At 66.6% G+C, this 41,055-nt stretch carries 42 protein-coding genes and 1 pseudogene; 15 read left to right on the top strand and 28 right to left on the bottom strand.

All coding sequences use genetic code 11. The features are described 5' to 3' along the window. Positions 1 to 150 precede the first annotated feature (150 nt). The 4 genes from QSK17_RS33680 to QSK17_RS33665 all read right to left on the bottom strand — a co-directional run bounded on the left by QSK17_RS33680 (position 151) and on the right by QSK17_RS33665 (position 3,178). The gene (locus QSK17_RS33680) at positions 151 to 846 is read right to left on the bottom strand and encodes a metallophosphoesterase family protein (protein ID WP_285710260.1); all 696 of its coding nucleotides are present in this window, start codon (positions 844 to 846) and stop codon (positions 151 to 153) included. Positions 847 to 880: 34 nt separating this feature from the next. After that, on the bottom strand, positions 881 to 1,717 hold the full coding sequence (locus QSK17_RS33675; RefSeq protein ID WP_285710257.1) for a crotonase/enoyl-CoA hydratase family protein: 837 nt from the start codon (positions 1,715 to 1,717) through the stop codon (positions 881 to 883). A 64-nt stretch (positions 1,718 to 1,781) separates the two neighbouring features. Further along, the gene (locus QSK17_RS33670) at positions 1,782 to 2,159 is read right to left on the bottom strand and encodes an SDR family oxidoreductase (RefSeq protein ID WP_285710254.1); all 378 of its coding nucleotides are present in this window, start codon (positions 2,157 to 2,159) and stop codon (positions 1,782 to 1,784) included. Further along, positions 2,153 to 3,178, bottom strand: coding sequence for an MBL fold metallo-hydrolase (locus tag QSK17_RS33665; RefSeq protein ID WP_285710250.1), 1,026 nt, complete (start codon positions 3,176 to 3,178; stop codon positions 2,153 to 2,155). The genes QSK17_RS33670 and QSK17_RS33665 overlap by 7 nt, the downstream gene beginning before the upstream one ends. A 193-nt stretch (positions 3,179 to 3,371) precedes the next feature. On the opposite strand from QSK17_RS33665, the gene QSK17_RS33660 reads away from it, so the two are divergent. Beyond that, complete coding sequence (locus QSK17_RS33660; RefSeq protein ID WP_285710246.1) at positions 3,372 to 3,989, top strand: TetR/AcrR family transcriptional regulator; 618 nt, start codon at positions 3,372 to 3,374, stop codon at positions 3,987 to 3,989. Between the two features lie 8 nt (positions 3,990 to 3,997). Here the strand turns inward: QSK17_RS33660 and QSK17_RS33655 are convergent, their stop codons facing one another. The 12 genes from QSK17_RS33655 to QSK17_RS33600 all read right to left on the bottom strand — a co-directional run bounded on the left by QSK17_RS33655 (position 3,998) and on the right by QSK17_RS33600 (position 19,087). Further along, on the bottom strand, positions 3,998 to 6,388 hold the full coding sequence (locus QSK17_RS33655) for a CaiB/BaiF CoA-transferase family protein (protein ID WP_285710244.1): 2,391 nt from the start codon (positions 6,386 to 6,388) through the stop codon (positions 3,998 to 4,000). Further along, positions 6,388 to 7,659, bottom strand: coding sequence for an acyl-CoA dehydrogenase family protein (locus QSK17_RS33650; protein WP_285710243.1), 1,272 nt, complete (start codon positions 7,657 to 7,659; stop codon positions 6,388 to 6,390). The genes QSK17_RS33655 and QSK17_RS33650 overlap by 1 nt, the downstream gene beginning before the upstream one ends. Beyond that, on the bottom strand, positions 7,652 to 8,782 hold the full coding sequence (locus QSK17_RS33645; protein ID WP_285710241.1) for an acyl-CoA dehydrogenase family protein: 1,131 nt from the start codon (positions 8,780 to 8,782) through the stop codon (positions 7,652 to 7,654). The genes QSK17_RS33650 and QSK17_RS33645 overlap by 8 nt, the downstream gene beginning before the upstream one ends. Beyond that, on the bottom strand, positions 8,779 to 9,651 hold the full coding sequence (locus QSK17_RS33640) for an amidohydrolase family protein (RefSeq protein ID WP_285710239.1): 873 nt from the start codon (positions 9,649 to 9,651) through the stop codon (positions 8,779 to 8,781). The genes QSK17_RS33645 and QSK17_RS33640 overlap by 4 nt, the downstream gene beginning before the upstream one ends. A 9-nt stretch (positions 9,652 to 9,660) precedes the next feature. Further along, on the bottom strand, positions 9,661 to 10,830 hold the full coding sequence (locus QSK17_RS33635) for an amidohydrolase family protein (RefSeq protein WP_285710236.1): 1,170 nt from the start codon (positions 10,828 to 10,830) through the stop codon (positions 9,661 to 9,663). A gap of 110 nt (positions 10,831 to 10,940) precedes the next feature. Then, complete coding sequence (locus QSK17_RS33630) at positions 10,941 to 12,629, bottom strand: class I adenylate-forming enzyme family protein (RefSeq protein ID WP_285710233.1); 1,689 nt, start codon at positions 12,627 to 12,629, stop codon at positions 10,941 to 10,943. Positions 12,630 to 12,631: 2 nt separating this feature from the next. Continuing rightward, on the bottom strand, positions 12,632 to 13,087 hold the full coding sequence (locus QSK17_RS33625) for a hypothetical protein (protein WP_285710230.1): 456 nt from the start codon (positions 13,085 to 13,087) through the stop codon (positions 12,632 to 12,634). A 10-nt stretch (positions 13,088 to 13,097) separates the two neighbouring features. Continuing rightward, positions 13,098 to 13,802: an ABC transporter ATP-binding protein gene (locus tag QSK17_RS33620; RefSeq protein WP_285710229.1), complete on the bottom strand. Its 705-nt coding sequence runs from the start codon at positions 13,800 to 13,802 to the stop codon at positions 13,098 to 13,100. Continuing rightward, on the bottom strand, positions 13,799 to 14,524 hold the full coding sequence (locus tag QSK17_RS33615) for an ABC transporter ATP-binding protein (protein WP_285710227.1): 726 nt from the start codon (positions 14,522 to 14,524) through the stop codon (positions 13,799 to 13,801). The genes QSK17_RS33620 and QSK17_RS33615 overlap by 4 nt, the downstream gene beginning before the upstream one ends. Next, entirely contained in the window at positions 14,521 to 16,722 is a 2,202-nt protein-coding gene (locus QSK17_RS33610) for a branched-chain amino acid ABC transporter permease (protein ID WP_285710225.1), read from the bottom strand. The genes QSK17_RS33615 and QSK17_RS33610 overlap by 4 nt, the downstream gene beginning before the upstream one ends. A 46-nt stretch (positions 16,723 to 16,768) precedes the next feature. Next, complete coding sequence (locus QSK17_RS33605; protein ID WP_285710223.1) at positions 16,769 to 18,157, bottom strand: ABC transporter substrate-binding protein; 1,389 nt, start codon at positions 18,155 to 18,157, stop codon at positions 16,769 to 16,771. A gap of 75 nt (positions 18,158 to 18,232) precedes the next feature. Further along, positions 18,233 to 19,087 (bottom strand): enoyl-CoA hydratase/isomerase family protein, encoded by an 855-nt coding sequence (locus tag QSK17_RS33600; RefSeq protein WP_285710220.1) that lies wholly within the window; start codon positions 19,085 to 19,087, stop codon positions 18,233 to 18,235. A gap of 440 nt (positions 19,088 to 19,527) precedes the next feature. Here QSK17_RS33600 and QSK17_RS33595 point away from each other — a divergent pair, with 440 nt between their 5' ends. After that, positions 19,528 to 20,076, top strand: coding sequence for a DoxX family protein (locus tag QSK17_RS33595; protein ID WP_285710219.1), 549 nt, complete (start codon positions 19,528 to 19,530; stop codon positions 20,074 to 20,076). A 325-nt stretch (positions 20,077 to 20,401) separates the two neighbouring features. On the opposite strand, the gene QSK17_RS36350 is transcribed toward QSK17_RS33595, so the two are convergent. Further along, the gene (locus tag QSK17_RS36350) at positions 20,402 to 20,656 is read right to left on the bottom strand and encodes an integrase core domain-containing protein (RefSeq protein WP_352231889.1); all 255 of its coding nucleotides are present in this window, start codon (positions 20,654 to 20,656) and stop codon (positions 20,402 to 20,404) included. An 827-nt stretch (positions 20,657 to 21,483) separates the two neighbouring features. Between QSK17_RS36350 and QSK17_RS33590 the strand changes: the two are divergent. Then, a pseudogene (locus QSK17_RS33590) lies at positions 21,484 to 21,609 on the top strand (hypothetical protein); the annotation flags it as partial. Between the two features lie 370 nt (positions 21,610 to 21,979). Continuing rightward, a complete protein-coding gene (locus tag QSK17_RS33585) occupies positions 21,980 to 22,237 on the top strand; it encodes a hypothetical protein (protein WP_285710265.1) in 258 nt (85 codons plus the stop codon). Between the two features lie 182 nt (positions 22,238 to 22,419). Here QSK17_RS33585 and QSK17_RS33580 read toward each other — a convergent pair whose 3' ends face one another. Both QSK17_RS33580 and QSK17_RS33575 read right to left on the bottom strand, forming a co-directional pair. Continuing rightward, positions 22,420 to 23,634: an amidohydrolase family protein gene (locus QSK17_RS33580; protein WP_285710217.1), complete on the bottom strand. Its 1,215-nt coding sequence runs from the start codon at positions 23,632 to 23,634 to the stop codon at positions 22,420 to 22,422. Then, on the bottom strand, positions 23,631 to 24,473 hold the full coding sequence (locus QSK17_RS33575; protein ID WP_285710214.1) for an amidohydrolase family protein: 843 nt from the start codon (positions 24,471 to 24,473) through the stop codon (positions 23,631 to 23,633). Before QSK17_RS33575 ends, QSK17_RS33580 begins: the two co-directional genes overlap by 4 nt. Before the next feature lie 348 nt (positions 24,474 to 24,821). On the opposite strand from QSK17_RS33575, the gene QSK17_RS33570 reads away from it, so the two are divergent. The 3 genes from QSK17_RS33570 to QSK17_RS33560 all read left to right on the top strand — a co-directional run bounded on the left by QSK17_RS33570 (position 24,822) and on the right by QSK17_RS33560 (position 27,164). Continuing rightward, positions 24,822 to 25,469 (top strand): TetR/AcrR family transcriptional regulator, encoded by a 648-nt coding sequence (locus QSK17_RS33570; protein WP_285710212.1) that lies wholly within the window; start codon positions 24,822 to 24,824, stop codon positions 25,467 to 25,469. A 36-nt stretch (positions 25,470 to 25,505) separates the two neighbouring features. Continuing rightward, positions 25,506 to 26,369 carry a VOC family protein gene (locus QSK17_RS33565; protein ID WP_285710211.1) on the top strand — a complete coding sequence of 288 codons (864 nt, stop codon included), beginning with the start codon at positions 25,506 to 25,508 and terminating at the stop codon, positions 26,367 to 26,369. 120 nt (positions 26,370 to 26,489) lie between these two features. Next, positions 26,490 to 27,164 carry a TetR/AcrR family transcriptional regulator gene (locus QSK17_RS33560; RefSeq protein WP_352231888.1) on the top strand — a complete coding sequence of 225 codons (675 nt, stop codon included), beginning with the start codon at positions 26,490 to 26,492 and terminating at the stop codon, positions 27,162 to 27,164. 351 nt (positions 27,165 to 27,515) lie between these two features. Here QSK17_RS33560 and QSK17_RS33555 read toward each other — a convergent pair whose 3' ends face one another. Next, positions 27,516 to 27,956, bottom strand: a complete 441-nt coding sequence (locus QSK17_RS33555) for an XRE family transcriptional regulator (RefSeq protein WP_285710209.1) — start codon at positions 27,954 to 27,956, stop codon at positions 27,516 to 27,518. A gap of 150 nt (positions 27,957 to 28,106) precedes the next feature. Between QSK17_RS33555 and QSK17_RS33550 the strand changes: the two genes are divergently transcribed. From QSK17_RS33550 to QSK17_RS33530, 5 genes are read left to right on the top strand one after another with little or no spacing between them, the layout of a single operon-like run. After that, positions 28,107 to 28,373, top strand: coding sequence for a hypothetical protein (locus QSK17_RS33550; RefSeq protein WP_285710208.1), 267 nt, complete (start codon positions 28,107 to 28,109; stop codon positions 28,371 to 28,373). Beyond that, entirely contained in the window at positions 28,370 to 29,221 is an 852-nt protein-coding gene (locus tag QSK17_RS33545) for a DUF2637 domain-containing protein (protein WP_285710206.1), read from the top strand. The genes QSK17_RS33550 and QSK17_RS33545 overlap by 4 nt, the downstream gene beginning before the upstream one ends. A 35-nt stretch (positions 29,222 to 29,256) precedes the next feature. Next, positions 29,257 to 30,312 carry a DNA primase gene (locus QSK17_RS33540; protein ID WP_285710204.1) on the top strand — a complete coding sequence of 352 codons (1,056 nt, stop codon included), beginning with the start codon at positions 29,257 to 29,259 and terminating at the stop codon, positions 30,310 to 30,312. Beyond that, positions 30,281 to 30,910 carry a hypothetical protein gene (locus tag QSK17_RS33535; protein ID WP_285710203.1) on the top strand — a complete coding sequence of 210 codons (630 nt, stop codon included), beginning with the start codon at positions 30,281 to 30,283 and terminating at the stop codon, positions 30,908 to 30,910. Before QSK17_RS33540 ends, QSK17_RS33535 begins: the two co-directional genes overlap by 32 nt. Positions 30,911 to 30,928: 18 nt before the next feature. Beyond that, positions 30,929 to 31,144: a superinfection immunity protein gene (locus QSK17_RS33530; RefSeq protein WP_285710201.1), complete on the top strand. Its 216-nt coding sequence runs from the start codon at positions 30,929 to 30,931 to the stop codon at positions 31,142 to 31,144. Here the strand turns inward: QSK17_RS33530 and QSK17_RS33525 are convergent, their stop codons facing one another. Together QSK17_RS33525 and QSK17_RS33520 are read right to left on the bottom strand one after the other, a co-directional pair. Next, complete coding sequence (locus QSK17_RS33525; protein ID WP_285710197.1) at positions 31,145 to 31,426, bottom strand: hypothetical protein; 282 nt, start codon at positions 31,424 to 31,426, stop codon at positions 31,145 to 31,147. It lies immediately after the preceding gene. Continuing rightward, complete coding sequence (locus QSK17_RS33520) at positions 31,420 to 31,911, bottom strand: hypothetical protein (RefSeq protein ID WP_285710195.1); 492 nt, start codon at positions 31,909 to 31,911, stop codon at positions 31,420 to 31,422. Before QSK17_RS33520 ends, QSK17_RS33525 begins: the two co-directional genes overlap by 7 nt. A 55-nt stretch (positions 31,912 to 31,966) precedes the next feature. On the opposite strand from QSK17_RS33520, the gene QSK17_RS33515 reads away from it, so the two are divergent. Further along, complete coding sequence (locus QSK17_RS33515; protein ID WP_285710193.1) at positions 31,967 to 33,310, top strand: NsdA family TPR-like regulatory protein; 1,344 nt, start codon at positions 31,967 to 31,969, stop codon at positions 33,308 to 33,310. Positions 33,311 to 33,319: 9 nt separating this feature from the next. Further along, positions 33,320 to 33,865, top strand: coding sequence for a GNAT family N-acetyltransferase (locus QSK17_RS33510; protein WP_285710191.1), 546 nt, complete (start codon positions 33,320 to 33,322; stop codon positions 33,863 to 33,865). On the opposite strand, the gene QSK17_RS33505 is transcribed toward QSK17_RS33510, so the two are convergent. The 3 genes from QSK17_RS33505 to QSK17_RS33495 form a co-directional block, all read right to left on the bottom strand. Then, complete coding sequence (locus tag QSK17_RS33505; RefSeq protein WP_285710190.1) at positions 33,849 to 34,817, bottom strand: hypothetical protein; 969 nt, start codon at positions 34,815 to 34,817, stop codon at positions 33,849 to 33,851. The two genes, QSK17_RS33510 and QSK17_RS33505, sit on opposite strands and share 17 nt — an antisense overlap. 1,114 nt (positions 34,818 to 35,931) lie before the next feature. After that, complete coding sequence (locus QSK17_RS33500) at positions 35,932 to 37,377, bottom strand: relaxase/mobilization nuclease domain-containing protein (protein ID WP_285710187.1); 1,446 nt, start codon at positions 37,375 to 37,377, stop codon at positions 35,932 to 35,934. After that, positions 37,374 to 37,802: a hypothetical protein gene (locus QSK17_RS33495; protein WP_285710184.1), complete on the bottom strand. Its 429-nt coding sequence runs from the start codon at positions 37,800 to 37,802 to the stop codon at positions 37,374 to 37,376. The genes QSK17_RS33500 and QSK17_RS33495 overlap by 4 nt, the downstream gene beginning before the upstream one ends. A 636-nt stretch (positions 37,803 to 38,438) precedes the next feature. Between QSK17_RS33495 and QSK17_RS33490 the strand changes: the two genes are divergently transcribed. After that, complete coding sequence (locus QSK17_RS33490; protein WP_285710182.1) at positions 38,439 to 38,768, top strand: hypothetical protein; 330 nt, start codon at positions 38,439 to 38,441, stop codon at positions 38,766 to 38,768. A 317-nt stretch (positions 38,769 to 39,085) separates the two neighbouring features. Here QSK17_RS33490 and QSK17_RS33485 read toward each other — a convergent pair whose 3' ends face one another. The 3 genes from QSK17_RS33485 to catA all read right to left on the bottom strand — a co-directional run. Then, positions 39,086 to 39,421: an integrase core domain-containing protein gene (locus QSK17_RS33485; RefSeq protein WP_285710180.1), complete on the bottom strand. Its 336-nt coding sequence runs from the start codon at positions 39,419 to 39,421 to the stop codon at positions 39,086 to 39,088. Positions 39,422 to 39,840: 419 nt separating this feature from the next. After that, a complete protein-coding gene (locus QSK17_RS33480; protein WP_061254242.1) occupies positions 39,841 to 40,125 on the bottom strand; it encodes a muconolactone Delta-isomerase in 285 nt (94 codons plus the stop codon). A 39-nt stretch (positions 40,126 to 40,164) separates the two neighbouring features. Beyond that, the coding region (gene catA, locus QSK17_RS33475) for a catechol 1,2-dioxygenase (RefSeq protein WP_285710174.1) at positions 40,165 to 41,055 on the bottom strand (891 nt) is incomplete at its 5' end.

Raw genomic sequence — 41,055 nt, 5'->3', positions numbered from 1 at the left:
GGTGGTCCGCCCACCGGTGCCCCCGAGGCGGATGAGCCGGCATGAGCGGTTCGAGGAGGAGCCACTCCTCGTCGGTCAGGTCATGGCGATCTTGCACCATGACCTTGTACCGCACCACAACGAAGATTTACAAAACGGCTCCTAGTCTTCTCAGGCGCTCACTCGCAGCGCATGCCGCGCCAGGCTGGCGAGTTGCCCGGGAATCAGGCGGACCAGGACGCATCCTGGCATACCGCTACGGGAACGAGCTGTCGCTCCCGAATACGCGGGCAATGGTTCGGTCCGGAGGACCTCGTGCACATGCAGGTGTCCCAGTGCGACATAGTCCGCGTCGAGCGTGTCCAGGTCCTCGGGCACGATCGGTGAGGAGCGCCCCGACCCGGCCTCAGCACTCGGCACCGCTAGGCCGTGCCCAGCGACGATCAACCATCGCCCGTCCACCCGGGGCGGCGACAGCAGCGGCCTAAAGGCCGGCACGTGGTCCGTCATGGCGCGGCCCCACACGATCACATCGGTGCCGGGAACCTCGATCGCACGGCCGTCGGGCGCACCGAGGAACAGCACATTCGAACAGCGGGAGCGCAGGCCGAAACGGTGATACACCGAGTCGCCGTCAAGACGTCGTGGTTGCCGGGGAGTAGCACCACGGGCCGGCCGACCCGGGCGAACTGGAACGCGGTCCAGTCGAGCACATCGTCGCCGATCCGGCCAATGGTCGAAAGGATCGCCCGCGATCAGAACGAGGTCGACGTCGAGTTCGATCGCGGCATCGACCATGGCCTCGAAGGCACGTTGCGCGGGGCCGCCGTCCACGCGGTCGAGGTGGCAGTCGGAGGTGTGCAGCACCGTCGCCGGCCTGCACACCTCCGACGGCGCATCGTCAGGCGAACTTGCCATCGCGTTCGGCCACCGCTGCACGGAGGCCGTCGGTGCGCAGCCGCTCGTTGAACTCGAACGCCTCCGGCGCGTTGTGACCGAGGGTGTCGTGGATCGCCGCGAGCATCTGCATCGTCCCCCGGCCCATCAGCTCCACTGCCAGGTTGACGATCCGCTTGTTATGGACGAGCAGGTCGTGTCCGACGCACGAGACGCGGGTGGCGAGGGCGAGCGCGTGATCGTTCAGTTCCTCTGCGGGAACCGACTCGAGCACGAGGCCGACCTCGGCGGCCTTCTGGCCCGAAAGCGTGTCCCCGGTGAGGAGCAAGCGCTTCGTCCACTGGGGTCCGGCGTGGTAGACCCACATGTGCGTAGGCGGCCCGCCCTGCGACCGGACCGGCGGGAAGCCGAGCTTCGCGTCGTCGGCCGCGATGATCATGTCGCAATGCAGGGCCAGGTCGGTGCCGCCGGCCACGCAGTAGCCGTGGACCTGCGCGATCACCGGGATGCGCGAGTGCCAGAGCTTGCCCCACTTCTCCCCGAACGTCAGGCAGAGCGCGACGTCCTCCTCGATCGTCTCCGGGATCTTATAGTCGGCCCGCACCTGGGCAGACGGGCCGGGATTGAGGTCGTAGCCGGCGCAGAACGAGGGGCCCGCTCCTCGGATGAGAATCACTCGGATCGACTTGTCGTATTGCGCCTCCCGAACGGCGTCGAGCAGCTCGTCCTGCAGCTCCGGCGACAGGGCGTTGCGCCGCTCCGGGCGGTTCAGTGTGATGCGAAGGATGCCGTCGATGCGCTCGGTGAGGATTGTGCGGTACTTCTCCAAGACGTCGGTCATCGTTGTCCCGTTCTCGTAAGATATTTCCAGAATTAGAATCTAGATTTAGAAAAGCTAGTCGATCTCAGCCGGTCATGAGGTGCGCACCGCCGTTGACCGCGATCGTCTGACCGTTGATCCAGGCGCCTTCGTCGGACAGGAGCAGGGTCACCATCGCTGCGATGTCCACGGGCTCGCCCAGGCGGGGACTTCTGTGCAGAGCGAGGTAGGTCTGCAGCATCTTCTCGTCGGCGTTCATCTTGTCCGTGACCACGAATCCCAGCAGCACCGCGGTGGCACGGATGCCCCGCCTGCCCCACCGTCCGGAGATGTGCCGGGCCAGCGCGTGCAGGTCGCCGCAGCGCAGGACCCGGTCGCACCCGGCGAACACGTCGAGCACGGCTTGCGGAAGCGCCGGAGCCGCCTCCGGCACGTGGGTGTCCGCGATCAGTCCGATTAACACCGACCACCGTCGGCCAGTTCGTAGTAGCGCGGCCCGTCCGGGTCGGGACGGCTGCTGCGTATGCGACCGTTTTCAATCAGGTAGTTGAGGTGCGCGACGGTCTCGCCCAAGGCGATCCGGCGCGTCTGCCCTTCGATCGCGTCCCATCCACGCGACCAGCTGATCTCGGTAGTGACGAACCATGCCGTCGCACCTGGGCGCGCACGCAGGAGTGTTTCTATCTCGGCCAGTCTCGCCTCGTGGTGGCGGGTGAGTTCGACCGTGCGAGCGGCGAGCCCGCGGAACCGGTATTCGTGCGCGGGCAGCACCTCCGCGGAGTCGTAGGCCGCGACACGGTCCAACGAGGCGAGGTAGTCGCTGAGTGCGGACGACTTGTTGTGCGGCTGATCGAAGATCTGCGGGCTGATGCGCGGCAGGACGTGGTCGCCAGAGAGGAAGACATCGGCGTCGGCGTCGTACAGGCAGATGTGCCCGGGCGCGTGACCGGGGGTCCACACCACCCGCACATCGCGGCCTCGCAGGGGAAGCCTGTCCCCGTCCTCCAGCCGCCTGTCCGGAATTGGAGTCGGCTCGAAGGACGCGAAGAACTCCTCGTCGTGGACGATTTCGGTGACGATCGGATCCGGCACGCCGTTTTCGCGCAGAACCGCGACGTCGTTCGTTCGTCGCAGGTCCGGATCCCAGTCGCCTCGCGAATCGGACAGCGGCGCCTCCAGCGCGTGCATCGCGATCCAGGCCCCGGAGGCCCGGCGCAACCTCTCGGCCAGACCGTGGTGGTCAGGATGGGCGTGGGTGACGACGATACCCGCGATGTCACCAGCGCTGCGGCCCGTCTGACGAAGTCCCCACTGAAGCGCCGACCAACCATCGTCGGAGCACCAGCCTGGATCCACAATGACGGCTTGGTCGGCTGCTTCGAAGAGATAGCTCACGGTGTAGCGAAGTGGATGGTCCGGAATGGGCACCGGAATGGCCCAGAGGCCGGGTCGCAGTTCCTCGACCGTCGGATCGCTCCGCATCCACGCCTCCAACGAACTATAACTAGACTCTTACTCTTACTCTTGCACTCTAGATGAGAAACCCCCTGGCCGCGACCCGTTTCACGTGATGAGCGATCAACTTTTTAGTGCTAGATTCTGGTGTCAGAAGAAATGACTCATGTCGAGTCATTCGTGATCTTGGGAGGAAGTCCTGGTCGCCGAACTCAGCGCGGTGGCGCAGCCGGCGGAAGCACGCACGGCGTCGCAGCGCGCACGCCGTGAGCGGATCCTGGCCATGGCCGTTGAAATGCTCGATGAGCGGGAATACGAGCAGATCCAGATCCGGGAGGTCGCCGAGGCGTCTGAAGTCGCCCTGGCCACCCTGTATCGGTACTTCCCTTCGAAGGAACAACTGTATGCCCATGCGCTGATCGAGTGGGGTAAGCCCTTCGAGTCGAAGGTGCTGGCGCAGTCTCTTCGCGCGACCACGGACGCGGACAGACTGCGGGCCGTCCTCAAGCGAACGGCACGGGCGTACGCGCGTCACCCGTATTTCTATAAGCTGATCACGGTGCTCGAGGTCACCACGGATGTGGCCGCCCGTGAGGTTTTCGCCGGCTACGCGCGGTCGTTCACCAACATCGTCCAAGGACTCTTGCACGACACGGATCCGCGCGACGTGGCCCTCGTGGCCCTCGTCGCGCAGTCTGTGCTGGGTCAGCAACTGCGCGAGTGGTCGCTGGGCCGTCTCACGCTCCGCACCGTTCTGGACAACCTCGACGCGGCGGTCACGATCCTGTTCGGCAAGCCGCGGGTTCGCGGCCCGCAGAACGGCGAAGCCGGCCCGTAGCTGATCCTTCAGCTGGTCGGCGGGACCTTCGCCTGGAAGAGCACCGCGTCGGCCACTAGTTGCTTTACCTCCTGATCATCGAGCCAGAGCATGTCGAGAGCGATTTCGGTGGTGTGTTCGCCGAGCAGCGGCGCGGGGGTGAGGATCGGCGCCAGAAGACGGGGTGAGCGGAAGGCTCCGCCCTCGATAACGACAGAGCCGAAGTGCGGCTGGTCGTAGCGGACCGGGTAGCCGCGAGCGGACAGATGCGGATCATCGACGATGTCGCTCGGGTACATCACGTAGCCGGCTGGGACTCCGTGGGCCTGCAGGTCCGACATGACCTCCTGATCGGTGCGTGTGCTCGTCCACTCCTGAATGTGCCGGTCCACCTCCTCAGCCCGGGCGCGACGGCCGGCCTCCGTCCGGAGATCCTCCGTGGCCCACACCGGGTCGCCGAGCGCGGTCACCAGGTTCGCCCAGTCGGTGTCGTCCCGGACCGTGATCACGCACCACCGCTCCTGCCCCGCACAACGGTAGACGCCCCATGGCGCGCCTTCAGGCGAGGCATTGCCTGCCGGCCGTACGCTGCCCGGCTCCAGCGACTCGCGCAGGTACAGCTCGGCGAGCAGATTGATCCCTACTTCGGCCTGGACGAGATCGACGTGGCGGGCGGATCGAGAAGGGGACAGCAGGCACGCGACGACCGCCAGCGCGCCGAGGCGGCCCGCGACGTGGTCGGGGAAGGCGAGGTTGGTGCCGATCGGTTCCGGCAGGTCTGGGTAGCTCCAGAGGTAGGTCAGGCCGCCGGGTGGCTGGGTGTTCGCACCGTAGCCGCGCCACCCCCGCCACGGGCCGTACGGGCCCATCATCTGGCTGCTGAGCGTGATCAGCTCCGGGTTCGCACGACGCAGTTCGGCGAGGTCGATACCGAACCGATCAAGGGCGCCAGGCGCGAGGTTCTCCACCAATACGTCGGCCTCGGCGGCCAGGCGCTTGAGCAGGCCGACCCCGCGTGGGTCGGAGAGGTCCACACCGAAGCTGCGCTTGCACCGGTTCGTCGAGATGAACGTCGGGCCCATGCCCGACTCGCCGCCGAGCTGACGCAGCAGATCCGGATGGTTCGGCGACTCCACCCTGACGACGTCCGCGCCGTACTCCGCGAGCAGTCGCGCCGTCTCCGGTGCGGCCCCGGCGATCCCGAGATCGAGTACCCGGATACCTTGCAGTGGCCATGCCGTCGAGCCGGGCCCACTACAGGGCACACGGAAGTTGCGAGCCGGCGCCCGCCATTCACAGGTCGGCACGGAAGGCAGCTCACGGGCAGGCGCGCGGAAACCGGCGCGGGTTCCGTCGATGGTCCAGTAGCCGCTGGCATACCGGCCTTCGCCGATCCGGTCACCGACCGGTCCTCGGACGAAGGTGCCGAGTTCGTCGTACTGCACGGCGTTCAGCACGTCGGACGGTCGCAGGACCGGCGTGACGGGAATTCGCCTGCGCTGGCCCTCTTCGGATGCCTCGACCATGGTCAGGTCGGCGAACAGGCGGAGGAAATACGGTTTCAGCTCTTCCCATCGTGCGACCCGTGTGGACAGCGCGTCGAAGGCCGGGTCGTCGAGCTCGGGCGGGTCGCCCATCCACTCCCGAAGCCGTCGCCATTCGGCTGCGGCGAGCACCGCGGTGCGGACCCAGCCGTCCCTGCACGCGACGACGGGCTGAGCCTCACCACCCCCGCTGCGAACCTCACTGGACCGTTGACCGATCTCACGCGTGTGGACGGCGTTGGGCAGTGCCCAGTCCGTCGTCTGCTGCAGCGCCTCGATGATCGACACATCGAGGTGCTGGCCGGTACCCGTTCGGCGCCGGTCGTGGACGCCTATCAATGCCGCGAACGCCGCCATGACTCCGGAGATGTCATACGCCATCGAGGCCGGCGGAAGCACCGGCGGGCGATCGGTCGTGCCCGCCTTGTAGAGCATCCAGCCCATCCCGGCAAGGATCGCGTCGGTGCCGACGTAGCCGCTGTACGGTCCGGTCGCTCCGAAATCGGAGACCGAGACGACGGTCAGGTGCGGGTGGCTGTCATGCAGCGCCGCGACGGGAGAGGGCAACAGACCACCGGCCTCGGCGCCGCTCTCAAGGAGGATGTCTGTGCCCGCCAGCAGGCGGGCGACGCCCCGCCGGTCTTGATCGCTCGGTTCGCGCAGGCGGACGACACGTTTGTTCGCGTTCCTGACCGCCCATGCGAGGGACAGCGGGTCGATACGGTCCGGACCCGCGGACGCGTCGTCCACCACCTCGATCCGGATGACATCGGCGCCGAGGTCCGCCAGCAGCCGGGCCGCCAGCGTCGCGCGGGAATCGGACAGGTCCAGGACGCGCAGACCGTCCAACGGCATCGGCATGTCCACAGTTGCCATCAACCCACCTTGCCGGACCAGTTCATGGCTGCCCGGACGACCTCCCGGAACGGCCGCTCGCTGTCGAAGGACGGTTCGCGTGGGAGACCCAGGACGCGTTCTCCGATCGAGTTCCGCTGCATCTCGACCGTGCCGCCGGCGATCGCCATGAAACGACAGTTCAGCAGGTCTGTTGCCGCGTGGGCGCCAGGTGAGTCCCCGTGCTGCCAGGTGGATGCCCCGCCGTCCGCTATCTCGAGGGCGAGGTTGGCGCGGATCGGGTCGTAGACCCCGGACGCCAGCTTGCCGTATGAGGCAAGCGCACCTGCCTGGCGCGAGTCGCTGCGCATCAGCCCCACGAGACGCCGGGACAGGTGGTGGCGGACCACGTCGTCGACGTGAGCGGTGGTGATGAGCCGCCGAGCCTGGGGATCGTCCAGCCGACCCACCGCTGCGGCCAGCTCGCGCAGGTCGGGCGCGATGTCCCGCGGATCGGGCGAACTCATCGCCGCGGCCTCGCCACCGCCGCCTCGTTCGAACATCAACATGGTCTGGGCGACCGTCCAGCCGTTGTCGAGCTCCCCGATGATATCGGCGTCGGTCAGTTCGACGTCGTCAAAGAACTCCGTGCAGAACTCGGCATTGCCATTGATCTGTTTGATGCGCTGAACCGTTACGCCGGGTGCGTCGAGGGGCACCAAGAACCAGGTCAGGCCGCGGTGCTTGGGGACATCCCAGTTCGTCCGTACCAGGCACATGCCGTAGTTGGCGTAGTAGGCGCCGCTCGTCCAGATCTTGGATCCATTCAGCACCCAGCGGTCTCCGTCGCGGACGGCCTGCGTGCGTACGCCGGCGAGGTCCGACCCGGCCTCGGGGTCGGAGAAGAGTTGGACGATCAACTCCTCGCCGGAGAGGACCCGGGGAATGTGCGTTCTGAGCAGCTCCGGCGAGCCGTGGGCGAGGATGGTCCGTCCGCACACGCCCATGGTCGTGCCGCCGGCGATCCCGAGGTTGGGCATCACGAAGTGGGCCGCCTCCTGCTCGAAGGCCCGTTCGTAGGCTTTCGGCAGGCCCTGTCCGCCGTACTCCGCGGGCCATGAGATGCCCGCGTAGCCGGCGTCGTATACCTTGCGCTGGAGGGCCTGCTGCTCAGCCAACCGCTCCGGGGTGAAGTCATCATCCTCGGCGAAGGAGAACCGGGACTTGGCCGTCGGCCCCAGTGGCTCCATGTTCGCCTCAAGCCAGGCCCTTGCCCGTGCCCGGTAGTCCGCGAGCTTCTCCGCCTCAGACATGCGCTCTCCTGGATTCGGTGTCGGCGTGCTTCCAGAGCCGATCGCGGTGCCAGTTCGGACTCCCGAAAAGGTAGGCGTCCGACGCAAGGCGCCGTAGAAACAGATGCTGGTCGTGCTCCCATGTGAAGCCGATGCCACCGAAGACCTGGAAGCAGTTGTGCGCGGCTTCGATCGACCGCTCGCTGACGAACGCCTTGGCCACGCTGGCCAACGCGTCCCCGTCCGCCGCGCCACGACCGACGGCATCGGCGGCGGCCGCGACGATTCCCTTGGCCATCTCCACGATGAGGCTCGTGTCCGCCAGCCGGTGCTTCACCGCCTGGAAGGAGCCGATCGGCCGACCGAACGCGATGCGAGTCTTCGCGTACTCCACCGCGAGCCTCAGATCGCTGTCCATCGCACCGACCGCCTCGGCGGCGGCCAGAACCGCGGCGATAGAGAACTGCCGATCCACGAGGTCCTGGGACGAACCCGCAGGGGTCAGCAGGTTCGCGACCGGCACGGTGACGTCGTCGAGATGCACGTCAAAGAAGCGATGGGTCACGTCCAGCCGCTCCAGCGGCACGAGCTTCGCCCCGTCCGCCGCCAGCGGGATCAGGATCTGGTTGCCGTCCTGCGCGAGGGTCATCAGCAGCCACTCGCACTCGTCCGCGTCCTGCACCGCCGCGACGGTGCCGGACAGCACCCACTCCTGCTCGTGACGCCGTACGGACAGCGAGCCCGCGTCGACCACCGTCCAGGACGCGGCGGCATCGCCGGCGATAAGCGAAGTGAGCACGTCGGCCTGGTGCGCGTTGGCGCCTGCCACCGTAAGGGCGTGGACGACCACACTGGTGGCGACGAACGGTCCCGGCTGCAACCGAGCGCCCCGCTCCGCGGCGATCAGGGCGGCATCGACGACGCCGTTGCCCGACACGCTGCCACCTCCGAGCTCCTCCGTGCTGAGCAGGCCATAGCAGCCGACGTCGGCGAGCGTGCGACGCAGACCTGGGTCGCTCGGGGCCGAACCGTCGGCGCGGTCGCGCACCCCGGTCAGGGGACAGCCGGCTTCGGTGAGCCGGACGACCGCGTCGAGCATCAGGCGCTGGTTCTCATCCAGCTTCGGAAATAGACGAACACTCATGACATCACCGGTTGTGCATCGAGGCCGCGCGAGCCGGGCGGATTCTCCAGGCGGTCGAAGAAGAACCGCTGCGCGTTGCCGTACAGATAGTTGTCCAGGACCTCAGGCGGGAGGTCGAGCCGCTCGGCCTCCCCGACCGTGCGCGTGATGGACAGGACGGGGGCATCGGAAGCGAAGATGATCTTCGTCTTGCCACGGGTCCGCATATAGTGCAGCAAGGACTCGGGAAGGTACTTCGGCGCCCACGCCGACGTCATCAGGTGCAGGTTCGGATATTTGACCATGAGACGGATGGCGACCTCCCACCAGGGGTCGGCTCCGTGGATCATGCACAGCTTCAGCTCCGGGAAGCGGACCATGACCCGGTCGTAGTAGATCGGGTTCTGCGCCTCCCCCGCAATCGGCGGCCCGGGCAGCCCGGCGTTCATGCACAGCGGCAGATCCAGCTCGCAGCATTTGACGTACAGCGGGTAGTAGACGGCGTCGTCCGGACGGTATCGGCCGTCGCCCCAGAATGCGGGGCCGGCCGCCGCGGCGACGACCGGATAGTCGGACACGAAGGACGCGAGCTGCCGGAGCGCCCGCATCGGGTGCAGCAGGTCGAGGCCTCCCGCCGTCAGGGCGAAGCGGTCCGGCCGGGCCTCGACGAACTCGATGGCCGAACTGTTCCGGTCGTTGACATTGCCGGTGATGATCGCCCGTTCGACGCCGTTCGCGTCCATCTCGTCGAGGACTTGCGACAGTTCCCACTTGCCGAAGATGGCATCGTCCTGCTTGAAGTATTCGTTCTTGACCCGGTGCATCCACGTCGGCTGTTCGCTGTCGCCGAAATGGACGTTGATCAGGCAGTCGTGTGCGCGTTTCGCCATCTTGGTGACCTACAGCTCCGGCTCGACGCCGAGGTAGGTGATCACATTGTCGCGCATCACCTTGCGGACGTCGGCATCCGAGAAGTCCGTCAGGTCCTTGGTGAAGCTGACGGGGTCAGCCAGGCCCTCCCCATGCGGCCAGTCCGAACCGAACAGGATCTTGTCCACCCCGATGGTCTCGGCAAGCTTGGTCAGGTCCTCCTCGTAGTACGGCGAGACCCAGACATGGTTGCGCAGGACCTCCAACGGGTCCTCCGGGAACCAAGCCGGGTACTGGTTGGCCCGCTTGCGGAGGCGCTTGGCGAGAATCCCGACCCAGTCCGAGCCGTTCTCAATGCTGGCGACGCGCAGCGTCGGGTGGCGGTGGAACACGCCGTGCGTGATCATCGACGCCATGGTGTCATAGATCGCCCGGTCGTCGACGAGGATCTGGTCGAGTGGATCGACCTTGCCGAACGGCTCGAACTCCGAGGCGCCGCCCCACGCCGCGGAATATGTCAGGTAGCCGCTGTCGCCCAGGTGGAACGCCACGGGCACGCCCGCTTCGGCGATCGCGGCCCAGACCGGGTCGTTGGCGGGGTGGCCGAAGGACCGCGGCCCGTCGACCGACGGAATCGGTGCCGGACGCATGTGGATGAGCATGGCGCCCCGTTCGAGCAGTGACTGCAGTTCCACGAGGGCCGCATCGGGATCGGCCAGGGAAAGCAGTGGCGCCGCGAAGATGCGGTTCTGGTGCGAGAAGCCCCAGTCCTCCTCGAGCCAGCGGTTGAAGGCGCCGATGCAGTGCATAGTGGCCTCGGGGTCGTGTCTCAGGGCCTGCTCGACACCGACGGCCTGGGTCGGGAACATCAGCACCGCGGCCAGGCCCTGCTCGTCCATGACCTCGATGCGGCTGTCGCGATTCTGGTACTCGGGGTGAATGGGTTCCACCTGCGCCCGTCCCGCTGGCGCCTCGCCACGGAACATCAACTCGACCGACCCGGGAACGATCACGGGGTCGAAGGTCGGGTTGGGAATGAAGTGATTCACCTTGTCGGCCACCAGGACGTACGCCCGCTTGCCGTCTCGCAGAACCCGGACGCCACGGCGGGCCATCTTCTTGTCCTGGTAGCGGGTGAAGGCATCGAGCGCTTCGTAGTAGTGGTTGTCCGCGTCGAACGGCTTGTAGTCGAGTTTCACGTCGTCCTCTGTCTCTGTCGTGCGCCACTGTCGTAGCCCTGCCACGACACTATCTAGAATCTAGTTCTTGTCAACGAGTCAAGGGCGCCGCACTGCCTGTCCGGTCGCGGCTAGGCGAGCACGCCCTTCTCGACCTGCAGGCGCAACTCCCGCTTGACGAGCTTGCCGCTCGCGGTCCGCGGCAGCGGCCTCTGGATGATGTGCCAACGGGTGGGCACCTTGTAGCGGGCAAGTCGCTCGCTACACCAAGCCGTCAGCTCGTCCCTCGTCACCATGTCTCCGACCGACAAGACGGCACACACAGCGTCTCCGGTGATGTCGTCGTTGACGGCGAACACCGCCGCCTCGACGACCCGAGGGTGGGACTCGAGAACGTACTCCACCTCGGTCGGCGACACGTTCTCGGCACTCACGAGGATCATGTCCCTGGCTCGCGAGTCGATGTAGAGCAGGCCGTCCTCGAACCGGGCGATGTCCCCCATCGCGAGCCAACGACCCGGCTTGATCGCTGGGGCCGTGGCCTCGGGATCGTTCCAGTAGCCGAGCATGATGTAGGGACTCCGTACATGGACCTCGCCGTACTGCCCCGCCGGCACCGGCCGTCCGTCGACGTCACGAAGTTCCACTTGGGTGGTGAAGGTGATGCGCCCGGTTGACTGGGGGTGCTGGGCGAACTCGGGTCCGGAGATGGTCGCGATGACCGCTCCGCCCTCGGTGCTCGTGTAGCCCATGCCGAGCAGGGCGGAGGCGCTCGGGAAGGCACGGCGCAGGCCGTCCTGTACTGCCGGGCTCACCGGCGCGCCGCCGACCCCGAGGATCCGCAGACTGCTGGTGTCGTACCGCTCTATCGCCGGACAGTTCGCCACTCGCGTCGCAGCACTGCCGAGGGGCGACCACGACGTCACCCGTTCCCGCTCGATAGTCGCCAGGACCCGCTCGGGATCAAAGCGACCTGGGACGAGCACGAGTTCGGCTCCCTTCGCCAGCAGGGCCATTATCCCGCCCTGCACCATCGTCATGTGGAACAGTGGGGCGGTCGTCAGCGTGACGTCGTCGCTCGGGGGCAGCTCGTCGCCCACCTTTGGGATGGGCGCGCCGAACAGGACCATCCCCCGCACTTCGGCGAACTGGTTGAGCTGGACGAACCCGCAGGCGCTCCGGTGCGAGATAATGACCGCCTTCGATCGCCCCGTCGTACCACTGGTGAAGATCAGCAGAGCGGGGTCGTCCTCGTCCACTGGCACCGTCTCCGGACGCTCGCCGGCGTGGAGCGCCACGATCCCCGGAAATTCGACCATGTCGAGTAGCGGCGTATCGAGGCCGGAGGAGCGCGCTCCCTCGAGCCGTCGGGCGTCGCCGATGACCAGCCGCGGCGTGGTCAGGTTCACCGCGTGGATGTACTCGTCCCGGGTCCACAGGCTGTTGAATGCGGCCGGAATGGCGCCGGCGCTGGCAACGGCCCAGAACGAGACGACCCATTCCCACCGGTTGGCGGCGTAGATGGCGACTCGGTCGCCTGGCTGGATTCCGTAGTCGCGTCGCAGCGCGGAGGCGAGAGCGTCAACTTGGGCCAGGGTGGTCGCGTAGTCGAGCCGCACGTCGCCGTCGACGAGGTACGTGCGGGTTCCAAAGCGGCGCGAAGCACCGAGGAACTCGCGTAGAGAGCGATGCCTGTTCTTGAACACCCGCATGCGCTGACCGAGGACCTCCTCCTCTGTGACCTCGAACAACATGCCAGGGGCCGTGATCTTCGCGGCGAGCTCGCTGAGCCTCTCCGGGGGCGTGCCGGCGAAATCCATCCTCACGCTCCGATCTGGTGGTTGTCCGAACCCGACGCGGGGTGCCGCTGCTCGTAGATGATCCGCAGCAGCCAGTAGCGCATGAACCTCGTCATCGAGTTCCGCGCATAGATGACCGATCCGAGGACGCCGAGCCCGAGCCCGAACAGGGCGAGGACGAGCATCTCCATCTGGTCGCGGATGTCGCTCAAGGCCTGGGTCTGCACGAAGCAGACCAGGATGACGACCAGTCCGGCCACGGCGCCGACTAGGCCGACAGTGGCGAACCGGCTATCCAGCGGGCCGCTGTTGTTGCTGATCTTGAGTCGGGAAAGTTCGGCCTCGAACGCTTCACGCCCGGCGGTGGACATGATGCTGCCGTCGCCTGGTGAAGGGTCCGTGCTGGGAGATTGTGCGGTGGGGACGTTCACGACGGGAGCCGTTGTCCGGGCGGTCAGTGGCTGCTTGGCGCTGGTCATGTTTCCTCCGTTAGAGGCTTGCCGCTAGGTAGAGCCCGGCGAGATCTTCTGCGAGGTCGTCGGGGTGTCCGCTCCGGACGACGGTTCCGTTCTGCATGACGACCGCCACGTCGGCGATGCCAAGCACGTCGTGGATGAACTGCTCGACGAGCACGATCGACACGCCCTGCGTCGCGATGGCGCGAACGTGCTCGTACAACTGCTCGACGACCAGCGGTGCCAGGCCCATCGACAACTCGTCGACAACCAGCAGTGCCGGCCGTCGGGCGATCGCTCGGGAGAGCGCGAGCATCTGCTGCTCGCCTCCCGACATGGTTCCGGCGAGTTGCTTGCGCCGCTCGTACAGGCGCGGGAAGGCGTCGAAGATCTGTACGCGTGCCTCCCGTCCTTCGGCCCCCCAGGCCGAAAGCTTCAGGTGTTCCTCAACGCTCAGTCGAGGGAAGATGCCGCGACCCTCGGGTACGACACAAACCCCGGCTCGGGAGAGCTGATCAGCTGACGCGCTGGTGACATCCCGGCCGCAGAGTTCGACTCTGCCGTTCGTCGGCGTGAGCAGCCCGGCTATGACCTTGACCGTCGAGGTCTTGCCGGCTCCGTTGGGACCCAGCACGGTGAGGACCTGGCCTGCCTGCAGAGTCAGGTCGATACCGTGCAGGACTTCGATCTGTCCGTAGGCTGCGCTGACACCGCGCAGTTCCAGAAGTGGTGCGGTCATCGGCGAACTCCGAGGTAGGCCTCTTGCACGGCCGGCATCTCCTGGATCTCCGTGGGTGTCCCCTGCGCCACCAACCGGCCATGGTCGAGCATGGCGACGCGGTCACTCAGCCCCATGACGAACGGCATGTCATGCTCGACCAGCACGATGGTGAGCCCGTCGGCCTCCACCAGTTCGCGGAGCAGAGATGAGATGCGGTCGGTGTCGAAGTTCGACAGGCCCGAGGACGCCTCGTCGAGCAAGAGCAGTTTCGGCCCTGCGGCCAGCGCCCGTGCCAGCTCCACGAGTCGCTGCGTGCCGGTCGGTAGTGCGTCTACCGTCGATGCGGCGACATCGGTCAGTCGGATGCGTTCGAGCAACTCGTCCGCAACTACGCGCGGTGAGACGCCCCGCTCCCACCGGCGGCGTGCGTCGGCCGCCACGAGAATGTTCTCTCGCACCGTGAGGGTGCCGAACACCTCGAGACGCTGGAAGGTGCGTGCCAGCCCGCGGCGTGCGCGATGGTGCGGTGGCATGGAGGTCACGTCACGGCCGGCCAGCGCGATCCGCCCGATCGTCGGGGCCTGGATGCCCGCGATGACATTGAACAGCGTGGTCTTGCCTGCGCCGTTCGGGCCGATGATGCCCATGATGATCCCTTCCGGAACCGAGAGCGACACCTCGCTGACAGCGGCCAGACCGCCGAAGCGCACCGTGACGTTGTCGACGTCCAGCAGCGTCATCGCAACACCTTCTCCAGGTTCGAAACCCCCAGTCGCCGGTCCAGCGCACGGGCAGTGATCTTGGTCAGGGGGTCGGTGATGCCGACGGCTGCGCCGTCCGCACCGCTGGCTGCCGGGTCTCCGTGCACGCCACCCGCAGTGGCTCGGCGGCGGCGTTCGGAGATCAACGACCCGAGCACATCCGCGACCAGGTACAGCAGGATCGCCAGCAGGAAGCCCACGGCACCCGGCAGGTTGAACCGGACACCTATGAAGCCACCAGCGAACAGGGCACCCACCCGCAGAACTGTGGCCAGCGGGTGGTACTTGGCATGCTCGACGATCTGAACGATCTGACCCCGCGGGGCGCTCACGAGTGCGAGCGCGGCCAGGCCCGGGCCGGCGAGTTCGAGCGCGTTGGTCCAGCCACCCTCGGCCCAGTCGTGGGTAATGATCACCAAGGCCGCCATGGTCAGTCCGGCGATGATCGGCGCGGAGGTCATCCCGACCCCCCAGATCGCCAGTGTGAGGATGAGCGCGAGGCCGGCCACCATCGGGAACTGCTCCTGGCTGGCGAACCGTTGGCTCAGCGCGAGCAGGCCACCCCCGATCCCGGAGGCGATCCCGGCGACGGCGAAGACCGCGGCCTTCGTCTCCAGCAGGCTGATGCCGAGGCAGGACGCCGCCGCCTCGCTGTCTCGCATGGCGACGACCTGGCGCCCGAAGCGGGACGTGCGCAGCCAGGTCAGGGCCAAGGCGATCACTGCGTAGATCACGGTGGTGAACAGGGCGAAGGCCTGCGGTGAATCCAACTCGAGGCCGACGATCGAGGGCCGGTCGAGCTGGCGGTACTGCCCGAAGATCTCCGGTTGGAGGAACACGAGGTTCGTCATCACCAGCGCAAAGGCGATCGAGCTGAGCGCCATGTACAGGCCTCGGAGTCGGAGCGCGGGCAATGAGGCGATGATGCCGACGATGCCCGTGATCGCTCCGGCGACGACCAGGGCCAGGACTCCGGGCATGTATTCCTGGAACCTCCAGGTGGCCCATGCCCCCACTCCAGCCAGCGCATATGGGGCAAAGAACGGGATTCCCGCCCAACCGAGGAGGGGCACGAGACCGAGCAGGATGACGCCGACGACGATGCCGGATGTGAGTCTGCTGGCGTTTACATCCGACAGCAGCGGTGCGGCCACGGCCGCGGCGCCGACAAGGACGAACGCGGCGACAAGGGCGCTGCGCCAGCTGGGTTGGTTTTCCATCTTGAACGTACGGACGACGCGTCCGAGGTTGATCTTCTGCTGCGGTAATAGCAGCAGTGCGACGAACAACAGTAGAGCCGGGAGGACGGTCGGCAGCTTCGACCAGCGTTGTCCGAGGTCGAGGAATGTCGTGGAGAACGTGACGACAAGACCGACCATGAGCGCCCCGACGTATGTCATCGGCAGGTTGCGCAGCCGGCCGATGACGGCGGCGGCGAACGAGTCGATGATCAGTAGCGACAGTGTCTCAGCGCTCATATTGCCGATTTCCGGCGCGATGAGAATTCCCGCCAGGGCCGCACACATGCACCCGATGATCCACGAGATCGACGACACTCTGCCGGGCTTCACGCCGTGCATGGCAGCCAGGTCAGGGTCATCGACCACCGCTCGCATGGTGACCCCGAGCCGGGTATGCAGCATCAGGTGGCGCAGTGCGATCGCCACCACGATGGCGACCCCAATGGTGATGATGCGGTGCCAGGTGAGCAGGACCCCGGCGATGCGGACACCGCCATCGCCGCCGAACGGTGCGATGGGGTATGAGCGGTTGGGATCCCAGATCCAGGTCGCAATCCCTAGCAGGGCGGCCATCAGGCCGACGGTGCCGATCAGTTGGGTCGCCAGAGGGGCCCTTGCGAGCCGGCGCATGAGGAACCGGTCGAGGATCAGTCCCATGGCCGGTGCGATGACGAACAGAACGAGGATCAGGGCCAGCGAACGTGGCATCTCTTGGTTGACGGACAGCTCCCAGAACAGGAACGCGCACATCATGCCGATCGCACCTTGTGCGAGGTTGAAAATTCCGGTCGTCGAGTGGATCACGACCAGGCCGGTGGCGCTGATGGCGTAGATCCCTGCGATCGGCAACGCGAACAGCACGACTCGCAGCACATTCTCGGTGGTGATCGGTGTACCCGCCCACGCAGGGGCGAGTACACCGACCACCGCGCCCACGCAGATGAAGGCGACAACCGTACGGCGGACCCGTTGCGACATTGCGTCAGCCCTTGAAGGCCGTGGCCACGTCGATGTTGATCGTGTCGTAGCCCTCGCACTGCATCGTGCCGGGCTTCTCAGGGAAGACCCGCTTGAAGCTGCCGTCGTCCTGAACCTGGACGATCACGATGCACTCGGCCGGGAGCTTTGCCGAGGGCGTCGACCTGCTGACCATTCCGCGGTTGTCGAAGTCCTTGACGGATGCCAGTGCCTTGAGCAGGCTCGCGCGAGTGAGGCCGTTCGGACCGCTGGCCTTCACGGTGTCCTCTACCGCCTGCTGGAACAGGCGGGCCGCCGCCCAGGCACCCTGGGCGAAGGAGTTCACCTCCTTGACCCGCCCGGTGAATTCCTTGACCTCGACGTTCTGGTCGGCCTCCTCGTACGGAATGTTGCTCACCTGCACGTAGGTGCCGGCCGCGACCTTGCCGGCTGCCTTGGTGTACCCCGGGTCGTAGCAGGAGCCCTGGCAGTACCACATCTTCGGCTTGGCACCCTGCACGGCTGCCTCCTTCTGCATGAGCAGGAAGCTCGGCCATGTCGCCGCACCGTAGCCGAACGTCGACTTCTTGTCGCGCATCGTCGTGGCAGCGGGCGTGTAGGCCGACTGCGGATCTCTGCCGTTCGCACCGGCTTCGATATCCGCAGCCAGGTTGTACTTCTGCTCCAGGTTCCGAATCTGCGAGATCACGGCCTGCGAATACGCCGCAGCCGTGGTGGGAACGAGGTACAGACCGTGCGCATCAGCGCCGAGCTGTTGTGTGAGGAAGGTCCCGACAGCCTTGGACACCTCCACGTCGCGCACTCCGGCTACCGGCGGGCACGGCACGCCGCTCCCGTACAAGGGGAAACTGGTGGGGTTGCAGGTGTGGACGGGCAGGATGGTCAGCCCGGGGACCTCCGGCAGACCGGTCTTCGCCCCGCCCTTATCCGCACAGTCGGTCAACGGTGTGGCGTCCGCGACCGACAGTGCGGTGGTCCCGACCGCGGCAAACGTGTTCTGACAGGCGTCGACGTAGCCGTTGCGCGCCTCATCCGGCGAGAGCTTGGAGTCGTATGTGCGGACCTCGACCTTCCGGCAGGCCAAGCCACCCTGCTCGTTGAGCATGTCGGCCCAGGCCTTGACCGCTTCGACGGCGCCGTTCGCGAGGCCAGGGACGGCCGTTGACCCGGTGTCACCGATCATCTCGACGGTGATCTCGTCGGCGGTGATACCAACATCGGTCGCTTCCAAGGTGCTGCCCGAACAGGCGCCGTTGGACGGGCTCGAGGCGACATCTGACGAACTCAGGGCGCCGAGATTGGCGCCATCGTCCCCTCGTTCCCCACTGCCGCACGCTGTGGGCAGCAGGGCGAGCGCGGCTGTTGCCACCGCCACAATGGGCTGCTTACGCATTCGTCTGGCCTCCAGGACGGTTAGGTCGTGCTGATGTGGATACGTGCACTTCGGTGAACTGCGATCCGTGAAAGTTCATGCGCCTGTGAAGTTCGGCTGCCGACGCTCGACGAAGGCGAGGACGCCTTCATGCATGTCGCTGGTGGTGAACGCGATGTGCTGTGCCCGCGCCTCCTCCTCGAGGGCCTGCTCGAAGGTAAGTGCGCCGTTGTCGTCGATCAGCCGCTTGATCAGGCTCAGCGCCGTGGTGGGTCCGGCAGCGAGCCGACGGCCCATGTCGGTGGCGACCTTTAGCAAGTCGTCCACGGGGACGACCTCGTTCACGAGACCCCACGCCAGTGCCTGCTCGGCACCCACCATGTCGCCCAGCATCGTCATCTGCTTCGCACGGCGGACGCCGATGTTCCGCGGCAACGTCCAGGAACTGCCTCCGTCCAGGGCAAGGCCACGCTTGACGAAGATCTCGCAGAATCGGGCACGGTCGCTCGCGACGATGAGGTCGCAGGCGAGCGCGAGACCGAGCGAGACCCCGATGGCCACGCCGTCGACCGCCGCAATAGTCGGTTTCGGCATTCGGTGCAGGCGGTTGATGAGCAGGTTGACGTTGCGCATCTCGTGCAGGGTCGACTGCTGGCGGCGTCCGGTGAGGCCAGTCCTCTCCTCGCCCGCGTCCTCGTTCAGGCCACCGGAAAGGTCGGCACCCGAGGAGAAGTTTCCGCCAGCTCCCGTGATCAAGAGCGCACGGTCATCCGGGTTGTGGGTCACCTCGGTCAGGATCAGGTCCAAGTCCTGCCAGTTCTCCGCGTTGAGCGCGTTCTTCACCGCCGGGCGGTTGAAGGTGACGGTCACCAGCCCGTCGGATCGCTCCACGAGGGTGAAGTCCGACAGGCCCGGGATGCGCCCCGTCGGCGGCTCGGTCGTCGATGTCATCCGGTCTCCTATCTGAGGGCCGGCGCCTAGCACAGCCCCTCAGCGCTCTACGGACGGATTGATGAGTGTGTGGCTGGTCACGTTGGCGGCATACGCTAAACGAAGAATCTGATTCTCGTCAATGCCGTCGCAGCGAGTGCAGCCAGCCAGCACGAGAGGGCTTTACTTAAAACAAAAAGCAGAATATGATTCTTGTTCGTGGCCGGGTGTCAGTCCATCCGCCATCGACGAGGACGCCAATGACCGTGAAGGGTCGACTCGAGGACAAGGCCATCACCATGTGGGCCGTGCGACCGGGATGGTCGGAGAACCGCGCTTCAGCTCGCCCGGAGAGGGTGTCCGGGTGATCATCGGCGACATCAACCTCGACGGGGTGAACGGCGGACTCGCCTTCAGTTGACCGATGCCGGCCGATCCACCGACAAAGGAGCAAAGTGGGCGTGGAGCATTCGATCGACCTTTCGCTGCTGGTGCTTCGCATGGGGCTGGGGGTGGTCTTCATCGCCCACGGCTACAACCACGTCTTCGGTGGCGGCAAGATCGCTGGTACCGGGCGCTGGTTCGAGAGCCTGGGGATGAGGCCCGGAATCCTGCATGCCTGGTTCGCCAGCCTTACCGAGTTGGGCGCCGGTGCGCTGCTCATCTTGGGGCTGGCCACTCCCCTGGCCTGCGCCGGCGTGGTCGGAACCATGGTGGTCGCCTGGATCACCAACCATCTCAAGAACGGGTTCTTCATCTTCCGGCCCGGTGAGGGCTACGAATACGTCATGACCCTGACCGTCATGGCGGTCGGGCTGGCCGGCACCGGCGCCGGCAGGTGGTCGATCGACCATCAGGTCGAATGGTTCCAGCCCGGTGGTTGGTGGGGTCTGGCCATCGCAGTCGTCTTCGGAGGCATCGGGTCGCTCGGCCTGCTGGCCGCGTTCTGGCGTCCGCGCAAGCCGCCGGCCGCACAGCCCGCCCACGGTGATCGCCATCCAGAGTCGTGACGCCACACCCCATATCCATCCGTTCCGCTCTGGAGTCGACGCGTGATCACCACCCGCGTCCCCGGACGCCTTCGATCAGCCGTACATCGACCTTGAGAAGCCGGACGTCGCCACCGACGGCGGCTCGGTCGCCTACGGTGAGTTCGCTCGCCGGCCGGGCCCGGCGCGTTGCCGGGCTATCTCGCGGCCGCGGTCTTGCCGCCGGGGATGTCGCCACGGTCTGGGAGCACTCGACGGAGATCCTCGAGATCGAATGGACATGTCCCGCTACCTGTGGAGTGCGAAAGCCCGGATGCGGGCTCTGGTCTGCGGTTATCCGCTCCGTCTATGCGGCCCGCCGGTACTGGTTGATCACGCCGTCGAGTATCTGTCGGCGCTGCAGGCGGATCTGATCGAGATTAGCCGGGGCATGTGGTGGTTGAGGTGGTTGACGGTCTGGTGAGCGATGGGGACGGTGCCGGTTGTAATGCCGTTCGTATACCTGCAGGACCCGGTGGAGATGGCGGTCGTTGTAGACCAAGAGGCGGTTGGTACATTCCCTTCGAACGGTGCCGACCCAAGGCTCGGCCGAGGTGTTCACCTCACTCGGCGCCCGCGTCAAGACGTGGAGAATTTGGCGTCGCGGTCGCGAATGCGGAATCTGATGCGCTCGGCCTGCTCTCCCCGGTCCGTGAGAAGGTTGTGCGCCTGTCGAGCGATCCAGGTTCCGGGTCGGATGCGCCGTGACGCCCACAACGTGGACGGCGCGGGTGACGTACTTGATGAAGAACAGAACGTACAGCCACTTGAGGAAGACCGTATCCACGTGAAGCAGATCGCACGCCCAGATGCCCTCGGCCTGAGCTTTGGGAACTGGCCCCAACTCGGGCCGTCCCGCCGAAGCTCCGGATCCAGTCCTGCTCGTGTGAGGTGGCACGTACGGTACTGGGCGGCACCGTGATACCGGCACCGGCCAGTTCGCCGCCGATGCACGGATAGCCCCATGTGGGATTTTCCCGTGCCAGGCGCACCACCGCCTCCCGGACGTCCGCGCGAGTAGAGGGACGCCCCGGGCGCTTGGACGAGTAGGTCCACCGGCGCGTCACCAGGGCACAGTGCCCAGCGCAGCAACGTCGCTGGGGGTGAGAAGAAGACATTCCACGACGAGCGAGGGAGCAGCCGTGACAGGGCCGCGAGCACGCCCCGATCCCCCAGCTGGAGATCGGGGCGGTTCACCTGGCGGCACAGTACGGCGACCTTTGGCGAAGCACCACGATCTCGATCGCCTTGGCCCGATCGCCGCGGCCCAGCAGGACCAGGACCTGAAAGACACGCCGAGGATGAAGTAGAGGGAGGACCACAACACCGTCAGTAGGATGCCCGAGACCTCATCATGCTCGGGCCGCGAACCCCCGCGGCAAGTCGCCCGTCTGGTTCGACGACGACGCGCATCCGGACAAGGTGGCCCGGCGCATCGCGTGGGGCAAGTTCATGAACGCCGGCCAGACTTGTGTCGCCCCCGACTACGTCATGACCACCCCCGAGCGGGTCTAACCGCTCACTTCGGCGCTCAAGCGAGCCGTGACCGACATGCTTGGACCGGATCCCGCACAGAGTCCCGACTACGGGCGGATCGTCAACGTGCACCATCACGCCCGGCTGACCTCGTATCTGGAAGGGGCGGATGCCGCGTTCGGCGGCGAGACCGACGCTGCGACGCGGTACCTGGCGCCCGCCGTCGTGCACATGCCTACCCATCCTCGGACTGTACGCCCGAGTCTCTCTTGATGACGGAGGAGATCTTCGAGCCGATGCTGCAGTGCCGACGGCGGCGCACGAAGCAGCGATCGACCACGTCAACGCGCACGAGAAGCCGTTGGCCCTGTACGTCTTCTCGGCCTCGTGAACCACCCGAGAGGCATTCATCGAGCGCACCTCCTCCGGAGGTGTGGGCATCGACGTACCGATGCTGCAGGCTGGCAGCGAAGTCCTCCCCTTCGGCGGCGTCGGGGCGAGCGGAATAGGGCGTTACCACAGCCGCTATTCCTTCGAGACCTTCAGCCACCTGAAGCCGGTGGTGCGACGACCCCATGCGCTGGACACGCTGGGCTTCGCGCAGCCACCCTTCACGCCGGCCAAGCAGCGGATCGCGGCACGCTCCGCCGACACAAGCGCCGACTGATCTGAGCAGGGTCCGCTCGGATCCCGGGTGGCGTCCTCGCGAACCGCGCACAGTTGCTTCGGAGCCGGCCGCAGCCGGAGAAGCCGCTCCATGAAGCGCGGGCGCTGGCCAAGACCGACGGTCTTGGCCAGCGCGCGGGCCATGCACGGGAGCCGGACGACGACGGCACTCAGGTGCCTTGGTCAGTGGTCGATGCCGAGCAGATTCACGACGTTCGTGCGCATGACCTGGTCGATCTCGGACTCGGTGAAGCCCTTGAGCTCGTGCACGAAGTCCGTCGGGTTGGCCAGGCCTTCGCCGTGCGGCCAGTCCGAGCCGAATAGGACGCGATCGGCGCCGACCGTGTCGGCGAGCTTGCGGATGTCCTCCTCATAGTAGGGGGCGACCCACAGGTGCTTGCGGATCGTGTCCGCCGGGTCCTCGGCGAACACCCGCGGGGTCTGGTTGGCCTGCTTGCGCAGCCGCTTGATCAGCAGGTACACCCAGTCCGAGCCGTTCTCGATGCTGGCGACGCGCAGCTTCGGGTGGCGGGTGAAGACGCCCTCGATGATCAGGCTGGCCAGCGTGTCGTGGATGGCGCGGTCGGCGACGATGACCTGGCCGAGCGGGCTCGGGTTGCGGAACGGGACGAACCGCTCAGGTCCGCCCCAGAACGCGGTGAACCTGTTGTAGCCGCTGTCGCTGAGGTGGAAGCCGACCGGGATGTCGTGCTCTTCCAGCTTGGCCCACACCTTGTCGTAGTCCGGGTGCCCGAATGAGCGGGACTGACCACGCCCCATCGGCACGGGCGCCGGACGCACCGAAACGATCCGCACGTTCCGTGTGACCAGCCGGTCGATCTCCTTGACGGCCTCGTCGGGGTCGGCGAAGGAGAGCATCGGGGCGGCCATGATGCGGTCCTTGTAGGAGTAGCCCCAGTCCTCGTCGAGCCACGTGTTGAACGCGGTGATGCTCGCCATCGTCGCGCCGACGTCGTCGTGGAGGGCTTCCTCCACGCCGCAGGCGAGGGTCGGGAACAGCAGCACGCCCGACAACCCCTGCTGGTCGATCATCTCCAGCCGCAGGTCGCGGTTCTGGTAGGCGGGGTTGAGCGGCTCGACCTTCATGAGGCTGCGCGGGTCGACGCCTTCGGGGATCTGGCCCCGGAACAGCAGGTCCTGGCAGCCCGGGACGATGACGGGGTCGAACGTCGGGTTCGGCACGAACTCGAAGAGCCGGCCACCGGCGAGCAACTGGGTGTGCGTGCCCTGCTTGACGACCTGGATGCCGCGGTGCTTGAAGGCCGGGTCGAGGTGTCGGATGAAGGCGTCGATCTTCTCGTAGTAGTGGTTGTCGCAGTCGAAGGGCAGCGCGTACTTGCCCTTGGCGACCTGCTGTTCCGAAGCGGTGATGGTCATCGGTCTTCACCTCCGTTGAAGAAGAAGCGCTCGGCGTTGCCGTACAGGTAGTTGTCGAGCACCTCGGGGTCGAGATCGAGCTGAGCAGCTTCAGTGATGGTGCGAGTCATGGACAGCACCGGGGAGTCCGAAGCGAAAATGATCTTTTTCTTGCCGCGTGTCCGCATGTAGTGCAGAAGTGACTCGGGCAGGTACTTCGGCGACCACGCCGAGGTCATCAAGTGCAGGTTCCTGTACTTGATCATCAGTCGGATCGCCAGCTCCCACCAGGGATCGGCCCCGTGCATCATGACGAGCTTCAGCTCCGGGAAGCGCTGGCACACCCGGTCGAGGTGGATCGGGTTCTGTGGCTCGCCCGGCAGGGGCGGACCCGGCAGACCGGTGTTCAGGGTGACAGGCAGCTCCAGCTCACACGCCTTGGTGTAGAGCGGGTAGTAGACGGCGTCGCTCGGTGGGTAGTTGCCGTCTCCCCAGAAGCTCGGGCCGACCGACACGTAGGAGACGGGAGCGTTGGCCACAGTCTCGGTGAGGATCTTCAGGCTGCGCATGGGACGCAGCAGGTCGAGTCCGCCGACGCCGAGCGAGAAGCGCTCCGGCGCCTTGTCCACGAACTCGCGGGCTTCGGGGGCGTCGGTCCGCAGATCGGTCATGAGGATCGCCCGCCGGACGCCGAGCCGGTCCATCTCATCGACGATCTGGTCGTAGTCGGCGTCCGCGAGGAACGACTGTCCGCCCTTGAAGTAGTCCTCCTTCACCCGCACGAGCCAATCGGGCGGGTCGTCGCCGGTCACCATGCTCACGTTGACCAGGCAGTCGATCGCCCTGTTCACCACCGTCATATGCGTTCTCCTCTGGTCTCGGCCCGCCCCGCCGATCGTCGGCTGGCGCGGATCTGGAGAGGGGGTCCCAGGGGTGGGGCCACCGGCATGTCATCCACCGGCGGCGGTTGCGCCCCGATGGGACAGTAAGGCACAATCTGTTCAATTGTCCAATCATCCAAGAGGGGCTCCGCAAGGCCGGCACCGGCGACGCGCGCCCCGGAGCCACTACCGGACTTCTCCCGGACCCGAAGCCCACCGGCCGGGCCGACGACAAGTTCTTCATGAATTGATCGCGATAGAATGGCACGGATCCGGCCGATTTACCTGGCCAACCGAAAGCGGTTCATAGAAAGAAGGGCCAGGAATATGTCCAATCAATTCAACGGCCTGCGAAGAGCAGCCGATCCGCTGCGACCCGCGGCCCATGCCACGGGAAACAGCAACTTCGACAAGGCCACCGAGGAACGCATCCTCGAAACCGCCGGAGAACTACTCAAGAGGCTCGGCAGGGACAAGGTGAGCATGTCCGACGTCGCACGCACCGCCAGCGTCGCACGCGGCACCCTGTACCGGTACTTCGAGTCGCGCGAAGTTCTCCTCGAAGCCCTGTCAAAAAGAAACGCAGACCATTTCTTCGAAGACCTCTCACGCGCTTTCAAAGCGCATGACCTCCTCTCGGGCCAGCTGGGCGAATTCTCCGAGAGAATCATGCTGTCGATCCAGCCGAGTTCCGACGTCCCGTCGTCGAACAACCACATCGCCATGCTGCACATGCTGGAGACGCAGAGCGATCATGCCCTGCTCCGCACCGCAAAGTTCCTGCGGCCGTACCTGGAGGCGGCCCGCGACCGAGGTGAGGTCCGCGAGGACATCGACGTCGTCGACGCAAGTGAATGGCTGGCCCGCATCCTCCTTTCCTTCACCGTTTTCCAAGCATCCGTCTCAGATAGAACCGATACTCCCCGATCCGTCAGCCTGTTCGTTCAGCGTTACGCGATCGACGGCCTGGCCTGAGTGGACATCGTTCATTATCTATGCTGAGGAGCATTAATGACCGTCAACGGCCAGTCGGCAAATCCCGGATACACGGTCGCCACCGAAGGCACGGCCACGCCGACACTCAAATGGCCGACGTTCGACCACCTGGCCATCGCGGTACGGCGCTGGGAAGACGTTTATCAGCGTTTCGGGGGTGAGCTCGGCGGTCGCTGGGGAATAGCGAATCCGGCCGGCGACTTCGCTCCCTTCCAACTCGGCTTCGGCGCGGGCCTGCGCCTGGAGTTCATCTCTCCACAAGCGCCCGATGGATTCATGCAGCGCTTCATCGAGAGGCACGGCCCAGCTCCGCACCACATCACCTTCAAGGTCCCCTCGCTTGAGGAGACGTTGAGAGACCTCGTACGCCTGGGCTTCGAGACCTTCGGCGGACGGCCCGACTACGACGCGTGGCGGGAGTCCTTCATCCATCCCAGGAACAGCGCGTTGGGCACCCTCGTCCAGGTGGTCGAGGCGGACGTCGAGCTCATCAACCGTGAGGCACCACGGCACGAGCCCCCCGCCGGTTTTCCGACGACCACGCGGGAAGCGGCCGAGATCGCAATGATCGGCGTCACCAGCATGGATCTCGCCCGCGCCCAGGACCTCCTCGGGAGAGCCCTTTTGGGCGACGTCCTGGAGGAAGGGGGCGGGTGGTTCTTCGTCACCTGGGGGCGGGGACGGTCGATCATCGTCCGGGACCCCTCGGCGGCCCCGGGGTTCCCGGCGCTGTGGACCGGACCTCGCGTACCCGGGGTCTCCTTCGTCCTCTTCGGTCCGCCGGATCTGTCCGTCGGCTCGCTGCGCGAGCACACCCAGAGCCTCAGGAAACTGCCCGACCACGAAACGACCGGTATCGACGTCTGGCAGCTTGCCTGACGCACGTCACGAGACAGCCCGTGCGGGGGCGGACCGTCCGGCACGCCCCGCGCGCTCACGGCCCATCAGGCAATTCTGATGCTAGACTACAATTCTGGAAATTAACGGTGTGCATAGCGTCTGCCCGCTCACAGCAGCAGATCTTGCCGCCTCGTTCCCGCAAGTGGGGAGGACAATCTGTCCAGCGGCAAAAATCGCGCGGCGACGCTCGATGGACAGACGGCCGCACCGGCCGAGGCGCGCACCTCATCCCAGCGCGCCCGCCGGGAGAACATCATCAAGGCCGCGATCAGCTTCCTCGAAGAACGCGAGTACGAAAAGATTCAGATCCGTGAGGTGGCTGAGAGCGCGGACGTCGCCTTGGCGACCGTGTACCGCTACTTCCCTTCGAAGGAGCTGCTGTACGTCCACGCCCTATGCACGTGGGGCGAGACGTTCGAGAGCAAGGTCCGCGGTCAGAACCGGAACCTCAACAGCGACGCCGCCCGCATGCGCGCGCTGCTCCGCCGCACCGTACGCGCCTATGGACGTTACCCGCACTTCTACAAGCTGACGATGCTGCTCGAGGTCACCACGGACGCGGCCGCACGTGAGGTCTTCCAGGGATATACGGCTCGTTTCGAGCGCATGCTCGGCGAACTGCTGGTGGACACCGCCGAGCGCGACCGGGAAGTGATCATGATCTTGTCCACGTCACTGCTCGGTGGCCTGCTGCGCAAGTGGTCCGCGGGAAGCCTTTCCCTGCGGCGGGTCCTGGAGCACATCGACGACGCCACCGCCATCGTCTTCGGCTAAGAGCGTGCACCCATGGTGGCGTCGGCGAGCGCCTGAGCCGGGCGCCCGCATGCACGACGGAGAAGCGAGGACCAGAGGAGCGGAGAGGGCCACACCGCCCTCTCCGCTCCTCTTCGACACCGCGGCGGCAGTCAGGGACGTTCCGGTGACCGGGCCCCGCCCTCGACCCACGACCGCAGCTCATGCTTGACGATCTTGCCCGAGCGGAATTCCGGGGGGGTAGGACTTGGGCATGCCAACCCTCTTCTCGTGGGGTCGATGGTGCACAAGTCAAGCAAAGCGACTCCACGGAAGGTGGGGCACATCAGGCGAAACCCGGCGAGGTTCACCAGGCCGCTCTGCTCGGGGATGTTAACCTCCCGGCTTGCTTCGGCCGCGTTCAAGGCGGGCGGCGCTGATGATGAAGTCGGCGACGAGCTGCCGGCCTCCGTCGGACATCTCAACCAGGGCACGCAACGCTTCCCGATTCAGCCCTGACTTGCCGACCAGCGATGACGCCGCGATCTGGTCGGCAGTCTCGTCGCCCTCCTCGTCGTCACCGAAGTAACCGATCGGGACGCCGAAGAACGTCGACAAGGCCTTGAGGGTCTTGAGCTGCGGGTTGTCGGACCGTCCGGTGCGCAGCTTCCAGATCGTGGTCGACGAGAGTTCCTCCCCCGTCGCCTCGGAGATAGCCGCCGCCACGTCCACGTTATTCCTCGGCGGCCGGCTCCCCGCAGGCCAGCGGTTCTGGATCAGCCACTCAATCTTGCTGGCGAGAGACCTGGTCGCGCCCACCTGCTCGTCAGCCATGGCTTGCCTCATCAACTTTAAGCAATACAGCTCGACCTGCATCCATCATTGTTGACAGACGGTGACGCTCTGTGTCTATCCTGCTCGCATCCCATCAACTTCAGTTGATGGCTGTCACACTTCCTTGCTCGAAGGGTACCGATGCCAGCCATGCAGACGCGAGCACCTGACGAGATCAGGGCACGCCACAGCCTTCTCCAGCGCCTCGGCGACGAGCTCGACCGCAGGCACTGCACCACCCGACTCGTCCGCTACCGCGACCACCGTTGGGCGCTCAAGGTCGGCCACGAGACGGTCTTCTGCGCAGGCGCCGAAGGCATCTACGCCTACGTCACGCGCCAGGGCATCATCCTCTCCTCCGCCGACGACACCGGCATCACGACGGCGGCGGCCCAGCTCAGCGGCCAAGCGCGATGACAACGCGCAATCTCACCTTCGCCACCACCGTGGCGAGCTGTGCCGTCGCCCCGCTCGTACTGGCGCTGGCCGTACTCGGTGGGATCGGCTCCTTCACCACTCTCCGTAACCTCGCGGAGCCCTGGTTCGGCGGCCATGCGTGGATCATCCCTATCGGCATCGACGTCGGCATCCTGGCGCTCCTGGCCTGGGACCTGCTCATGGAGTTCGCCGACCTCTCTTGGCCGGTGCTCCGCTGGGTGGCCTGGGGCTTCATCTCCGCAACGGTCGTCCTCAACATCGCCGCCGCCAGCGGCGACCTCACAGCCAGCGTGATGCATGCAGCGATGCCCATCCTCTTCGTCACCGTCGTCGAAGGCGTCCGCCACCTCATCCGCCGCTGGATCGGCCTCACGTCGGACACCCGCCGCGAACGTGTCCCTCTCTCCCGGTGGATCCTGGCCCCGGCTTCGAGCTGCGCGATGTGGCGGCGCATGGTTTTGTGGGACATCGCCAGCTACCCGCGCGGTCTCCAGCTCGAATACGCCCACCTCCAAGCAGTCTCCACGCTCCAGAACACGTACGGCCGATGGCTGTGGCGCTGGAAAGCCCCGCTCTCCGAGCGCATCGCCATCCGTCTCCAGCTTGCGGGCGCGGCGATGCCAGGAGCCGCGCCGCTCCCTCAGCAGGATGCCGATGACCAGCTCATCCAGGCGGCGCAGGCCATCGTCGGTGAGGCCGAGCAGCGCGGTGTACGGCTCAGCCAGATGGACCTGGCCGCCCAGCTCCGCGCCCAGGGCCACCGGATCGCCAACGAACGGCTCCGCTGGCTCACCACCACGATCGGCCTCCGCCGCGACCCCGCGTAAACCGCCGGCAGCACACGCAGAGAAGGGAGCCGAGCGTGCTCATCCCGATCCACCAGCAGGCCGAACGCTTCTTCCTCTTGCGCTACGGCTCCAGCTGGGTCCCCGGCTACCTGGCAGAACGCGGCTTCGACAGGTCCGCTCAGAACAGATGGCGTATCGGCTACGCGCCCGGCGATTGGCGAGCTCTGACCAATCACCTTCGCAGCCTCGGCTTCGGCGACAGCGTGATCGAGAGCTCTGGCCTGGCCCGCAGGACCAGTCGCGGAATGCTCATCGACTTCTTCCGTGACCGGGCCATGTTCCCGATCAAGGACCACAACGGCACCACGATCGCCTTCATCGGACGCGCTCTCGACGGCGAACCGCGCTACCTCAACAGCCCGAAGACCCCGATCTACCGCAAGCGCCAGACCCTCTTCGGCCTGCACGCGCTCACTCCTGACACGGTCCCGGTCATCACCGAGGGGCCGCTCGACTCGATCGCGGTCACCTTGGCCGGCGGGGAAGGCCTGACCGGTCTCGCCCTCTGCGGCACGGCGCTGACCGCCGACCAAGTCCGCGTGCTCACCCGATCGCTTGATCTCAGCCGTGTCGTGCTCGCCTTCGACGGTGACCAGGCGGGCCGAGCAGCCGCCGCGCGCTCATATCCCCTGTTCAAAGGCGTCTGTGCGGCTGAGGCCGTCACGCTCCCTGTCGGTCGCGATCCCGCAGGCATCTTCACTGAAGACGGCCCGACCGCCCTGGCGACAATCCTCACCGAGCAGACGCACCCCCTCGCCGACCTCGTCGTCGATGCCGCGATCGACCCATGGCAACGCTCCCTTGAGTACGCCGAAGGCCGCGTCGGCGCCCTCCACTCAGCCGGTACGGCGATCGCCGCGATGGCACCCCATGACGTCGCCCGGCAGATCGCTCGGGTGGCCGCGCACCTCGGATTCGACCACGCGACCGTCACCGAAGCCGTCACGGACTGCGTCACCTCGCGCCTGGCCAGCGGCGACTTCCCCGCATCGATCGCCTTCGGTGCCACCACCACACGTCCCAAAGGAAGGAATCCCAATGAACGATCACTACGCGGACCCACTCCGTGAAGCCGCCGCTCAAGGAGTCGAGCGTACGGTCCAGATGACCTCGGTGGCCGCGGCCGCCGGCCAGGTGCTCACGCAGATCAAGGCCCAGCGTCTACGCGAGCAGGCAGAGCATGACCGCCAGGCCACGGCCGCGCTCCGCGCCCGCCAGCAGGTCGCGTATCAAGCGGCCCGCCTTCAATGGGCGCCCGCCAGCGATCCCCGATGGCTGCGAACGGCTGACTTCCTGGGTACGGCCCGGGCCTGGGGAGCGGCTGTGCCGTACGCACCGAGCGACTCCGCCGCAGAGCGGGCACGGCTGAGGTGTGAGCAACGACTGCGCGAACTCCATCCGTACGGGATGAGCCGATATGACCGGCTACGCACCGAAGGCCTAGGGCCAGTGGAGGCGATGCGGAAGGCCGCTCCTTTCTTCGCCCGCGTGCCGAATCCCAGAACTGGCTACGCCGCACCAGTACGCAAGGAGCTGTCCACCGCAGTCACGCTCGGCACGCAGGACTTCCCGGTTCCGATCAAGGACGTGGTCCGCACGACCGATGCCGCGCAAGCCGCGCAGGCCGCCAAGCCGACTCCGCGACCTACGCAGAACCTCAAGCCGTAATCGGCCGACTACGGAAACATGTTCGTCGTGGTGGAGAGCTACGCCTTCTGGAGCCTGTTGATCCTCGTCCTAGTGGCGGTGTATCTCCTGCCGACCCTGATCGGTGTTCTTCGCGGGGTCGAGTCCCTCGGACTGCTGATCGCGCTCAACCTCCTCGGCGGGCTGACCTGCATCGGCTGGCCCGCCGCTCTCATCGCGGCATGCATGCTGCCCAAGCGGGTGCGGCGGTGGTGATCAGCGTGCCTCACCCAGCAGGATCCGTTGCCAGAGCCGTTCCATCAGGGCGGTCCGCAGCCACTCGGTCTCGTGGACGACGGGGCCGTCGGTACGACGCACCGTCCGCCGCACGAACAGCAGGCCGCCGCCCTGGCAGAGCTCGTACAGCGTCGCCTTGCACTCGCAGGTGTGGAGCCGTACCCGAACCCGGGCAGCTCGGGCGGCGGGCACACGCCAGGCGAGCTTCTCATGCTTGGCCTGAAGCGGAGCCACATGGATGCCGTGATACTCGCTCAGCACCGCTGTCCCTCCTCGATCGCGCGGAGCCGTACGGCCAGGTCATCGACCGAGTACGTCTCTACGGCCGGGAGGGCGGGGGCCATGGGCACCGCGCAAATCTGGCCTTCGGCGATCCGGAGGATCGACCAGCCGGGGAACTCCATGCGCAGCCGCAGAAACGGATCACCACCAAGCTGCACGGCAAGCAGCCGGGCCGCCCGGCGAGGCTGCCGTGCCGGGTGGACCTGCCACCGACGTGCCGTAGTGGGCCACCCGATCCATCGATCGTCAATTCGGACGACCACACCCTGGGCGATACTGAGGACGGCCACACCCGAACCGCTGATCGTCACATCGGCGTCGTAAGTGACGACGCCAGCCTCTGTCAGGGCATCGCGCAAGAGCGCCATCGTTTCCGGGATCACGCGGCCAGCGTCAAGGAGGCCGCTGGGCCGCCGAAACGCCGAAATGTCATCGACGGCCGATGCCAGATCGGCATAGCACACCGATGCCGCCGCACTTACGGTGAGTAACCGACCTGCGGGAAGGAATGCGAGGCGAATGAGCCAGAACCGGTTGTGCCCGGTCTGCCGGAAGACGTTGCTCAGCCAGTACAGCCAGGAGGCGGTGTGCAGCGCCTGCCTGCGCGGCTCCGCGACTCTGGCCTGGGACTTCGACGCCCTCACTCAGGCACTGGCCGCTCACGACCTCGCGGCCTTCGCGACCATGGTCCGCAAGTCGACGAAGCTGAGCCAGCTGGAGTTCGCCAACCTGGTCGGCTGGGCTCAAAGCACCGTGGCGCGCGTCGAGCGGGGCGAGCGCGACACGCTCTACGACGTGCGGGAGCTGGTGCGCTTCGCGGACACCGTCGGCCTGCCGAGGACGGCGCTGCTGCCCCTGTTCACTGAGGAGACAGACGACATGGATTTGACCAGGCGCGAGCTCGCCGGGCTCGTCGCCAGTGGAGTGATAGCCGGCCTGGCCTGGAACCTTTCGGCCCGCGTCGACGCGGAGCAGATCGGCCTGCTGCGCGAGTCCATCGACCGGCTTTATCGTCAGGACCAGCGGGTCGGCGGCTCGGTCCTGATCAGGACGGCTCTCCTCCAGCTTTCGCGCGTCCGCGCGTTGCTCGACAACGCCGAATTCTCCGAGTCGATCGGCCGCCAATTGCTGTCCGTGGCGGGAGAGCTGTGCGTGTGCGCCGGGTGGCTGGCCTACGACTCCGACGATCAGCAGCTCGCCCGCCAGCTGTATGGCGAGGCCCACCTCTACGCCACCCACGCCGATGACCCTGTCCTCCAGGTTCACGTGGCGTCGAACTCGGCGCTACAAGCCGTACGGCTGGCACGCGAGGAACCTGGCCGGGCGCGGGAGGCCCTGCGATTCGTCGCAGCGGCCGAAGCGGCCTCCCGGCGGTGGGCGACCCCACGTGTGCACGCCCTGCTCGCACTCCGGGAGGCGTACGCGCACTCCATGCTCAAGGACGAGCTCGCCTACCGCTCAGCCATCACGAGGGCGTGGCGTGAGCTGGAGCGCGGCCCGCACGAGGACGACCCTCCGTGGGTGCGGTTCGTGGACGCCGCCGAGCTCACCGGCAACGAGGGGATGGCCGCCGTCCATCTCGGCCAGACCGGACGGGCCGTGCAGCGCTTCGCCGAGGTGGTCGCCGAACCTCGACTCGGCGAGCGCAACCGCACCTACTATCGGGCCCGGCTCGCCATGGCGCACTTGTCCGGCGGCGACGAGGCCGAAGCGTTCGCGCAGGGGACGGACGCGCTATCCACAGGCATCCGGTCGCGCCGTATCCTTCGTGAGCTGACGCCACTACGCGGGCTGGCGGAGCAGTCGCGCGATCAGCACGCCGAGCAGTTCCGAGCCTCGTACGACACGGTGGGCGCGGCGTAGCTTCGTCTCATGCCGCTCACCTTCACCCATCTCGACCGAGAAGCCGCGCGCGATGCCGTCGAGACCGTCGCCGACATCTATCAGCGGTCCTATGTCGAGCGGATCACCGCGGGCGATCCGTTCTACACGGTCGAACGCTTCCTGGGACGCTTCGACCTCTACACGATGAGAGACAGCTTCGAGCTGGTCATCGCTGAAGTCGACGCGGCTCCTGTCGGTCAGACCTTCGGCTGGCCGCTTCCGGCAGCCACCGCCTGGTGGAACGGGCTGCGCACCGAGGTCGCCCCCGGCTTCACGGATGAGGACGGCCACCGCACCTTCGCGCTGTCTGAGATCATGGTGGCTGAGCCGTACCAAGGCCAGGGCATCGCGCATGCGCTGCACGACGAACTGCTGAAAGGACGCCCCGAGGAGCGGGCGACGCTCCTGGTCAGGCCGGACAACGTCGCCGCCTATACCGCGTACCGACGGTGGGGGTGGCACAAGGCAGCCCAGCTTCAGCCCGGCATGGCGGACGCGCCGGTGTACGACGCCCTGATCAAGTCGTTGCGGTGAATCCCACCAGTCTTCTGAGGGCTTCGTCCTTGTCGCAGAGCGCGAGTCGGCGTCCTACCCACGGCGGTGCCGATCGTCCTTCCACTTGGGTGAGCCGGCCGTTCTGGTCGATCGTGCAGGTGACTCCCGACGGCCATGGGTCGAGGAACATACCGAGGATGAGGTCCTCCATGCCGCCCTCGATGATCCGATGCAGCCGCTCCCGCGCCGCTCCGACCGAGGCCACGACGAACAGCCATGACAAGCCCTCGGAAACTCCGGAGTCGGTCCGCTGCCCCGACCGCCGGACGATCTCCACTTCCAGCTCGGTCATCACGTCTTCGAGTGAGTCGAGCACCACCAGGCCGGGGATCTCGACCTCCGCCGCGTACGAGCCGAACAGGCGGATCGCGTCGTCACGCGGCATGAGCACGCGGGTCGTGAGATCCCGTACGGCCAGCAGCTCCAGGACCATCGCGCGAGCGACGTCATCGGTCCCGGGGCCGGTCAGGCCCATGCCGTACAGGGCGGACAGGGCGATCGCGTAGCTGAGGTTCGAGGGCTCCTGACCTCGCTCGGCGGCGTGTTCATGGGCGAGATCCTCGGCGACGGTTCCTTCCTCAGAAACGGTGTACACCTGCGGCGCTTCCTCGTGGTGAGGGGCCTGGTCGCCCGCCGCTTCCTCTTCCACAGCCAGGACCTGCGCCAGCGGGATGTCAGTCTTCGGCGCTTCGATCCGCTCCTGTGGAACGACGTGCTCCCGCACGGCCTCTCGAACCTGGATGGTGTCCCACTCCTGCGACGAGACCCGATCCTGGCTACGCGTGACCTCCGTGGCCGACTGCTTCAGGAGACCCTCGCCCTGCCCGGCAGTCGGCTCTGTCTCGGTCTCCGCCCACGGGACGAGGCCGTGCTCCTCGGAGCGGACATGCACCGTGATAATGGCCTCGCTCTCGGCTTCCTCATCTCGCATGGCCACCTCCCCGAATGGTGCAGGTCGCCGCTGGGAGCCAAGCTTCCTTTGTCCCTTGACCTGCCCTCGTTCCCGTACGGCCACCGACGGCTCGCACGTGGCAGCGCTGAGACGGATCAGCCGGTCAGCGTCGCGTGTCAGTCGGGTCCGGCGCCACCACGTTGTCGCGTTCCCCGCGAGCTGCCGTCGCCTGCGATAGGCCATGACGATAAGAAACATGGCGACCACGCCCGTGGAGATCGTCAGGGGCAGCATCGACGAGGTCTCCTGCTCGCGCGCCGCAGACTGAACTCGCTCGGGCAGTGCCTCAGCAGCGGTCTCAGGGTGAGTCTTCGACGAGGCATCACGAGAGGGCCGCGTTCGCGCGACGACAGCCGGCGGGTGTCCGACGTCACGAGCCCTTCCAGAAACGGCCTTCCGCACAGAGGTCGCGACACGTCGTACTCTTTTGGGCTCGTTCGCCACCGGGATCACGGTGAGATCTTGGGGGTTCGCTTCGCGATCGCGAGGAACCGGCTTGCGGCCCCGCGCAGGTCCGTTCTGTCCCTGCTTCGACGGCTTGCTCGCCTCCGTGGGCTGGACCGGCTGCGGCGTGCTGGTCTCGCCTGGGACGGGCTGCGGCGCAACGGGCTGAGGTGTGACGGCCACCGGCACCTGTGGCGGGGCCGCAGTGGGCAGGACGGGCACCGCCTGCTGTTGCGGCGTGATCACAAGCGGAGCGCTTCCCTTGACGGAATTCCGCAGCGCCTGGCCGAGATCAAGCTGCTTGCCCGTCTGCAGCCATTTCTGCAGCTCCTGTTGCATGCTCGCGCACAGCTTCTCGGCATCGATGTACTGGGCCGCGTTCCCTTTCACGTGCCCACATCCGGCGTCGGCGCGTACCGGCGGCGCCCCCGAACCGGCCAGGGCCGCGACCGCGAGCATGCCGAGGGCCGCCCAGCGGCCTGCCGACCTAACTGAACAGCGCGGACGGATGGGAAGGTCCGTGGCCAGCACGACAGGTCACCCCCAGGTCGATCACCAAGAGAAAGTGATCAACCACATTACGCAACCGTCGCAGCCGATCTCTGTAAGATCGATTGCGAGTCGGGCGGGCAAAGAATGATCTCCCGGCTCACCGGTTGGAACGCCGAGACGTGGAAGGTGCCGGCGACCCGGCGGAACGGCCGGAATTCCGCAGAACCGGCCCGGAAGGCGGCGTGAAACGCCCAGGGAAATCGACGGCGACCAACCCCACCGTGGGGTCTACCGCAACCGATGTCCCGCTCAGGCACTGCGCCGCCGCTCGTGCTGCCGCCGCCTGCACCGTCCGCCCCTGCAGCAAGCGCAGCTCGGCCACCGCGCTCACCAGAGAGACGACATTCGCGATGAGCACGCCTCCGCGCGGCGTCACCCCCGACCTGGCCAGTCTCCGAACGGTTCCTCGAAGCTCAAGTCCCGTCGGCGTAGCGCGCGGAATCCGGGCGTACGGCTCGCGGGCCGCCCGATCGAACGCTTCAGCGGCGTCCCTGAGACGACGATCCTTGAGCAGATCCGCCGCGACATGCAGCAGATCAGAGGTGGCCCCGGCCAGGTCGGCCGCCGCACCCGGATCATCGGATCCCTTGATGCGGTCGGCCGCCCGACCGGCCGCCGTAGCGGCCTCGTCCCAGATCTCACGGCGCTCTTCCGCGCTGATGCCGTCCGCACGACGCCTCTGTTCGCCGCTCTCGACTCCGCTCCCCCACCGCGCGCGGAGCTTCGGAAGCGTGAGGTCGGCGGCGAGCTTGCCGCCACCGAACCAGACCGGCTCCCCTTGCCGGTTGAGATGGACCGGCAGAGCGACCGCGTAACCCGTCACCTCTCCCGGATTCCGCTGGCTGATCCGCCGGCGCACCAGCAGTCCGGCCGCTTCCAGCCTACGGAAGAACTCCTCTTCCGAACCCGCCCCCGCTGCGGCCGTGACCACCTGCCGTCGCAGGGCGGCACGAGGAGTCTCCGCCCACCGGCGCCTGCGGGCCTGCTCGGTCTCGCTCCGTGTCGGCCGGCGAGCCGCCGTACGATCGCCGGGCGCCGTCACCCGTAGCCCAAAGCGTCGCTCCACCGCCTGGCACGCCTCCCGCACCCGGTAGAAGTCGTTCCAAGTCTTTGGCTTGGTCCCGTCCTGGCGGGCGAGCGTGGCCACGATGTGGATGTGGTCGTCGGCATGCTGTACCGCGACCCACCGCACCCCGTCATCGTCCCCGTCGGGCGCGAGCCCGGTCTTGTTCATGATCTCGTACGCGACCCGGGCCCATTCATCATCGTCCAGGGTCCGATCCTCGCGAGCGGCGCGAACAGCGCAGTGCCAGACCGGCTCCCGGTAGCCGTCATCCCCGAGCGCGGCGAGCGGCTGGTTCAGCAGTCCGATCAGATTTCGGAAATCCCGCCCGCCATCCGGCCGGAGTGGCGGCTCCAACTCTGCCGGATGCCGCCACCCCGCGACGATGTGGGGGTTGACGTGCTCGTTCGCCCTGCCCGGGCCGTACAGGTAGTAGACCAGCCCGTCGACGCGCGTCCCCCGGATCACCTTTCCGATCATCGGATTTGCTTCCGTACGGCTTCCGCAACACCGTCCAGCCGCTCCACCGCCTTCAGGCAGGCCGCGGCGTACGGAAGAAGGTGTCCAGGGTCGGCGCCGGTGGCATTGAGCGCCGCGACGGCCTGGTTGAGGTTGACACCGATCCGGCGTGCTTGCCCGGACGCGTGCATCAACTCGATCAGCGCTTCGCGCAGCGGGTCCGGCATCGGCGGGTTCGCCATCCGCGCCGCCGCCAGCGCGGCCTCGGCCGCGTACGCACCGTGTGCCAGCCCGAGCCGCTGCGCCGCGTTGCGAAAGTCGGCGAACTCCTCATCGGTGAGCACGAACTTCACCACATGCGGCCTCGCTGTCGCCTGTCGCTCCCGCCGCCGCTGCCGGACCTTCTTGGCCCCGGAGTTCCCCCCGCCCTCTGCCCCGTCGGCCATGCCGTAGACCACCCCCGAAGGGACCGCGCCCGGTCCCAGTTGATCAGAACCCACCCCGCGTCAGCTGCAAGGGTGGGTGGTTCTGATCATTAATGTCCCCCTCTGAAGCCCGCCGGATTCAGAGGTAACGGGACATTACGAATATCTTGCTCTCCCCGCTCTGCTGCTGCCGCCGCTGTCCTGCTGTCGCTGTCGGCTGTTAGGTAGAGCCCGCAGGGTTCGGCTGACCACGTGCGTCCCCCGCCTGGCCGAAGCCCCTGGTGTACACGCGACCCAACTACTGACCCGGATCCGTGAACTGGGTATGCAGCTAGCGCCAATCTGCTGGCGCGCCAGCTCAAGCAAGGCCGCACCGATCTCGAGCGCGCCGCCGCTTGACATGCACGTGCCGCCTCAGGTCATAGGCCTTGCGCAGCGGTCCCCGGTACCCTGCGCAACTCGCTGTTCATCCTGGGCGCGCGACGGCGGCCGTGCGGCCCCACGCCGCTCCGGTAACGGTCCCCTCAAGCGGTTTCAACGCCCTGGCCAGCTACACCCTCACGCCACCACACCTTGTGTTCGATAGCCACAAAGAGTTACTGAGTGTAGTCAAGAATGGGGGCTGTTATGCGTACATGCACGATCATCTTTGGCATAATGATCATCATGCTCAGCATGACCTCGACCGCGTCGGCGAAAGGCATCGGCTGGCGTGACGTACAGCTGTACGGCTCTGTGAAGGTCAGCTCCGACCGCAAGCACATCAAGGTGTGCGACCGCCTCGACGACGGTATCGAGGTATGGGCGGAATACAAGACGTCCTACCTGCTCACGCACACCGTCAGGGACGAGAAGGGCGGTGATGGCGCCTGCGCAAAGGACAGCGTCTTCTGGGGACACATCACCGTCTTCAAGCTATGCGCCGGTTACAGCGGCCCCAACCAATGCAATCGCGATATCCAGATCTCCCCGACTCTGTCGTGGTGATCGCGATACGCCTGCTGCCAGTACCGGCAGCGCTCAGTACCAGGCTGTAAGGCCGCGGCGACCGATCTCAGCTTTCCTGCAATGAAGCCTCGAAGTTGGTCGGAGGGCCGGTTCTTTCACTGAGCCCGGCCCTCACCTCTCATCAAGGCATCGTTGCAACAGCCCTGCGCAGGTCGAAGACTTCGCCGACGTCATCCTCACCGCCTGAACCAGCTACAGGCAGTGCTCTCGCACGCCTAACGGCCCGCCAACACCCGAACTCGAGCTGACCTTCGAGGAGCACCGCTCGGCCTTTGGGCGCCAAGAACTCGGCCACCTTATGCGACCTGCGCGTATTCGTGGATCAGCCCGCCGAGGCGGTCACGTCGGATGACCTTGATATCGTCCTCGACCGGGTCGGGAAGGTCTCGTAGCGGAGCGGCCTGGCCCAGGGAGCGATGTGGGCATTGCTCGTTGAAGTGGGCCTCGTAGATGGCCAGCACACGTCGTAAGTGGCCAGCGTTGACGATGAGGATCCGATCGAGGAGTTCTCGGCGCAGACCACCGATCCAGCGTTCGGCGAAAGCGTTGGCCCGCGGAGCGCGAGGTGGCGTCTTGTGGAGGCTCCCTGCCGCACCAGATTGGCATGCCAGCGCAGCAATGCCCGGCGTCACGAAACCGCAGGCGCCCGGCTGTGGGCAGTAGCCGCGCCAGCGCGGTGATCACAGCTCGGTCCGCCCACGATGGTCGCGGTCGGGCGACCCGGCGGCGCAGCACCGCGAGCTGATGGCGCAGCACCATGATCTCAACGCCCTTCGACGCGTCCGAGCGGGCCATCAGCATCAGCCAGCCCATGAGCCGGAGAAAGATCAGATAGAGCAGCCGCAGCGCCATGAAAGACGATCGCACAGCGAACGCTCGAGCGCCAAAACACAGGTCAGCCCCACTGGCCGAGTTTCTGGCCCCAGCGGATAGCGCGGATCTAAGCAATCGGCATGAACGAGCCAGCCCCGCCTATGGGCGACGTGCAGGCAGGCCAGCTGACCCACTCCGCCGCCCTGGAGGGGCTCCTCGGCAGCCGTACCGACCGAACTCAGGCGACCCGGATGTCCGACGGATGAGTCGCCAGCGGGGTGATCTCGATGGTCATGTACGGGAAGAGTGGCAGGTTCCATAGGATCTGATGCAACCGCTCGTTGCCGGACACGTCGAAGATGCTCAGGTTGGAGTACCGGCCCACCCGCCGCCAGATGTGCAGCCACTCGCCGGACGCCTGGAGTTCGCGGGAGTAGCTTCTCTCACGATCGATCAAGGTGGCCTTCTCGCCCGGATCCATCGCGGGCGGGATGGCGACGTCCATCGTCACGGCGAACAGCACGGGCCGGTCTCCTCTCGTCGTGTGCGGGCTTTGTCGGTCTCAGGCGGGGTCCAGCACGAAGTCGTAGGTGACCTCGTGGCCCGTCCCGTCGCCGGTCGGCCGGGGGTCCAGGATGAGCTCCGGCTTCACCGCCGAGGCGATGTCGTCGGACACGTGCTCGTCGCCCCTGAAGTAGAGCTGCGTGGTGATCAGCTGGTGGCCCGGCGCGGACACCTTCAGGTGCAGGTGGGCCGGTCGCCACGCGTGCCATCCCGCGGCCGCGATGAGCTTGCCGCACGATCCGTCGGTCGGGATCTGGTACGGCGCCGGCTGCATCGTGTGGATCTTGAAGTTCCCGTTCTCGTCGGCGACCACGGTGCCGCGCAGGTTCCACTCCGGGACGCCGGGCGCGAACTGCGAGTAGTACCCGTCGTCGTCGGCGTGCCAGATCTCCACCCGCGCTCCGGCCAGCGGCGTGCCGGACACGTCGCGGACCTGCCCCTGGAACAGCAGGGGCGTCCCCTCCTCCCCTTCGCGCATGGGCAGGGTCGTCTCGGCCGGGAGCTCCGGCGAGTCGGGCACGTAGTACGGCCCCTCGATGCTCCCCTTGCTGCCCTCGCGGGACTCGGTCGCGACCTGCTCGACGACGTGCTCGACCCACACGTCGAGGAAGAGCGGCCACTCGCCGTCCTGCCCGACGCCGATCAGCCACGCCTTGAGCGCGTTGTACTCGTCATAGGTGACCTTGTGGCGGCGGATCGTCGCGTGGACCGCCTCCAGCACCTCGCGGGCGAGGAGACTGACACGCTCGGGGGACGTGTCGGCGACCGAGCTCGACTTGTCGGTGAAGAACCGCTCGGTCGCGGACGCGCCGGAGTCGGCCGCGGCCGGGGTGACGGTGTCGTTGGTCGCGTTCATGCTCTGGTACCTCCTGGTGTGCGGTGACTGGTG

The sequence above is a fragment of the Microtetraspora sp. NBRC 16547 genome, assembly GCF_030268965.1.
Taxonomy (GTDB): domain Bacteria; phylum Actinomycetota; class Actinomycetes; order Streptosporangiales; family Streptosporangiaceae; genus Microtetraspora.
This window is presented reverse-complemented; position numbering and strand designations above follow the sequence as displayed.

Excerpts from the sequence above, each read along its gene's own strand:
- QSK17_RS33675 (WP_285710257.1), bottom strand. The coding sequence starts at position 1,717 with ATGACCGACGTCTTGGAGAAGTACCGCACAATCCTCACCGAGCGCATC.
- QSK17_RS33665 (WP_285710250.1), bottom strand. The coding sequence starts at position 3,178 with ATGCGGAGCGATCCGACGGTCGAGGAACTGCGACCCGGCCTCTGGGCC.
- QSK17_RS33655 (WP_285710244.1), bottom strand. The coding sequence starts at position 6,388 with ATGGCAACTGTGGACATGCCGATGCCGTTGGACGGTCTGCGCGTCCTG.
- QSK17_RS33650 (WP_285710243.1), bottom strand. The coding sequence starts at position 7,659 with ATGTCTGAGGCGGAGAAGCTCGCGGACTACCGGGCACGGGCAAGGGCC.
- QSK17_RS33645 (WP_285710241.1), bottom strand. The coding sequence starts at position 8,782 with ATGAGTGTTCGTCTATTTCCGAAGCTGGATGAGAACCAGCGCCTGATG.
- QSK17_RS33640 (WP_285710239.1), bottom strand. The coding sequence starts at position 9,651 with ATGGCGAAACGCGCACACGACTGCCTGATCAACGTCCATTTCGGCGAC.
- QSK17_RS33630 (WP_285710233.1), bottom strand. The coding sequence starts at position 12,629 with ATGGATTTCGCCGGCACGCCCCCGGAGAGGCTCAGCGAGCTCGCCGCG.
- QSK17_RS33625 (WP_285710230.1), bottom strand. The coding sequence starts at position 13,087 with ATGACCAGCGCCAAGCAGCCACTGACCGCCCGGACAACGGCTCCCGTC.
- QSK17_RS33620 (WP_285710229.1), bottom strand. The coding sequence starts at position 13,802 with ATGACCGCACCACTTCTGGAACTGCGCGGTGTCAGCGCAGCCTACGGA.
- QSK17_RS33615 (WP_285710227.1), bottom strand. The coding sequence starts at position 14,524 with ATGACGCTGCTGGACGTCGACAACGTCACGGTGCGCTTCGGCGGTCTG.
- QSK17_RS33605 (WP_285710223.1), bottom strand. The coding sequence starts at position 18,157 with ATGCGTAAGCAGCCCATTGTGGCGGTGGCAACAGCCGCGCTCGCCCTG.
- QSK17_RS33600 (WP_285710220.1), bottom strand. The coding sequence starts at position 19,087 with ATGACATCGACGACCGAGCCGCCGACGGGGCGCATCCCGGGCCTGTCG.
- QSK17_RS33580 (WP_285710217.1), bottom strand. The coding sequence starts at position 23,634 with ATGACCATCACCGCTTCGGAACAGCAGGTCGCCAAGGGCAAGTACGCG.
- QSK17_RS33575 (WP_285710214.1), bottom strand. The coding sequence starts at position 24,473 with ATGACGGTGGTGAACAGGGCGATCGACTGCCTGGTCAACGTGAGCATG.
- QSK17_RS33570 (WP_285710212.1), top strand. The coding sequence starts at position 24,822 with ATGTCCAATCAATTCAACGGCCTGCGAAGAGCAGCCGATCCGCTGCGA.
- QSK17_RS33565 (WP_285710211.1), top strand. The coding sequence starts at position 25,506 with ATGACCGTCAACGGCCAGTCGGCAAATCCCGGATACACGGTCGCCACC.
- QSK17_RS33555 (WP_285710209.1), bottom strand. The coding sequence starts at position 27,956 with ATGGCTGACGAGCAGGTGGGCGCGACCAGGTCTCTCGCCAGCAAGATT.
- QSK17_RS33550 (WP_285710208.1), top strand. The coding sequence starts at position 28,107 with ATGCAGACGCGAGCACCTGACGAGATCAGGGCACGCCACAGCCTTCTC.
- QSK17_RS33545 (WP_285710206.1), top strand. The coding sequence starts at position 28,370 with ATGACAACGCGCAATCTCACCTTCGCCACCACCGTGGCGAGCTGTGCC.
- QSK17_RS33535 (WP_285710203.1), top strand. The coding sequence starts at position 30,281 with ATGAACGATCACTACGCGGACCCACTCCGTGAAGCCGCCGCTCAAGGA.
- QSK17_RS33530 (WP_285710201.1), top strand. The coding sequence starts at position 30,929 with ATGTTCGTCGTGGTGGAGAGCTACGCCTTCTGGAGCCTGTTGATCCTC.
- QSK17_RS33515 (WP_285710193.1), top strand. The coding sequence starts at position 31,967 with ATGAGCCAGAACCGGTTGTGCCCGGTCTGCCGGAAGACGTTGCTCAGC.
- QSK17_RS33510 (WP_285710191.1), top strand. The coding sequence starts at position 33,320 with ATGCCGCTCACCTTCACCCATCTCGACCGAGAAGCCGCGCGCGATGCC.
- QSK17_RS33505 (WP_285710190.1), bottom strand. The coding sequence starts at position 34,817 with ATGCGAGATGAGGAAGCCGAGAGCGAGGCCATTATCACGGTGCATGTC.
- QSK17_RS33500 (WP_285710187.1), bottom strand. The coding sequence starts at position 37,377 with ATGATCGGAAAGGTGATCCGGGGGACGCGCGTCGACGGGCTGGTCTAC.
- QSK17_RS33495 (WP_285710184.1), bottom strand. The coding sequence starts at position 37,802 with ATGGCCGACGGGGCAGAGGGCGGGGGGAACTCCGGGGCCAAGAAGGTC.
- QSK17_RS33490 (WP_285710182.1), top strand. The coding sequence starts at position 38,439 with ATGATCATCATGCTCAGCATGACCTCGACCGCGTCGGCGAAAGGCATC.